The sequence below is a fragment of the Pseudomonas sp. P4_B4 genome, from assembly GCF_056402255.1.
In genome coordinates, this window is the sequence record NZ_JBFUHS010000003.1 from 223,933 (window position 1) to 281,414 (window position 57,482).

General features: G+C 61.7%; 49 protein-coding genes (2 of these 49 only partly in view). 26 read left to right on the forward strand and 23 right to left on the reverse strand.

From position 1 onward, the window contains the following. From AC1DVE_RS05480 to AC1DVE_RS05495, 4 genes are all read right to left on the reverse strand, one after another. Window positions 1–89: the beginning of a phosphotransferase enzyme family protein gene (locus AC1DVE_RS05480; protein WP_223543256.1), read on the reverse strand. The gene continues 943 nt to the left of window position 1, outside the view; 89 of the gene's 1,032 nt are visible here — the first part of the coding sequence; it begins with the start codon at window positions 87–89; its stop codon lies beyond the left edge, outside the window. A 10-nt stretch (window positions 90–99) separates the two neighbouring features. Continuing rightward, on the reverse strand, window positions 100–1,380 hold the full coding sequence (locus AC1DVE_RS05485) for an aspartate aminotransferase family protein (RefSeq protein WP_223461388.1): 1,281 nt from the start codon (window positions 1,378–1,380) through the stop codon (window positions 100–102). Beyond that, on the reverse strand, window positions 1,373–2,686 hold the full coding sequence (locus AC1DVE_RS05490; RefSeq protein ID WP_223461390.1) for an amino acid permease: 1,314 nt from the start codon (window positions 2,684–2,686) through the stop codon (window positions 1,373–1,375). The genes AC1DVE_RS05485 and AC1DVE_RS05490 overlap by 8 nt, the downstream gene beginning before the upstream one ends. Window positions 2,687–3,211: 525 nt before the next feature. Then, complete coding sequence (locus tag AC1DVE_RS05495; protein WP_223543255.1) at window positions 3,212–4,534, reverse strand: alginate export family protein; 1,323 nt, start codon at window positions 4,532–4,534, stop codon at window positions 3,212–3,214. A gap of 282 nt (window positions 4,535–4,816) precedes the next feature. On the opposite strand from AC1DVE_RS05495, the gene AC1DVE_RS05500 reads away from it, so the two are divergent. From AC1DVE_RS05500 to AC1DVE_RS05510, 3 genes are all read left to right on the forward strand, one after another. Beyond that, on the forward strand, window positions 4,817–5,206 hold the full coding sequence (locus AC1DVE_RS05500; protein WP_223461394.1) for a c-type cytochrome: 390 nt from the start codon (window positions 4,817–4,819) through the stop codon (window positions 5,204–5,206). Between the two features lie 48 nt (window positions 5,207–5,254). After that, window positions 5,255–6,745 carry an aldehyde dehydrogenase family protein gene (locus AC1DVE_RS05505; protein ID WP_223461395.1) on the forward strand — a complete coding sequence of 497 codons (1,491 nt, stop codon included), beginning with the start codon at window positions 5,255–5,257 and terminating at the stop codon, window positions 6,743–6,745. Window positions 6,746–6,993: 248 nt separating this feature from the next. Then, complete coding sequence (locus tag AC1DVE_RS05510; RefSeq protein WP_223533221.1) at window positions 6,994–8,577, forward strand: ABC-F family ATP-binding cassette domain-containing protein; 1,584 nt, start codon at window positions 6,994–6,996, stop codon at window positions 8,575–8,577. 45 nt (window positions 8,578–8,622) lie between these two features. Here the strand turns inward: AC1DVE_RS05510 and AC1DVE_RS05515 are convergent, their stop codons facing one another. The 4 genes from AC1DVE_RS05515 to AC1DVE_RS05530 form a co-directional block, all read right to left on the reverse strand. Continuing rightward, window positions 8,623–11,055, reverse strand: coding sequence for a DUF3772 domain-containing protein (locus AC1DVE_RS05515; protein WP_223533213.1), 2,433 nt, complete (start codon window positions 11,053–11,055; stop codon window positions 8,623–8,625). A gap of 108 nt (window positions 11,056–11,163) precedes the next feature. Further along, window positions 11,164–12,594 carry a heavy metal sensor histidine kinase gene (locus AC1DVE_RS05520; RefSeq protein WP_223533211.1) on the reverse strand — a complete coding sequence of 477 codons (1,431 nt, stop codon included), beginning with the start codon at window positions 12,592–12,594 and terminating at the stop codon, window positions 11,164–11,166. Between the two features lie 8 nt (window positions 12,595–12,602). Next, window positions 12,603–13,274: a heavy metal response regulator transcription factor gene (locus AC1DVE_RS05525; RefSeq protein WP_150758709.1), complete on the reverse strand. Its 672-nt coding sequence runs from the start codon at window positions 13,272–13,274 to the stop codon at window positions 12,603–12,605. 84 nt (window positions 13,275–13,358) lie between these two features. Then, window positions 13,359–13,616, reverse strand: a complete 258-nt coding sequence (locus tag AC1DVE_RS05530; RefSeq protein WP_223533209.1) for a DUF2790 domain-containing protein — start codon at window positions 13,614–13,616, stop codon at window positions 13,359–13,361. A 377-nt stretch (window positions 13,617–13,993) separates the two neighbouring features. Between AC1DVE_RS05530 and AC1DVE_RS05535 the strand changes: the two genes are divergently transcribed. The 3 genes from AC1DVE_RS05535 to AC1DVE_RS05545 are packed head-to-tail and all read left to right on the forward strand — an operon-like array spanning window position 13,994 to window position 16,967. After that, window positions 13,994–14,959, forward strand: coding sequence for a Bug family tripartite tricarboxylate transporter substrate binding protein (locus AC1DVE_RS05535; RefSeq protein WP_477783821.1), 966 nt, complete (start codon window positions 13,994–13,996; stop codon window positions 14,957–14,959). 1 nt (window position 14,960) lies between these two features. Continuing rightward, complete coding sequence (locus AC1DVE_RS05540) at window positions 14,961–15,443, forward strand: tripartite tricarboxylate transporter TctB family protein (protein ID WP_477783822.1); 483 nt, start codon at window positions 14,961–14,963, stop codon at window positions 15,441–15,443. Between the two features lie 15 nt (window positions 15,444–15,458). Then, window positions 15,459–16,967 carry a tripartite tricarboxylate transporter permease gene (locus AC1DVE_RS05545; protein WP_223456068.1) on the forward strand — a complete coding sequence of 503 codons (1,509 nt, stop codon included), beginning with the start codon at window positions 15,459–15,461 and terminating at the stop codon, window positions 16,965–16,967. A 100-nt stretch (window positions 16,968–17,067) separates the two neighbouring features. Here the strand turns inward: AC1DVE_RS05545 and AC1DVE_RS05550 are convergent, their stop codons facing one another. Further along, the gene (locus AC1DVE_RS05550; RefSeq protein ID WP_477783823.1) at window positions 17,068–17,955 is read right to left on the reverse strand and encodes a LysR family transcriptional regulator; all 888 of its coding nucleotides are present in this window, start codon (window positions 17,953–17,955) and stop codon (window positions 17,068–17,070) included. A 163-nt stretch (window positions 17,956–18,118) separates the two neighbouring features. Between AC1DVE_RS05550 and AC1DVE_RS05555 the strand changes: the two genes are divergently transcribed. Next, window positions 18,119–19,420, forward strand: a complete 1,302-nt coding sequence (locus AC1DVE_RS05555; RefSeq protein ID WP_223456063.1) for an NAD(P)/FAD-dependent oxidoreductase — start codon at window positions 18,119–18,121, stop codon at window positions 19,418–19,420. 54 nt (window positions 19,421–19,474) lie between these two features. Beyond that, window positions 19,475–20,563, forward strand: coding sequence for a polyamine ABC transporter substrate-binding protein (locus AC1DVE_RS05560; RefSeq protein ID WP_223456062.1), 1,089 nt, complete (start codon window positions 19,475–19,477; stop codon window positions 20,561–20,563). Window positions 20,564–20,733: 170 nt separating this feature from the next. On the opposite strand, the gene AC1DVE_RS05565 is transcribed toward AC1DVE_RS05560, so the two are convergent. Beyond that, window positions 20,734–21,252: a carboxymuconolactone decarboxylase family protein gene (locus AC1DVE_RS05565; RefSeq protein WP_223456061.1), complete on the reverse strand. Its 519-nt coding sequence runs from the start codon at window positions 21,250–21,252 to the stop codon at window positions 20,734–20,736. Window positions 21,253–21,385: 133 nt separating this feature from the next. Between AC1DVE_RS05565 and AC1DVE_RS05570 the strand changes: the two genes are divergently transcribed. Next, window positions 21,386–22,201, forward strand: coding sequence for an AraC family transcriptional regulator (locus AC1DVE_RS05570; RefSeq protein ID WP_223456060.1), 816 nt, complete (start codon window positions 21,386–21,388; stop codon window positions 22,199–22,201). Between the two features lie 60 nt (window positions 22,202–22,261). Here AC1DVE_RS05570 and AC1DVE_RS05575 read toward each other — a convergent pair whose 3' ends face one another. Further along, window positions 22,262–22,693, reverse strand: a complete 432-nt coding sequence (locus AC1DVE_RS05575) for a nuclear transport factor 2 family protein (RefSeq protein WP_223456059.1) — start codon at window positions 22,691–22,693, stop codon at window positions 22,262–22,264. Between the two features lie 158 nt (window positions 22,694–22,851). Here AC1DVE_RS05575 and AC1DVE_RS05580 point away from each other — a divergent pair, with 158 nt between their 5' ends. Further along, entirely contained in the window at window positions 22,852–23,502 is a 651-nt protein-coding gene (locus AC1DVE_RS05580) for a DUF2238 domain-containing protein (RefSeq protein ID WP_223456058.1), read from the forward strand. 152 nt (window positions 23,503–23,654) lie between these two features. On the opposite strand, the gene ilvD is transcribed toward AC1DVE_RS05580, so the two are convergent. Beyond that, window positions 23,655–25,337 carry a dihydroxy-acid dehydratase gene (ilvD, locus tag AC1DVE_RS05585; RefSeq protein ID WP_223456057.1) on the reverse strand — a complete coding sequence of 561 codons (1,683 nt, stop codon included), beginning with the start codon at window positions 25,335–25,337 and terminating at the stop codon, window positions 23,655–23,657. Between the two features lie 391 nt (window positions 25,338–25,728). Here ilvD and mqo point away from each other — a divergent pair, with 391 nt between their 5' ends. After that, entirely contained in the window at window positions 25,729–27,375 is a 1,647-nt protein-coding gene (gene mqo / locus AC1DVE_RS05590) for a malate dehydrogenase (quinone) (protein WP_477783824.1), read from the forward strand. Window positions 27,376–27,477: 102 nt separating this feature from the next. Here the strand turns inward: mqo and AC1DVE_RS05595 are convergent, their stop codons facing one another. Then, window positions 27,478–27,858, reverse strand: a complete 381-nt coding sequence (locus AC1DVE_RS05595) for a hypothetical protein (RefSeq protein ID WP_223456055.1) — start codon at window positions 27,856–27,858, stop codon at window positions 27,478–27,480. A gap of 570 nt (window positions 27,859–28,428) precedes the next feature. Here AC1DVE_RS05595 and AC1DVE_RS05600 point away from each other — a divergent pair. From AC1DVE_RS05600 to sorB, 3 genes are all read left to right on the forward strand, one after another. Beyond that, window positions 28,429–28,737 (forward strand): DUF6124 family protein, encoded by a 309-nt coding sequence (locus AC1DVE_RS05600; RefSeq protein ID WP_223456054.1) that lies wholly within the window; start codon window positions 28,429–28,431, stop codon window positions 28,735–28,737. A gap of 400 nt (window positions 28,738–29,137) precedes the next feature. Next, a complete protein-coding gene (sorA, locus tag AC1DVE_RS05605; protein ID WP_223456053.1) occupies window positions 29,138–30,397 on the forward strand; it encodes a SorA family sulfite dehydrogenase catalytic subunit in 1,260 nt (419 codons plus the stop codon). Between the two features lie 10 nt (window positions 30,398–30,407). Further along, entirely contained in the window at window positions 30,408–31,052 is a 645-nt protein-coding gene (gene sorB / locus AC1DVE_RS05610) for a SorB family sulfite dehydrogenase c-type cytochrome subunit (protein WP_046040396.1), read from the forward strand. A 76-nt stretch (window positions 31,053–31,128) separates the two neighbouring features. Here sorB and AC1DVE_RS05615 read toward each other — a convergent pair whose 3' ends face one another. The 10 genes from AC1DVE_RS05615 to AC1DVE_RS05660 form a co-directional block, all read right to left on the reverse strand. Beyond that, a complete protein-coding gene (locus AC1DVE_RS05615; RefSeq protein ID WP_223456052.1) occupies window positions 31,129–31,935 on the reverse strand; it encodes a glycosyltransferase family 2 protein in 807 nt (268 codons plus the stop codon). Between the two features lie 120 nt (window positions 31,936–32,055). Continuing rightward, complete coding sequence (locus AC1DVE_RS05620) at window positions 32,056–33,636, reverse strand: arylsulfatase (protein WP_223533317.1); 1,581 nt, start codon at window positions 33,634–33,636, stop codon at window positions 32,056–32,058. A gap of 84 nt (window positions 33,637–33,720) precedes the next feature. Beyond that, complete coding sequence (locus tag AC1DVE_RS05625; RefSeq protein WP_223456050.1) at window positions 33,721–34,353, reverse strand: SDR family NAD(P)-dependent oxidoreductase; 633 nt, start codon at window positions 34,351–34,353, stop codon at window positions 33,721–33,723. After that, window positions 34,350–34,994, reverse strand: coding sequence for a TetR/AcrR family transcriptional regulator (locus AC1DVE_RS05630; RefSeq protein WP_223456049.1), 645 nt, complete (start codon window positions 34,992–34,994; stop codon window positions 34,350–34,352). The genes AC1DVE_RS05625 and AC1DVE_RS05630 overlap by 4 nt, the downstream gene beginning before the upstream one ends. Before the next feature lie 205 nt (window positions 34,995–35,199). Continuing rightward, on the reverse strand, window positions 35,200–36,024 hold the full coding sequence (locus AC1DVE_RS05635; protein ID WP_223456048.1) for an SDR family NAD(P)-dependent oxidoreductase: 825 nt from the start codon (window positions 36,022–36,024) through the stop codon (window positions 35,200–35,202). Between the two features lie 30 nt (window positions 36,025–36,054). After that, window positions 36,055–36,471: a MaoC family dehydratase gene (locus tag AC1DVE_RS05640; RefSeq protein WP_046040402.1), complete on the reverse strand. Its 417-nt coding sequence runs from the start codon at window positions 36,469–36,471 to the stop codon at window positions 36,055–36,057. 14 nt (window positions 36,472–36,485) lie between these two features. Next, window positions 36,486–36,926: a MaoC family dehydratase N-terminal domain-containing protein gene (locus tag AC1DVE_RS05645; RefSeq protein ID WP_223456047.1), complete on the reverse strand. Its 441-nt coding sequence runs from the start codon at window positions 36,924–36,926 to the stop codon at window positions 36,486–36,488. A gap of 29 nt (window positions 36,927–36,955) precedes the next feature. Beyond that, window positions 36,956–38,140, reverse strand: coding sequence for a lipid-transfer protein (locus AC1DVE_RS05650; RefSeq protein ID WP_223456046.1), 1,185 nt, complete (start codon window positions 38,138–38,140; stop codon window positions 36,956–36,958). Between the two features lie 27 nt (window positions 38,141–38,167). Then, window positions 38,168–39,268: an acyl-CoA dehydrogenase family protein gene (locus tag AC1DVE_RS05655; protein WP_223533330.1), complete on the reverse strand. Its 1,101-nt coding sequence runs from the start codon at window positions 39,266–39,268 to the stop codon at window positions 38,168–38,170. A gap of 305 nt (window positions 39,269–39,573) precedes the next feature. Further along, window positions 39,574–42,405: a winged helix-turn-helix domain-containing protein gene (locus AC1DVE_RS05660; RefSeq protein ID WP_223533319.1), complete on the reverse strand. Its 2,832-nt coding sequence runs from the start codon at window positions 42,403–42,405 to the stop codon at window positions 39,574–39,576. Window positions 42,406–42,602: 197 nt separating this feature from the next. On the opposite strand from AC1DVE_RS05660, the gene AC1DVE_RS05665 reads away from it, so the two are divergent. From AC1DVE_RS05665 to AC1DVE_RS05720, 12 genes are all read left to right on the forward strand, one after another. Next, on the forward strand, window positions 42,603–43,757 hold the full coding sequence (locus AC1DVE_RS05665; protein WP_223533320.1) for a CaiB/BaiF CoA transferase family protein: 1,155 nt from the start codon (window positions 42,603–42,605) through the stop codon (window positions 43,755–43,757). A 39-nt stretch (window positions 43,758–43,796) separates the two neighbouring features. Continuing rightward, window positions 43,797–44,600 (forward strand): enoyl-CoA hydratase/isomerase family protein, encoded by an 804-nt coding sequence (locus tag AC1DVE_RS05670; protein ID WP_223456043.1) that lies wholly within the window; start codon window positions 43,797–43,799, stop codon window positions 44,598–44,600. 51 nt (window positions 44,601–44,651) lie between these two features. Next, window positions 44,652–46,208, forward strand: coding sequence for an acyl-CoA synthetase (locus AC1DVE_RS05675; RefSeq protein ID WP_223456042.1), 1,557 nt, complete (start codon window positions 44,652–44,654; stop codon window positions 46,206–46,208). A 4-nt stretch (window positions 46,209–46,212) separates the two neighbouring features. After that, entirely contained in the window at window positions 46,213–47,736 is a 1,524-nt protein-coding gene (locus AC1DVE_RS05680; RefSeq protein WP_223533321.1) for an acyl-CoA synthetase, read from the forward strand. A 246-nt stretch (window positions 47,737–47,982) separates the two neighbouring features. After that, window positions 47,983–49,122: an acyl-CoA dehydrogenase family protein gene (locus AC1DVE_RS05685; RefSeq protein WP_046040411.1), complete on the forward strand. Its 1,140-nt coding sequence runs from the start codon at window positions 47,983–47,985 to the stop codon at window positions 49,120–49,122. A 28-nt stretch (window positions 49,123–49,150) separates the two neighbouring features. Next, window positions 49,151–50,359, forward strand: coding sequence for a lipid-transfer protein (locus tag AC1DVE_RS05690; RefSeq protein WP_223533322.1), 1,209 nt, complete (start codon window positions 49,151–49,153; stop codon window positions 50,357–50,359). Then, on the forward strand, window positions 50,356–51,513 hold the full coding sequence (locus tag AC1DVE_RS05695) for an acyl-CoA dehydrogenase family protein (protein ID WP_223456039.1): 1,158 nt from the start codon (window positions 50,356–50,358) through the stop codon (window positions 51,511–51,513). Before AC1DVE_RS05690 ends, AC1DVE_RS05695 begins: the two co-directional genes overlap by 4 nt. 24 nt (window positions 51,514–51,537) lie before the next feature. Then, complete coding sequence (locus AC1DVE_RS05700) at window positions 51,538–52,539, forward strand: acyl-CoA dehydrogenase family protein (RefSeq protein WP_223456038.1); 1,002 nt, start codon at window positions 51,538–51,540, stop codon at window positions 52,537–52,539. A 9-nt stretch (window positions 52,540–52,548) separates the two neighbouring features. Next, complete coding sequence (locus AC1DVE_RS05705; RefSeq protein ID WP_223456037.1) at window positions 52,549–53,337, forward strand: crotonase/enoyl-CoA hydratase family protein; 789 nt, start codon at window positions 52,549–52,551, stop codon at window positions 53,335–53,337. Between the two features lie 167 nt (window positions 53,338–53,504). Further along, window positions 53,505–55,337: a DUF1302 domain-containing protein gene (locus AC1DVE_RS05710; RefSeq protein ID WP_223533323.1), complete on the forward strand. Its 1,833-nt coding sequence runs from the start codon at window positions 53,505–53,507 to the stop codon at window positions 55,335–55,337. A 26-nt stretch (window positions 55,338–55,363) separates the two neighbouring features. After that, window positions 55,364–56,731 (forward strand): DUF1329 domain-containing protein, encoded by a 1,368-nt coding sequence (locus AC1DVE_RS05715; protein ID WP_223456035.1) that lies wholly within the window; start codon window positions 55,364–55,366, stop codon window positions 56,729–56,731. A gap of 138 nt (window positions 56,732–56,869) precedes the next feature. Next, window positions 56,870–57,482, forward strand: partial view of a helix-turn-helix transcriptional regulator gene (locus tag AC1DVE_RS05720; RefSeq protein ID WP_223456034.1) — the beginning only. It continues 1,598 nt past the right edge of the window; only the first 613 of its 2,211 coding nucleotides appear in the window; its start codon is at window positions 56,870–56,872; its stop codon lies beyond the right edge, outside the window.

A 57,482-nucleotide genomic window follows, 5' to 3' on the forward strand; every position in this document is an offset into this window, starting at 1 on the left:
TGCAGGGCATGGCGCGCCAGTTCGTGCAGACGGGTCACTTGCTGGTCATAGCTCAGGGTGTCGAATGCAAGGGTGTGGAATTCAGTCATGGCAAAAGCCTCAAATCGCGCTCAGGGCGCTGTCCAGTGTGTCGACGAACAAGTCAGCGTGATCGCGGCTGAATACCAGCGGCGGGCGCAGCTTGAGAATGTTGTCGCCGGCGCCGATCTTGCTGATCAGCACGCCGTTCTCGCGCATGTCGTTGACCACCTTGCGCGCCTCCAGTCCGGCCGGCTCCTTGCTGGCGTGGTCGCGCACCAGCTCCATGGCGAAGAACAGGCCCTTGCCGCGCACGTCGCCGATGATCGAGTGTTTGCTGGCCAATACTTGCAGGCGTTGCTGTACATAGGCGCCGACGTTTTGCGCATTCATCAGCAGTTGCTGTTGCTCGATCACATCCAGCACCGCCATGCCCACCGCTGCCGCGACCGGCGAGCCGCCGAAGGTGTTGAAGTACATGGCGTGGCGACCGAACGATTCGACCAGCGCCTTGTGGGTGATCAACCCGGCCAGGGGATAGCCGTTACCCATCGGTTTACCAAGGGTGACGATATCCGGCACCACGCCGTGGGCCTGATGGCCCCACAGGTGATCGCCGGTGCGGCCGAAACCGGACTGCACTTCGTCGGCGATGAACAGGCCACCCGCAGCGCGGATCAGCGCCGCCGCCTTGTTGACGAAGCTGGCCGGCACCCGTGGCAAGCCTTCGTTGGCGAACAGGGTGTCGATCAGCAGCGCGGCGGGGCGAATGCCCTGGGCCTGCATCGAGGCAATCGCGGCGGCGATGTTGGCTGCGTATTGCTCGGCCAGTTGCGCCTCGGTGGTGCCGGCCGGTGCCCGGTACAAGCACGGAATCGGCACGGCGCGGGCGTGGGCGGCAAACGGTTCCGGCGAGGGCAGGGCGGTGGTGACTTCGGCCAGCGACGCCGAGTTACCGTGATAGTTGTAGTCGCTGACGATGATGCCGGTGCCGCCGCTGGCGAATCGCGCCAGACGCAGCGCCAGTTCATTGGCCTCGCTGCCGGTGCAGGTGAACATCGCGGTGTCCAGCGATTCTGCAAAGGTCGCGGTCAGGCGCTCGGCGTAGCGCACCACTTGTTCATCCAGGTAGCGGGTGTGGATGTTCAGCGTGGTGGCCTGGCGGTGCATGGCCTCGGTCACGTGGGGGTTGCAGTGACCGACGCAGGGCACGTTGTTGTAGACGTCGAGGTAGCGGCGACCATCGACGTCGAACAGCCAGACACCTTCGCCACGCACCAGGTGCAAGGGTTTGTCGTAGAACAGCGGCGAGGCGCTGCCGAGCACGCGATGGCGGCGTTGTAGCAGAGTGTCTTCAGGCATGGTCTGGAACCTCGATGGCGGTGGTGCGACGGTTGCGCAGCAGGTAGTTGAAAATGCACAGGGTGAAGGTCACGGCGAGGGCGATCAGCATCAGCATGTCGAGCTGGAAGCAGGCGGCGATCACTACCAGCGTCAGGGCCAGGCCCAGCCAGGCAACCAGTTTGCCGCCGACCAGGGTGAACGGGCGTGGCAGTTCCGGTTGGTTGCGTTTGATGTGCAGGTAGGCGCCGAAGATGAGCAGGTAGCAAACGTTGAGCAGCAGCACGACCGCGAGCATCACCGTGGCCGGGTCGACCGCCGACAGCGGCAGGCCGATCACGCCGATCAACAACAGCGCCGGGTAAGGCGTGCCGCGTTTACCAGTCTTGCCCAGCCACTGCGGGAACAAGCCGTCGCGGGCCATGGCGAACAGTTGACGGGACGCGGCGTAGACCAGCGAGAAGAACGTGGCGATCAGGCCGAACACCGCGCCGCAGCCAATCACCTTGGCCAGCCACGAACCGTCACCGAAGGCGCTGTTGCTGGACATCGCCGCGTACAGCGGATCTCCCGCCGAACCCACCAGCTCGACACCACCGGCACCCGGTGCGCACACCAGCACCACCAGCGCAGTCACCAACAAGGTGCCGATCGCCGCTAGAATGCCGCGGGGCATGGTGCGGCCGGGGTTGTGCGCCTCCTCGGCTGCCGAGCCGGTTTGCTCGACTGTGATGAACAACCAGATCGCGAATGGCACACAGGCGAAGATGCCGCCGAGGCTGACCGGTGTTGCCACGTTGGCCGGCAATGTCAGCAGATTGGCCAGTTCGACATGGGGCGCCATGGCCACGCCAAACGTGAGCAGGGCGACCACGGCGATCACGCCGGCAATGAAGGTCAGGCCCATGGCCTCACCGACGCCGCGCATGTGGATGCCGATGATCACCGCGAACAGGGCGATCTTCACCGGCCAGCCACCGAGGCCGAAAATCGATTCGGTGTAGGCGCAGATAAAGGTCGCGGCCGCACCGGTGCCGATGGTCAGCGCCAGTGCGCAAGCCACGCCGACCAGATAACCCACGAACGGCCCGAAGGCGCTTTGCGCATAGACGAATACACCGCCAGCGCTGGGCAGCGCGGTGGACAGCTCCGCCACGCACAACGCCAGGCCGCCGCAGAGCAGGGCCATCAACAACGTGGCGATCAACATGTTCAGCCAGCCACCGGCCGCCAGCCCGAAATTCCAGCCGGAAAACTGCCCGGCCACCACCAACGCAATCCCGAGGCCGGCAATCTTTGGCCAGCCCAGCGCACTTTTCTTGAGCACAGAAATCTCCCGCGACCCGAAGGTCGATTTATTGTTGTTAGTGAGAAATGGAAGGGGTTCAGCTTTGCTTTGCAGGGCGCCCTGGAGCGGATATTGCTCCGAGGTCGGCTTTGATACTACGCCCGGGGTGCGCGGTGACATGTTTGCGCGCATGCCATGTGGTTGGTTGTGGGTGACAGATTTATGTCGGCTGGCGTAGATCTCTGTGGGAGCGAGCCTGCTCGCGATGGCGGAGTGTCAGTCAGCATTGATGCTGGATGTGATGGCCTCTTCGCGAGCTGGCTCGCTCCCACAGGGATCTTTGGTGAACGCAAGACTTGTGTAAGGCAAAAATCCAAATGTGGGAGCGAGCCTGCTCGCGAAAGCGGAGTGTCAGGTGGCAGTGATGTTGGATGTGATGGCCTCTTCGCGGGCTTGCTCGCGAAGGCGGTGTATCAGGCACTGCAAATCTAAGGTACGAAAGCTCCCCACCAACGGATTCAACTTCCACGTGTGCAACGACAACGCCGTTGCCCTCGGCCGAAATCAGAAACCGGTGGCGAACACCACCTGGGCGTAGACGTTCCTGTCGTTGTTACCCAGTTGGGTACCACCGTTTTCGGCGCTCTTGTCCGGTTGGTAGATGCCCACCAGTGGCATCACGGTCAGGTGGTCGTTGACATGCCATTCGGCATACAGGTCGACTTCGTGGCCATCGGTGTTGCCCAGGCTGCGGTCGATGGTGTCGTAGTTGAAGTACAGCGCGCCCAGGTTCAGGTTCTCCAGCGGCGAGACTTTCAGCCCGACGTTTTGAATGCGTGAGTTGCTGTTGAACGGCCCGGCGTAGTTGCCTGCCACTTCGCCCTGGAACCAGGTGCCGTAACCACGGCTCATGCCGTAGAACAAGGTGTCGTAGCCTTCCGAGAAACGGCTGTAGCGGTAGCTGACGTTCGGGGTCCAGATCGCGTCGGAGAAGGTCCAGCCGGCTTCCAGGTACCAGGCGTTTTCGTCGGCGGCGTGAGGTTTGTCCTGCTTGGCGTACTCACCGGACAGGAACAGATCCTTCACCCCGGCATTGCCTGTCGCGCGCACGCTGTAGGTCTTCATGCCGTCGCGTTCGAGTTGTGCCGGGGAGGCGTACTGTTCATCAATATCGGTGGTCTTGATGTAGGTCAGGCCGACCGTGCCGGCCTCGGCTACGTGCTCCAGGGTGCCGACGTACATTTCGGTCTTGGCCTGGGCGCGGTTGTCGGATTTGAGCCACATCAGGTCGCTGCGCCAGCCTTCCTTGCCGCCCAGACGCAATACGGCGGTTTCGTCGAAGGCTTTGCGTGCTGCCAGGTAATAGGCGCCACCACGGTTGAATTGGCCGTCGGCCAGGCCCTTACCCATGTTCAGCGCATCGCCATCGATCAGGAAACCATCGCCAACCACGATGTTCTGGCGGCCGAAGGACAGGTCGACGCCATCCTTGCCCAGTGCGCCAAACAGATCGGCCGAACGCCAGCCGAGGTAGGCGTCTTCGAACTTGGTGGTGCGTTCCGAACCGTCGGTGAAACCGGCGGCATCGCCGTCGCCCCAGGTGCCGGAACTGAGCATGTTCCCCGCGCCGTACGCGGTGCCCACACCGCCCAGGCCTTGATCGAAGCTCAAGCCGTATTTGATGTAGCCCTCGCGCCACGATGAGCTGCCTTCATTCAGGCGACCGGACAGGGCGTAGTTTTCCTGGCTGTGGAAAATGCCGAATACGGCTTCGAGGGTAGCGTTCAGATGGCTGTCGTCATCGGCGTAGAGTTCATAGGCACCGGCATTGCCGGCACTGATCATCAGCGCGAGCGTCGAGAGACGAAGCAAGGGGGACTTGAGCATGGTGTGGCATCCGTTCTTGTTCTTGAGCGCAGGTTTGCGGTCTGTCCGGATACTAAGGCGCGACTTTTGTTTGCCCTTTTCCCTGTTTGCCAATTAGTTGGTTGTGCATGCCAGATTGCCCGGTTTGGCAGCCCGGCCAATACAACTGGCACGCAGGGCAAAACCTGCGTGCCGGCGACCACCGACAATCCTTACCAACCTGCCGAAGCACCGTTGCCTAGGCATTTTTAGTGTTGGCGTTCGCCTGCTGGCGGGCGCGTGGATTTTCAAGGTCGTTTTTTTATGTTCACTTCGCTGCGATTGCCCGTGATCGGTTTGTTGTCCCTCACCCTGGTTCAGGCGGTGTCTGCCGCCGAGTGCACCCCGGACACGCGCCGTGGTGGCGAGGTGTTTGCCACTGAGTGCAGCGTCTGCCACGCGGTGACCAAGGGCACGACCGGGATGATGGGGCCGAACCTGTTTGGTGTGTATGGGCGCAAGTCCGGTTCGCTGGCGGGTTTCAGCTACTCCCAGGCGATGCGCGACAAAGACGTCGACTGGCTGGCCGAGAACATCACGCAACTGATCACCCAGCCCCAGGCCTTCGTGCCGGGCACCTACATGCCCTACATGGGCCTGGCTTCCGCCGACGACCGCCAGGCGGTCGCGTGCTACCTCAAAGAACAACACTGATCAGGCCGGATTGGCGCCTGAACAACTCGTCTGAATGAAAGGTGAATTATGAGCAACGTTGAAATCCTGCCCCAGGTTGCTGCATTCCTTGCACGTCGCCACGGTTGCTTCATCGATGGCCAGTGGGTGCTTGCCGAGGGCGACAGCATCGCCGTGGTCAACCCGGCCACCGGGCAAACCCTGTGCGAAACCCTGGATGCGCCGCTGGAACTCGTCGAGCGCGCCGTGCAGTCGTCCCACAAGGCGTTCAAGTCCGGTGTGTGGTCAAGCCTGCGCCCGGCGGACCGTGAACGCATCCTGCTGAACTTCACCCGCCTGGTCGAAGAGCACGCCGAAGAACTGGCCCAGTTGGAAACCCTGAGCCAGGGCAAGTCAATCAACATGGCCCGCGCGCTAGACCTCAACGCCACCGTGGAATTCATGCGCTACATGTCCGGCTGGGCGACCAAGATCGAAGGCCAGACCTTCGATGTGTCGATCCCGCTGCCACCGGGCGCCAAATTCACCGCGTTCACCAAGCGCGAGCCGGTCGGTGTCGTGGTCGGTATCGTGCCGTGGAACTTCCCGCTGCTGATCGCCGCCTGGAAACTGATGCCAGCCCTGGCCACCGGTTGCACGGTGATCATCAAGCCGGCAATGGAAACCCCGCTGACTGCCATGCGCCTGGCTGAACTGGCGCTGGAAGCCGGCATCCCGGCCGGCGTATTCAACGTGGTCACCGGTGGCGGCGCTTCCGTTGGCGGCGTGCTGACCGCGCATCCTTTGGTGAGCAAAGTGTCGTTCACCGGTTCCACCGCCGTGGGCAAGAGCGTCGGCGTGGCGTGCATGGAAAACATGACGCGCTTCTCCCTGGAACTGGGCGGCAAGAACCCGATGATCGTGCTCGCCGATGCCGACATCGAAAAAGCCGTGCAAGGCGCGATCCTCGGCGGCTTGCTGAACAATGGCCAGGTCTGCGCGGCGGCCTCGCGTTTCTACGTGCACCGCTCGATCCACGACCAATTCGTTGAAGCCCTGGCGGCTGCTGTTTCGTCGATGCCGATCGGCGACGGAATGAACTGCGAAGCCGCGATCAACCCGCTGGTGTCGCGCAAGCAACAACAAAGCGTGCTCAAGCACATCGAACTGGCCCGCCAGGAAGGTGCGCGCGTGGTGACTGGCGGCGAGTTGCTGGAGGGTGATGGTTTCTTCGTGCAGCCGACCATCCTGGCGGACATCGACCACAGCATGGCCGTGGCCCGTGAAGAAGTGTTCGGCCCGGTATTGGGCGTGATGCCGTTCGACGACGAAGACGCCGTGATCGAACTGGCCAACGACAACCGCTACGGCCTGGCCGCCAGCTTGTGGACCAACGACCTGGGCAAAGCCATGAACCTGGTGCCGCGCATCGAAGCCGGTACGGTGTGGGTCAACGCCCACGTGCTGCTCGACCCGGCCATGCCGTTCGGTGGTGTCAAGCAATCGGGCATGGGCCGTGAGTTCGGTCGTGCGGTGATCGAGGCTTACACCGAGCTTAAGTCGGTGTGTATCGCCCACTGAGTTATATCTAGCAGTTGGCGCAGCTTACGTTCGGCTGCGCCAGCTACTACAGGGGCTTGTGCTACCAGTGCCATTGCGGCGCAGGCAAGACATCTAAAAGCGGCTCATGCCATCGATATTCGTTTAGAAGGCTAAGTGAATGAATATTGCGTGGGGTGGCAATGAACTTTCAGCATGAGTCTGACGGAGCTTTCTGAAAATTATGGCTGCTGTTGCGATCAATGCGGTTTGTTGGTTGTATGGGCGTCATGACTCAACGGTTACTTCAACTTGATCAAGTGTCGTTCAACCTGCCCGACGGGCGCGTGCTGTTCGATCACTTGAACCACACCTTCAGTACCAGGGCCACCGGCATCGTGGGCGCCAATGGCTGTGGCAAGTCCTTGCTTGGCCGGCTCCTGACAGGGGAGCAACTGCCCACCAGCGGCATCGTCCGTCGCGAAGGGCGGGTTTACGCCGTGGCGCAGTTACTGGAACCCGTGCACTACCCCAGCGTTGCCGCTCTGGCCGGGGTCGACCATATTCTGGCGGCGCTTGCGCGCATTGCCCAAGGCAGCGTCGATGATGACGACCATGCGCTGGCAGTCGATCAATGGGATTGCGCCACACGCCTTGAGGCGGAACTGCAGCAGATCGGCCTCGGTCACTTGAGTGCCGACGCGCACACCGACGCACTCAGTGGTGGCGAACGGCAACGGGTGGCGTTGTTGGGGGCGTGGTTATCCAGGGCTGACTGGCTCATTCTCGATGAGCCCAGCAACCACCTGGATATTGATCAGCAACACAAGCTTGCGCAGCAGATCGAGCGCTGGCCCAACGGCCTGGTGTTGATCAGCCACGACCGCAGCCTTCTGGAACACGTCAACGAAATTGTCGAGCTTTCACCCCAGGGGCTGGCGGTTTATGGCGGTAACTACAGTCAGTATGCGGCGACACGCGAGCAGGAACAGCAGTCGTTCCAGTCGGCATTGCAAGGGGAGCGGGCGCAGGCCAAGCGTGAGCAACGTGAGATGGTCGTGCAGATGGAGCGTCAGCGACGGCGTAATGCCCGAGGCGACCGTCAGGCCCGTGACGGCAATCAGACCAAGCTGATCACCAATGCCCAGAAAGAGCGCAGCGAAAACAGTCAGGGAAGATTGCGCCTCAATCAACAGGTGGCCCGGGAACAGCAGCAACAACGGATCGCCGAGGCCCGTGCGCGGTGTGCGCCGGACATTCAACGCATGATGTTGTCTCCGGAAAGCGTAGTGCCCAATGGCAAGCTGATTGTGCAACTCAACGACCTCATTCTCCCGTTCGGCTACGCGGCACCGATCAATCTGACGTTGACGGGGCCTATGCGCATGGCAATCCTGGGCGCTAATGGCAGCGGCAAGTCGACCCTGTTGCAAGTGATTGCTGGCCAACTGCCGGCGCACGAAGGCGAACTCATCCGCAGTTGCCATGTCGGCTGGCTGGATCAACACGCCGGATTGCAGTATCCCGAACGCACGGCGGTGCAATGGCTCTACGAGAGCAATCCTGAATTGCCCGAAGCCGAGGCACGAACCCGCTTGGCGCAGATGGGGATTGATGCTGACCGTGCGATGCTTAAGACCTGCCAGTTGAGTGGCGGCGAACGCCTGAAAATAGCACTCGCTGCGCAATTGTATGCACGGCGGCCACCGCAATTGCTGTTGCTGGACGAACCAGACAACCATTTGGACTTGCCCAGTCGAATCGCACTGGAGCAAATGCTCAATCAGTATCAAGGGGCATTGATCGTGGTCTCTCACGACCGTGCTTTTTTGCAGGCGATACATCTGGATAGCGAAATCCATCTCAAACGCTAGTTATCCATGTAAGGCTACGCTCGCATCTTTAGCACTTTCAAAACATCACGCGGCAGGCGATTTCGCCAGTTCAATCCCGGCGGCCCCCAGCCGCTTGAGAATTTCAAACAGCAGCTCGCTTTTGATCGCGCCGACCGTGCGTGGGCTGCCGACATATCCGGTGATGGTCAATGTGATGCCTTCGGGTTTCAGCTGACTGAAGCGCAAAAACGGCGCTGGTTTATCCAGAATGGATTCATGCTCGGTATAGGTGTCCATCAGCAGGTTTTGCACCAGCTCCGGATCGATATCCAGCGGGAACATCAGTTCGAGTATCACCACGCCCTGGGCGCTGCCGCCGAGGGTGACGTTGCGCAGGTTCTGCGAAATCAGGTGGGAGTTGGGCACGATCATGATCGAGCGGTCGGCCAGTTGTATTTCCGTGGCCCGCACGTTGATCCGTCGTATATCGCCTTCGACGCCGCTGATGCTGATCAGGTCGCCGACCTTCACCGGGCGCTCTGTGAGCAGGATCAGGCCGGAGATGAAATTCTTCACGATCTCCTGAAGACCAAAGCCGATACCCACTGACAGGGCACTGACGATCCACGCCAGGTTGGTCCACTTGATCCCCAGCGACGACAGCGTGAGCAGCACCACGGACGCGTAACCGATGTTGGCAAACAGGGTGCTGAGCGAGGCGCACATGCCCGGGTCCATCTCGGTTTTGGGCAGGAACTCGTTATCCAGCCAGCGTCGAAAGGAGCGAATCAGGTAGATGCCGATCACCAGGGCGAGTACGGCATTGAGCAGGTTGTCCGGGACGATGTTGAGTTTGCGCAGCCCTTCGCCGCCGAGTACGGCCACGGTGCCGGTGACCAGTTGCCCGAGCGTCGTCCCCACGCCGCCGACAAACAGGGCAATGACGCCGATCAGCATCAGGATGGCGCGGCCAGCCCCGGACATGACGGTGCAGATCTGCTCCAGCCGTGGATTGCCGATGCCCAGCAGTTGTTTGATTACTTTGCCGGTGGGTTGGCGGGGCGAAAAAACATAGTCGCAGGTGTCCTGGTAGACCTGGGTGAGCAGGTAGAAACCGGCGCAGATGATGAATATCCAGACCATTTCATAGGTGATGAACCGGGCCATCGTCACGTAGCCGATCAACAGGGCGAACAGGGACACCACCACGGCAACGCCGGTGAAGGTGTAAATCAGACCGGCGAAGGTGGTGACGCCTTCGGGGGCTTCTCCGGCAACGATCAGGTCTCTGCGCGTCTTGCTGACGCGCAACAACAGCGCACCGATCACCAGTGCCGCGACCAATGCCACGATGCCCCGACCGAACAACACCACTTCGGCGCTCATGCCGGTGACATTGCTCATCTGTACCAGGGTTACCAGCACCAGTAGCAGGCTGGCCAGCAACCGCGGATAGGGTTCCATCGCCAGCGCCACCGGATCGGCAATATCGGGCAGGCGCCATGAAGGATGTTTGGTGGACAACAACGCGCGACTCAGCCCGGTGATCAGTACGCAGGTATAGGCCAGCTTCTCCAGATATTGCGCCAGGTCGTCCAACTGGGGGGGGTAGGGCAGTTGCCGGGTCCCGGCAAAATGCAGCAGTTGCAGGGCGATGCCGGCGGTCAGCACCGTCGCCATCACTGACGCCAGCGCAAGGGAGCTGCGCCGCAGCCGGCCTGCTGGCATTCGATGAAAGCACAGCCACGCCAGGCCGCGGCCGGCGAGGTTTCGACCCACGGTCCAAATGACCAGGGCCAGCAACAGCAGGGCGGCCGTGATCCCGCGTTGTCCGGGTTGCCAAGCTGCCCGGTGCGTGGCCTCGAGTTGCTCGATGAGGGCGCTGAAACGCTGGCGGTCCTCGATCGGCAGAGCGAACAATGGCGACCAGAAGCTCGGGCTCAGGATGCTGCTGGTCTGCTGGGTCACTTCCGCTTCCAGCAGGCTGCGCCGGATGCTGGCAATCTGGGTGATCAGTTCGGCGGCACTTATTTTTAGCGCGGCCAGGGTTTTGAGTTGACTGTCGATCTTGTCTTTTTGCTCGCCGAGGGCATCTCGTTGGGAGGTAATGGCAGTCGTCACCTGTGCGTTCTCGTCAAGCGGCACTGGCCCCAGCACGTTCAGTTGCGCCTGCAATTGCGCCTGTCCAGGCAGCAGCGATGTGGACAGGCGTTCAATCTCCTGAATCAGTACCTGCACCAGGTCCTGCGAGCTTTCCAGCTGGGTGTAATTGGTGGCTTGGGAAACCTGCTGCTTGAGGCTGTTGAGCTGGTTTTGCACCCCCAGCAACTCGCTGTCGGAGATGCTGATGATCGGGGCTGCGGGAGCGGGAGCGGGAGCGGGGGCAAGAGCAGGAGTAGGAGCAAGAGAAGGAGCAGGAGCAGGAGCGTCGGCCATGTCCCCCGCCAACAGCCATCCCGTGCTTGCCGCCAGAACCGCGAAGGCGACGTAAATCATTGACTTCAAGACATTGCGCATTGGCGAGCTCGACGGGTTGATAGTCACATAGCCAATGAGGTTAGGTCATGACACGCACCCTTGAGCATTGTTTTGTCGGAAGTACCCCGTGTGGTTTTCGCCCAGGCGCTACTCATGCTGTTGCCGCGCCGGGAAAAACAGTTCGAAGCAGGTGATGCCGTCGGCACTGCTGACATGGCAGGCACCATTGTGCAGTTGCATGATCGTCGCCACGATCGACAGGCCCAGGCCATTGGATTGGGCCGAGCGTTCGCGGGACTCATCGACCCGGTAGAAGCGTTCGAACAGCCGTGGCAGATGCTGGGCCGGGATGGTCGGGCCGTGGTTGAGCACTTGCACCTGGATGCCGTCGGCCGTCGGGCTGGCGTGGATGCACAGCTCGGAATGTGGCGCGCCATACTTGATGGCGTTGGCGCACAGGTTGGCCAATGCCCGCCGCAACAGCATCGGCTCGGCCCAGATCAAGCCGCTGCCCCGGGCATCGATGCAGATGCCTACGTCGGTCGCCGGGCCTTCGAAATAGTCGGCCATGCGTTGCATCTCGTCGGCGGCATCCAGCTCCTGACGCTGGCGCAAGGCACTGCGCGGATCGGTGCGGGCCAGGAACAGCATGTTGTCGAGCATGCGCGCCAGGCGTTCGAGTTCTTCGACATTCGAAGCCAACAGCTGCTGATAGGCGTCGGTGCTGCGGTTCTGCTGCAAGGCCACCTGGGTTTCGCCCAGCAAATTGTTGATCGGCGTGCGCAGCTCGTGGGCCATGTCGGTCGATACCTGGCCCAGCTGGATGAAGCCTTTGTCCAGGCGGTCGAGCATGGCGTTGAAGGCATCGATCATCGGCAGCAGTTCCAGCGGCGCGCCCTGGCTGTCGAGGCGTTCGTTGAGGTTGCCGACGTCGATGCTCTGGGTGTGGCGGGCCAGGCGCCGCACCGGCAACAGGCCGCGATGCACCAGCACATAACCGGACAGCGCCAGCAGGATCGCCGCGACGCTGGCGAACAGGTACACATTGAGCCGGTAGTCGGCGAGCACGGCGGTGCGTTCGGTCATCAGGCGCCCGGTCACCACTTGCAGGCTGCCCAAGTCACCGGAATCGATGGTCGCCGCCAGGGCGGAAAACGGCACGCCATTGACGCTGGGCAAATGCTGCACGTCGTTCAGGGTCAGCCGATGATCCATGGCCACCGGGCTCAGCACCGGCATCGTCAGGTTGCCCGGGTTGACCACCAGCAACGGCGGTTGGCCAGGGGTGCCGATGGTCAGCAGGGCCTCGCGGTTGCCCATCATGTTCTGGAACAGCGCCGGTTTGGCCTTGATCAGGTCCAGGGTATTGCTGTCGTTGAGGAAGGTGCGCAACTGGTCGATGCGGGTGATCAGGGCAATGTCGTCGCGATGGATCAGCTCGCGCTCCAGGTCGCGGTACAGCGCCACGCCCAGCAGCGCCAGCGAGACAAACGCCAGCAGGGCAAACACCAGCGCCAGGCGTAGGGTCAGGGAGTGGCTGAGACGGGAGGCGGATTGCAGCGGTGTCATCGCATTCATGGTTGCATTCAGGGTTGGGTGTCGAAGCGGTAGCCGATGCCGCGCACGCTGTGGATCAACTTGAGCGGGAACGGATCATCGATTTTCAGGCGAAGGCGGCGCACGGCGACATCGACGACATTGGTGTCGCTGTCGAAATTCATGTCCCAGACCCGCGAGGCGATCATCGAGCGTGACAGCACCTCGCCCTGATGCGTGGCAAACAGGTGCAGCAGCGCGAACTCCTTGTTGGTCAGGGTGATGCGGTTGCCGGCGCGGCTGACGCGGCGCTTGAGCACGTCGATCTGCAGGTCGTCGACGTGCAGGTGCTCTTCTTCCCGGGTAGGACCGCGCCGGGTCAGGGTGCGCAGGCGTGCCACCAGTTCGGCGAAGGAAAACGGCTTGATCAGGTAATCGTCGGCGCCCAGTTCGAGGCCTTTGATGCGGTCGGCGATGTCATCCCGGGCGGTGAGGAACAGCACCGGCGTATCGGCTTCCTTGCGTAAGCGGCGCAGGACTTCCCAGCCGTCCATCTTCGGCATCATGACGTCCAGCACGATCACGTCGAAATCGTGTTCCAGGGCCAGGTGCAGGCCATCGACGCCGTCCCGCGCCAGGTTCACGGTGTATCCGAGTTCCTGCAGGCCGTTGAGCAGGTAATTGCCGGCCTTGGGTTCGTCTTCGACTACGAGGATGTTCATGCAAACCTGCCTGATCCGGTCGGGCTACAGGGGCGAGCCAATGGCGCAAGTGTAGCCCGGTCGGCGGTGAATACAGGCATCCGCTCAGTTCTCACCAAGGCAACCTACGCCCTGGACCTGGTAGTCCAGTTGGTGCTCACGACCCTGGTGGTCGAGGTAGTTGAACTGCGCCGGAACAATGCCGCACTGGCCATTGAGGTCGGTCATGGATAGCACTTTGGCCACGTCTACCGGGACATAGAAGCCGTCCTTGTCGTGGATGACCGGCGAGGTGGACTGGGTGGCGGCAAACGCCGAACCGGTGGCGAGCAGGGCGGCAAAACCCGCGATCAACATTTTCATGACGAATCTCTCTCTACAAGGGCAGGGTGGCTGCCGGTGGTTGGCCTGACAGTGAGTTCAGGCTAACGAAGTGATCCGGACAGCCGACCAACAGCTTGATGACAAAGTTGTAATCAAACGCCGGTTGGAACACCACGAACCCTGTAGGAGCGAGCTTGCTCGCGATGGTCGCTAACGGTTACGCGTGTTGTCTGTAAAAACGCGGTGCCTTTACGTCCATCGCGAGCAAGCTCGCTCCTACAGGCCTTTGGCGGGTGGTTTTAGCAAAACAGATCAACCCTAGGATCCATGGCCTAAGCTTGTTCGCAGGCCCATGTTCATCGCACACCTCGATGGGCAAGCGGCACCTATAAAAACAATGCAATCAGGAGATGCCCATGTCCGCTTTGATCCGTCGTTTCAGTCGCTGCATGGCCGCCGGTTTGACCGCTGCCGTGCTTGTCGCACCCGCGTTCGCGCTGGATACCGTGAAATTCATGGCCCCGGGTTCCGTGGGCGGTGGTTACGACCAGACCGCCCGGGTGCTGGGCAAGGCCATGGTCGAGGCCAATGCGGCCAAGGCGGTGACCTTCGAGAACAAGGGCGGGGCGGGCGGGACCCTGGGGCTGGCGCAGTTTGCCAACAGCACCAAGGGTGACCCGAACGCATTGCTGGTGGTCGGCGCGATCATGGTCGCGGGCATCGAACAGAACAAACCGCAGATCAGCCTGAAGGACGTGACGCCCATTGCCCGGCTGTTCACCGAATACAACGTGATCGCCGTGCGCAAGGAGTCTGAATACAAGACCCTCGATGACCTGATCAAGGCCTTCAAGGCCAATCCGACAAGCATCACCTGGGGCGGCGGCTCCAAGGGCTCGGTGGATCACATCGGCATCGCCGAGCTGGCGGGCAAGCTGGACGTGCCGGTCAACAAGGTCAACTACGTGGCCTTTGGTGGCGGAGGCGAGGTGGTTGCCCAGGCGCTGGGCGGCCAGCTCAAGGTGATCACCGGCGGTTACGCCGAGCTGGGCCAATACATCAAGACCGGTCAGTTCCGTGTCCTGGCCATCGGCGCGCCGGAGCGCGTTCCCGGCATTGATGCACCGACCCTCAAGGAGAGCGGCTATGACGTGACGATCGGCAACTGGCGCGGCGTTTACGGTGCAGCGGGCCTCACCCCGCAGCAGCGTAAAGAGGTGATCGACGCGGTCGTGGCCGCCACCAACAGCAAGGTCTGGCAGGACAATATCCAGGCCAACGCCTGGACACCCAGCGTGCTGACCGGCGATGAGTTCGGCAAATTCGTCGAGGAAGAACACGTGCGGTTGCACGCCATGCTGGTCAAGGTCGGGCTGCTTTGAGATGGCCATACAGCGCGCAGTGGTGCCGACGCAATTGGCGGTCGGCATCGGCCTGATCGCCATCAGCGTCGTGTTGGCGATCGGCGCCTACCGGTTTCCGCCCGAAATGGGTTTCGTCATCCTCCCGGCGTACGTCTATCCCTATGTCGTGGCGGCGTTTCTCGGTGCCGTGGGCCTGCTGCTGGGGTATCAGGCCGTCAGTGGCGGTTTTCGCGAACTGGATAACGACGCCGCCACGGTGCCCGGTGGGAAAACCGGTGCTGCGTGGGTGACCGCGGGGCTTGTCGGGGTGGCGCTGCTGATCAATCTGATCGGGTTTGTGCTGGCCGCCGGGTTGCTGTTTGCCTGTTCGGCGCGGGGGTTCGGCAGCCGTCATCCTGTGCGGGACCTGGCTATCGGCATTGCCTTGACCCTGCCGATCTACTGGCTGTTCAACGCCGGGCTGGGGGTTTCCCTGCCGTCGCTGATCAACATTTGGCTTTGAAAGGAGATCGACACCGTGGACATTCTTTCAAGCCTGGCGATGGGTTTTGCCGCGGCGCTGACGCCGATCAATCTGATGTGGGGGTTCATCGGCTGCCTGCTCGGCACCGCCATCGGCGTGTTGCCGGGGATCGGTCCGGCACTGACGGTGGCCCTGCTGTTGCCGATCACCGCCAAGGTCGACCCCACTGGCGCGCTGATCATGTTCGCCGGTATCTATTACGGCGCGCAGTTCGGTGGCTCCACCACCTCGATCCTGCTCAACACGCCCGGCGAGTCTTCGTCGATGGTCACGGCGCTGGAAGGCAACCTGATGGCGCGCAATGGCCGGGCGGGACCTGCGCTGGCAACGGCGGCGATCGGCTCATTCGTCGCCGGCACCATCGCCACGATTTTGCTGACGCTGTTTGCGCCCATCGTGGCCAGGCTGGCCCTGAATTTCGGCCCGACCGAGTACTTCGCGATCCTGGTGCTGTCGTTCACCACCGTGTCGGCGGTGCTCGGCGCTTCGATGCTGCGCGGGTTTGCCTCGCTGGGTGTCGGGCTGACCATCGGTTTGATCGGCCTGGATTCGACCTCGGGTATTGCCCGCTACACCCTCGGCGTGCCGGAACTGGTGGACGGTATCGAGGTGGTGCTGGTGGCGGTCGGTTTGTTCGCGGTGGGCGAGGCCTTGTACAGCCTGCTCTATCAAACGGAATCAAACGAGGGCCGGCATCGCCTGACCTCGTTGTGGATGACCCGCGCCGACTGGAAACGCTCGGTGCCCGCGTGGCTGCGGGGCACGCTGATCGGTTTTCCGTTTGGTTCGATTCCGGCCGGTGGCGCCGAGATTCCGACCTTTTTGTCCTATTCCACCGAACGCAAACTCAGCAAGTATCCCAAGGAGTTTTCCGCCAACAAGGGCGAAGGTGCCATCGAAGGCGTCGCTGGCCCGGAAGCGGCCAACAACGCCAGCGCGACCGGGTCTCTGGTGCCGTTGCTGACCCTGGGCATCCCGACGTCCGCTACCGCTGCGATCCTCTTGGCGGCGTTCCAGAACTACAATCTGCAACCGGGACCGATGCTATTCGAAACCTCTGCCGACCTGGTCTGGACGCTGGTGGCCTCGCTGTACATCGGCAACGTGATTCTGCTGGTGTTGAACCTGCCGCTGGTGGGGCTGTGGGTCAAACTGCTGCAAATCCCCCGGCCGTACCTGAACGCCGGCATCCTGGTGTTCGCCACCATCGGCGTGTACGGCATGCGCCACTCGTCCTTCGACCTGATCCTGATGTTGGCCATTGGCTGGGGCGGGGTGCTGATGCGGCGGTTCGACTTCCCCGTCGCCCCGGTGATCGTCGGCATGCTGCTGGGGCCGATGGCCGAGAAACAACTGCGCAACGCCTTGTCCATCAGCCAGGGCGACTGGACGGTGTTCGTCACGCAGCCGATCTCGGCGTTCTTCCTTGCCCTGACGCTGCTGGTGCTGGTGGTACCCCATGTGTTGCATAAACGCGGCATCAAGTTGCATGAGGATGATTGAGCACCCCCTGTGGGAGCGAGCCTGCTCGCGAAGACGGAGTGTCAGCGAAATAAATGTCAACTGACCCGACGCCTTCGCGAGCAGGCTCGCTCCCACAAGGTCATGCAGTGGTTTGCGCGGTGAACCATTGCATCACCGGTGCGCAGGCCGGATGCGATGCCGCCGAAGGTTGCAGACACAGCGAGTAAATCCCCCGGGTCTTCAATGGCTCGCCGAAAGGAATCACCAGTTCGCCGCGCTGGATCGACTCGCCCGCCAGGGTCATGTCGGTCATCGCCACCCCCAGGCCCCGCGCGGCCGCATCGAGTGCCAGTTCGTCAAGGTTGAAGGGGATGTGCCGATAGTCCTGCAGCGCCTTGCCGCCGTTGGCTGACAGCCAGACTTGCCAGTCATTCTGGTCGCTTGAGCGGTGCAGCAAGGCGTACCCCGGCAAATCTTCCAGCGCCGCCAATGGCCGATCCGGACTGCCCAGGCCCGGCGCGCACACCGGCACCAGTGCTTCCTCGAACAGGGTCAGGCAATCGGGCGCTGTGGCCGGCTCCGGCAGATAAAGAATGTAGGCGTCGCTGTCGCTGGCCGGCTCAACCACTTCGGTGGCCACGGTTTCGATTGCCAGGGATACCTCCGGGTGATGCCGGTAGAACTCGCTCAGCCTGGGCAGCAGCCAGCGCACCGCCAGTGACACGTGCATGCGAATGCGGAACGGGCGTTTTTGCGGCGCGAGCCGGTCTTCGAGGCTGCGCAACTGTTCGAGGATGCTGCGGGCGCTGGCCAGTACCTGTTCGCCCTCGGCGGTCAGTTGAAGGCTGCGGCTGCTCCTGACAAACAGCGGCACACCAAAGTGACTCTCCAGTTGCTGGATCTGTCGGCTCACGGCGCTTTGGGTCAGGCAGAGCTTTTGCGCCGCCTGGGTGAAGCTGCCCGACCCAGCAACCTCGACCAAGGCCTGCAAGCCCTGCAGCGAGAGCACGTGGCGAATCTTGTCCATGCGTTTTCAGAATGCCTCGATGATTTAATAACGTTGGTTGCCCGTGTTTGGAGCCTTTAGATTCTAGTCATCGCCACCGTCTTCGAAAACCATTTATGCAAATCCTGCATGCAGTGCTGCTTTGGATCGAGACGGTTCGCAGAACAAGAACCTGAGGTGACACATGGAAAATATCTGTGGCTGGATTGCGCAAGCGGGGAGTCCGACCCTGCGCGATCCACTCAAAGGCACGCAACAGGCCGATTGGCTGGTGATCGGTGCCGGCATCACCGGCCTCAGTGCCGCACACACCCTGGCGCAAATGCACCCCCAGGCACGCATCGTCGTCGTTGACCGGCAGCGGGCCGCCCAAGGCGCTTCGGCGCGCAATTCCGGTTTTGTGGTGGCCCATGAGCATCCCGCCACTGGTGAGCTACTGGGTAGCGACGGGTTCGCCGGGTATCAAGTGGATACGGCAATCGGCCGCGCAGCCACCGACGAGGTCCGCAAGCAGATTTCCCGCCATGGCATCGAATGCGATTTCAGGGAATCGGGCTATTTCTTCGCCGTCAGCGATCCACGCAAGCTGACCCAGGTCGAGGCCAAGTTGCAGACCCTGCGTGCCGTGGGCGCCAGCGCGCAGTTTCTGCAGGGCGAGCCATTGCTTGAGAAACTCGGCAGCCGGCACTACCGCGCCGCGATCTGGTGCGGCAACGGCAATGCGCTGCTGCAACCGGCAAAGTACGTGAGGGGCTTGCTCGATGCCCTACCACCGAAAGTGACGGTCTACGAAAACACTGATATCACGGGCCTTGAGCGCCTGGGCAACGGCCAAATTCGCGCCCGGGGCCAAAACGGCTGCGTCGAGGCCAAACGGGTATTGGTCTGCCTGAACGCCTTTATCCCTCGCGCGGGCATCGATGACAGCGGCACATTCGCGATGGAACTCAGCGCCAGCCTCACGCGGCCGCTCAGCGATCAAGAGTTTCAAACCCTTGGTGCGCCAGCGTCCTGGGGCGTGCTGTCGACCCGCCCGTTGGGCGCCACGGTGCGCCTGACCCCGGATCGCCGGGTGATGATCCGCAACACCGCGGAATACCGCTCGCGGGATTTGTCATTGAGCGAATTGTCGACTCGCCGCCAACACCATGTGCTGGGGTTGCAACGACGGTTCCCGATGCTCGGCGAGCAGGACATCGAATACACCTGGACCGGCCATCTCAGCGCTTCGCGTTCCGGGCAACCGTATTTCGGCAAAGTCGAGGAGGGCGTGTTCGCCGTGGCCGGGTGCAATGGTTCCGGCGTGGCGCGGGGCACGCTGTGGGGTCGCTTGCTGGCGGAGCTGGCCTCGGGTTGTGATTCACCGTTGCTGCAATCGGTCATCGCCCGAGCGCAGCCCGGCTGGCTGCCACCCAAGCCGTTGCTCGACATCGGTGCCATGCTGCGTATGCGCGTGGAAACGGTCCGGGCCAGAAGCGAAATCTGAAAACACCCACGTCACAACAAGAACAAAAGCACTTCCCATCGAAGGTGATTCAACATGCGCGTCAATACGCTTTCCCTAGTGGCCCTGATCTCGACCTTTTCCGTCGTCACTCATGCCGACGAAACCGTCAACATTTCCAACTGGAACGGCTACATCGCCGACGACACCCTGGCCAGTTTCACCAAGGACACCGGAATCAAGGCGACCTACGACATTCACGACAGCAACGAAGTGCTGGAATCGAAGCTGATGACCGGCAACACCGGGTATGACGTGGTCAGCCCGTCGAACCACTTCCTGTCGCGCCTGATCAAGGCCGGCGCCATCCAGAAACTCGACAGGAGCCAGTTGCCCAACTGGAAAAACCTCGACCCGGCGCTGATGAAAAAGCTTGAGGTCAACGACCCGGGCAACCAGTACGGCTATCCGTACATGTGGGGCACGGCGGGCATCGGTTACAACGTCGAGAAGATCAAGGCGATCTTCGGCAATACCGACGTCACCCATTCCTGGAGCCTGTTCTTCGACGAGAACAACATCAAGAAGCTCAGCGAGTGTGGGGTGGCGATCATCGACAACCCGACGCAGATCCTGCCGATCACGCTTAACTACCTGGGCCTGCCGCCCCACAGCCATGAGCCTGCCGACTACAAGAAAGCCGAGCAGGCGCTGCTGAAGATCCGGCCTTACGTCCAGTATTTCCATGCGTCCAAGTACATCAGCGACCTGGCCAACGGTAACGTCTGCGCGGTGATCGGTTTCAACGGCGACATCGTGCAGGCCGCCGCCAGCGCCAGGGAGGCGAAAAACGGGATCGACATTGCCTACTCGATCCCGGACGAAGGTTCCACGTTGTGGCTGGACATGGTGGTCATGCCCAAGAACGCGCCCCATGAGAAGAACGGCTACGCCTACATGAACTACCTGCTGGAGCCGAAGGTGATTGCCAACATCAGCAACAGCATCCATTACGCCAACCCCAACAGTGCGGCGGATGCCTTTGTCGACCCGGCGGTGAAGCAGGACCTGGCGATCTATCCGCCCAAGAGCGTGATGGACAAGCTGTTTACCGTCGAGGACTTGCCCGCGGCTATTGCACGGTTGAGCACGCGGCTGTGGACCAAGTTGAAAACCAATACCTGACCGACTGGTGATTCCGGTCAATCAGATGTGACACTGCACCTGTGGCGAGGGAGCTTGCTCCCGCTGGGCAGCGAAGCGGCCCCAAAAAGGGGATTGCTGTGCGATCCAACGGGAGCAAGCTCCCTCGCCACGAGTTGTCGTTTGCCTGGGTATTTTGCTCAACGACCCTCTCAGGCCTCGATAGCCGGGAAGTCGATGTCGGTCAGCGCTGTGTTGTTCAGGTAGTTGGTCAGCGTCTGCGAAGCCACATGGGCGATCACCTCGATGATCTTGCCGTCATTGATACCGGCGGCACGGGCAGCGGCGAGCTGCTCGACGGTCAGGTGCCCACGGCTTTCGGTGACCTGGCGGGCGAGGGTGGCATAGGCGTCGAGCTCGCCTTGGCGCGCGCTTCGGATGTCCTGGCCCGACAGCCCGGCCTTGCCGGCGAACAGCGTGTGAGCGGCCAGGCAGTAGTCGCAGCCGTTGACCTGCGAAGTGGCGAGAAACACCGCTTCTTTTTCTCTGGCGCTCAAGGAGGTCTTGCCCAGTGCAGCCGAGTTTTGCAGGTACGAGGCCAACACCGCCGGGGCGTGGGCCAATACTTTGAAGACGTTGGGCAGAAAGCCGATTTTCTTCTGCACGCCTTCCAGCAGCGGGCGGGTAGCGTCGGTGGCGTGTTCCAGGCTGATCGGGGCAATGCGGGTCATGGTGATACTCCGTGGTGTAAGGCGCGAAATGCGCTGGGTACGGAGCTCATGTTAGGTAGAGAGGCTGGTGTATTGGGTGCGAATCGTCGAGGATATGCGACAGATCGTCCAGAACTGCTTCCGGGAGCCTGTCATGGATCGCTTGTCCACGTTGCTGACACACTTCGGTGTCAATGCCGGCACTTTTCATAGCGGTACGTTCTGCGGCACCGCCGCCTACGATGGCCAACAGGCCAGCGGTCATTTGCACCTGCTTCAGGCGGGCGAGTTGCTGCTGAAATTGGGCGATCAGCCGGACCTGCAACTGACCGAACCGAGTCTGATCTTTTTCCCCCGGCCCTATCGACATCGCCTGTTTGCGTCTGAAGCGTCCGGCACGCAACTGGTGTGCGCGACCCTGGATTTCGACGGCGGTGCGGGCAATGCCCTGGCGGCGGCGCTGCCGGATTATCTGGTGCTCAAGCTCGATGAAATCCCGACGCTGGCCGGGACCCTGGAATGGCTGTTCAACGAGGCGTTCGACGGTACCTGCGGGCGCGAAGCGGTGATGGATCGCCTGTTCGAGCTGCTGGTGATTCTGTTGCTGCGGCACATCCTGAGCACCACGGGCCAGCAACCGGGCATGATGGCCGGCCTCGCCGATGCGCGCCTGGCGCGGCCCCTGAGCCTGATGCATCAAACCCCGGCCAAGGCCTGGAGCGTGGCTGAACTGTCGGTCGCCGCCAACATGTCGCGGGCCAGTTTCGCCGAGCATTTTCGCCGGGTGGTCGGGCAGACGCCAGTTGATTATCTGGTGAGCTGGCGCATCAGCCTGGCGCAGAAACGCCTGCGCGAGGGCCGGCCGATTGCGCTGATCGCCGAGGAAGTCGGTTACGAAAGCCCTTCGGCACTGGCCCGGGCGTTTCGGCGCAAGACCGGGCTGAGCCCCAGGGAGTGGAAAGGTAGTTGATTCACCCGGAACCCTGTGGGAGCAAGCTCGCACAGGTACGCTGGTGGTTTTACCAATGCATCAGAACTTGTACGCCTGCCGTCCTACCAACAGCCATTTGCCTTCCTGTTTTTGCCAGATCTGGAAGTTTTCGATTTCGGTCGGCACTACTTCAGTGCCTTTGAGCGCTTGCGCCGAGAAGTGGTGGCGGACCAGTGCGACATCGCCGGAGACGGTAATGGTCTGGTTCTGCATTTCAAGGGTCTTGAACGCGCTTTTGCCGGTTTCGATGTCGGCGATGAAGGCCTGCTTGTCCTGGATCTTGCCGCTGGAATGCCCGTAGGTCAGGTTCTCGGCGGTCAAGGCGTTCAGTTGCGGGATGTCTTTGTGCAGCATGGCCTGGGTCAGGTGGTCGACCGCCTGGGCCACGTCCTTGTCCGCGGCAACCGGGGTGGCGGCGACATAGCCGCTGAACAGGCACAGAAAACCGATCAGCACTTTTGCTTTTTTCATGGGTGTTTCCTTGTTGTTGTAGGGATAGCGCGACGACTGGACGATCATTCGTCAGTCATCGTACAACCTAGCATGCATTGGAGGAAAAAAGCGAACTTGCCCGGCGGCCTTGCCTCGAAGTTAAAAGGGCGATGTCCTGACTTCGAGGTATTGCAGTCATGCAGCCGAACCAACGTTTACGGCACGACCTGACATTGCTCGTGGTATTCCTGGTGATTGTCGTGGTGTCGGGTTTTTCTCCCCGCAGCCAGGTGGACTGGGCGCTGGAAAACCTGCTGGTGCTGTTGCTGGTGGGGACGTTGGTGGCGGTTTCTCGTCGGTTCCGTTTGTCGGCGACTTCCATCACGCTGGTGTTTGCGTTTTTGTGCGTGCATGAATTGGGCGCCCACTACACCTATTCCCTGGTGCCTTACGATCATTGGTCTTCGGCGTGGTTGGGCTTCAGTTTCGACCGGGCGCCTGGTGTTCACCGCAATCACTACGACCGCCTGGTGCATCTGAGCTACGGGCTGCTGCTGGCTTATCCGGTGCGCGAAGTGCTGCGGCGACTGACGCCGCTGCGCGGGTTCTGGCTGTTTTTTGTGACCCTGAACATCATGCTGTCGACGTCCGCCGTGTACGAACTGGTGGAGTGGATCGGCGGTGCCTTCCTGGGCAATGACACGGCGAACGCCTTCGTCGGCGCGCAAAACGATCCGTGGGATTCGCAGAAGGACATGGCCATCGCGGTGGTTGGGGCGTTTGCCTGTCTGTTGCTGGTGTCTTTGCGCGGCATGGCGCAAAAACACTCGATGACGACAGCACGGTGATCGGGTGGATCGGTTTGTTTCCAGACAGGACGCCATCGCGAGCAAGCTCCCACAGTGAATCAGGTGTACGGAGCATTTGTGTACGACCTCGATTCCTGTGTGAGCGAGCTTGCTCGCGATGGCGTCCTATCTAACAACACCGTCCTCACGGCCTAAAGATATTTATCCGTCACAGCCCCCTCCGAAGCACTGGAAACAGTCTTCGCATATTTGGCCAACACCCCGCGCGTGTACTTGGACGGCGGCCGCACCCAGTGCGACTTGCGCTCGGCCAGCACGGCATCGGAGACATCCACCGTGATCTGCCGGGTTTCAGCATCGATGATGATCCTGTCGCCATTCTCGACCAGCGCAATCGGCCCGCCCTCAAAGGCTTCCGGCGTGATGTGACCGACCACGAAACCGTGGGAACCACCGGAAAAACGCCCGTCGGTGATCAGCGCCACCTCCTTGCCGAGGCCCTTGCCCATGACCGCCGAGGTCGGCGAGAGCATTTCGCGCATGCCCGGGCCACCCTTGGGCCCTTCGTAGCGGATCACGATCACTTCGCCGGGCTGCACCTCGCCATTGAGAATGCCGGCCAGCGCACCTTCCTCGCCGTGATAGACCCGGGCCGTGCCTTCGAAGCGCAGGCCTTCCTTGCCGGTGATCTTGGCCACGGCGCCGGTGGGCGAGAGGTTGCCGCGCAGAATGACCAGGTGGGAGTCCTTTTTGATCGGCTGGTCGAAAGGCCGGATCACGTCCTGGCCGGCCGGGTAGTCGGGCACGCTGGCCAGGTTTTGCGCCAGGGTCTGGCCGGTGACGGTCAGCACATCGCCGTGCAGCATGCCGGCATCGAGCATGCGCTTCATCAGCGGTTGAATGCCGCCGATGGCCACCAGTTCGCTCATCATGTATTTACCGCTGGGGCGCAGGTCGGCGACCACCGGGGAGACCTTGCCCAGCTCGACGAAGTCATCCAGGGTCAGTTCGACATCCACCGCATTGGCCATGGCCAGCAGGTGCAGCACGGCGTTGGTCGAGCCGGCGAGGGCGATCACCACGCGAATGGCGTTCTCGAAGGCTTTGCGGGTCATGATGTCGCGCGGCTTGAGGTCGAGCTTGAGCAGCTCCATCACCTGCTGGCCGGCGCGGAAGCTGTCCGAGGCCTTGTCGGCGCCAATGGCCTCCTGGGAGCTGGAGCCGGGCAGGCTCATGCCCAATGCTTCAATGGCCGAGGCCATGGTGTTGGCGGTGTACATGCCGCCACAGGAACCGGGGCCGGGAATCGCCACTTCCTCGATCTGCTTGACCTGGATCTCGCTGATATCGCCCCGCGCGTGTTGGCCAACGGCCTCGAACACGGAAATGATGTCGGTGTGGCCGGCGCCCGGCTGGATGGTGCCGCCATAGACAAAGATCGACGGGCGATTCAGCCGTGCCATGCCGATCAGGCAGCCCGGCATGTTCTTGTCGCAGCCGCCGATGGTCACCAGGCCGTCGAAGCCTTCGCAACCGGTGACCACTTCAATGGAGTCGGCGATCACCTCGCGGGACACCAGCGAATACTTCATGCCTTCGGTGCCGTTGGCGATGCCGTCGGAAATGGTGATGGTGTTGAAGATCACGCCCTTGGCACCGGCGGCATTCGCGCCTTTTTCAGCTTCGAGCGCCAGCTTGTCGATGTGCATGTTGCAGGGCGTGACCATGGCCCAGGTCGAAGCGATGCCGATCTGCGGCTTGGTGAAGTCTGCATCGGTAAAGCCCACGGCCCGCAACATGGCGCGTGCCGGAGCGGCCTCCACGCCGTCGATCACTTGAGAGGAGTACTTGCGCAGATCGTCTTTATCGCTCATGACTGCTCCTATCGCTCATGGCTGTTCCTGACACACTCGTTGAGAAAAACAGGATGAGTATAGAAGGCCGGGCGCCCGGGCCCGGACTAACCGGTCGGGAACAGACGCGCGGGTAAGCCTTGTCGTGATATTCTGCGCGCCAACTTGGTTTGACCTATTCAGTTTGCATGTCCTTGAGACGTGCCGACGGAATCACTGTCGCTCAAGTAGCTGAAGCCAATAAAGATAAAAAGTCAGTTCAGAAGGGACATTAAAGTGGGGTCGATGCGGTTCATCGGCCTTGTGTGCCCACCCTGCAATCCTTGAGTGCCGCACCCGTGACTGCCGTGAAACATGGGGCTGTGCGCGTGGGGATGGAAGGGCGGATGGCGTTTTATCATAGGTGCTACAGATGTTTAAGAAAGTGAACACGGCCCTGCTGGGGCTGGCTTTGTCGATGGGGATGTCTTCCGTCCACGCGCAAGAGGCAAAGAAAGTCGATGTGCTGCTGATCGGCGGCGGCATCATGAGCGCGACCCTGGGTGTGTGGCTCAATGAGCTGGAACCCGGCATGTCGATGGAAATGGTCGAGCGCCTCGACGGCGTCGCCCAGGAAAGCTCCAACGGCTGGAACAACGCCGGTACCGGTCACTCCGCCCTGGCCGAGCTGAACTACACCCCGGAAGACGACAAGGGCAACGTCCAGATCGCGAAAGCCGTTGAAATCAACGAAGCGTTCCAGATTTCCCGTCAGTTCTGGGCCTGGCAGGTTCAGCAAGGCGTGCTGAAGAACCCGCGTTCGTTCATCAACTCCACTCCGCACATGAGCTTTGTGTGGGGCGATGACAACATCAAGTTCCTGAAGAAGCGCTACGAAGCCCTGCAGGCGAGCCCGCTGTTCGCCGGCATGCAGTACTCCGAAGACCCGGCTGTGATCAAGCAGTGGGTGCCGCTGATGATGGAAGGGCGTGACCCGAACCAGAAAGTCGCGGCCACCTGGAGCCCGCTCGGCAACGATATGAACTTTGGCGAGATCACCCGCCAGTTCGTCGCGCACCTGCAAACTACGCCGAAGTTCGATTTGAAGCTGTCCAGCGAAGTGCAGGACATCACCAAGAACGAAGACGGCAGCTGGCGCGTCAGCTACAAGAACCTGAAAGACGGCAGCAAGACCGAAACCGACGCCAAGTTCGTGTTCATCGGCGCCGGCGGCGGTGCCCTGCACCTGCTGCAGAAGTCCGGCATTCCTGAAGCCAAGGAATACGCAGGGTTCCCGGTGGGCGGCTCGTTCCTGGTGACCGAGAACCCGACCATCGCCGAACAACACCTGGCCAAGGCCTACGGCAAAGCCTCCGTTGGCGCTCCGCCGATGTCGGTTCCGCACCTGGACACCCGCGTGCTGGACGGCAAGCGCGTGATCCTGTTTGGCCCATTCGCGACCTTCAGCACCAAGTTCCTGAAAGAAGGTTCGTACCTGGACCTGCTGACCACCACGACCACGCACAACGTGTGGCCAATGACCAAGGTCGGCATCAAGGAATACCCGCTGGTCGAGTACCTGGCAGGCCAGCTGATGCTGTCTGACGAAGACCGTATGAACGCCCTGAAGGAATACTTCCCGAACGCCAAGGCTGAAGACTGGCGCCTGTGGCAAGCGGGCCAGCGCGTGCAGATCATCAAGCGTGATGAAGCCGCCGGTGGCGTGCTGAAACTGGGCACCGAAATCGTCGCTTCGCAAGACGGCAGCATCGCCGGCCTGCTGGGCGCCTCCCCAGGTGCATCGACCGCCGCACCGATCATGCTGACCGTGCTGCAGAAAGTGTTCAAGGACAAGGTCGCGACCCCTGAGTGGCAGGCAAAACTGCACCAGATCGTACCGAGCTACGGCACTCAGCTGAACGCCAGCCCTGAGAAGGTTGCTGAAGAGTGGGCTTATACCGCCAAGGTGCTGGAACTGACTCCGCCACCCGCGGTGATCGCACCGGCCGTGACGCCAGTGACTGTCGACACTGCTGTGAAGGCACCGAAGGCTAATGCTGCGAGTGATATGGCTCTGTAATTAGAGACCCAATCAAAAAAAGCCCACTGAACCGGCGACGGTCAGTGGGTTTTTTTGTGGGCGAAGGGTCACATTTTTCTGGGCATTTTGCTCTTACGTTTCTCACTCCTGATCGAGTAAGTAGTTGCATTGATCAATAATGACATCCAGTTTGATTACCCATGGACGAACTTCGGCTCGCTTCCATTCCCGAGGATCAGCCCAGCCTAGAGCTTTTAGTCGAGCTGAACTAAACAATTCGTAGTCATATTTACTAATCGCAATTGAAGCGCTACTCCAACTGCGAGCTAGTAACGTTTCGGTGGAGCGCGATGGTTCCATACCTTGATCAAGGTCATACAAATAAGCTTTCGTAGCAATCACCGCATCCATGACTAGCTTTAAGGCTTCACGCTTCTTGTTCAGCTCTTCAGCTGTCTCATGGTTTCTTTCCTTCCAAAGCCTTACAGCATCGACAATTGCGGAAAATGCTTCGATAACCATTCGTTGATTCTCTGGTGGCGGTTTTTGGGAGACTCGTTGGACTTGCTGTTCGTTATCAAACGTGCAGGTGTACGAAGGAATGAAACAGTGAATACAGGGGCGAATCTACATTCGATACTGAGGGCAATAACAGAGTTTTCTAGTACCCCGAGACTACTCAATGGTAGGTCAACTCGCCTAATTTTCGAGGCAAGTGTGAACATGTTTTTGACGAGGTAGCGCCACACTAAACCACTAGGGCCCGCTACAAATGGTGGTCCTCCTAGTGGGCTAGATCGCGAACCACAGGGTTATGAGTTTTTTCATATTCACTCGGGCTTGCACATGAGAACCCACCTCGCTAACCTTCGCCCGTCGCTGCCAATTCAGCGAACGGGTGTGGTAGCCCGGTTTCTTCATAGACCCAGAACGCCTCAGGGCGTTTTTTTGTGCTGGCTGCTTTGTGGCGGCTGTGCATGGGAGGCTTCGGCCTGCCGGGTTTCTATGACCGGTCTACCACCCCGTGTACAGCCGTCTCCCTATTTTGCGTGGTAGCGAATGGAGAGATGCTCACTTCATAGGAGCTTCACAATGATAAAACCAACTCCGAATCCCCCTGATACGGACGCGCAGATAGACGTCGATTCCGAGTCCACATCTCGCAAGCCCCAAATGGCCAAGCGCCGTCCCAACCCAATCTTCACCATCGCCCCCAACGTCAACAACGAAACCCTCCTGGTTCACGCCTGTGAAACCCTTGCCTCGGCCAGTGTCATGGCAAGTGAACTGGCGTTTATCCTCAACGGCCCAAAATGCAATTTGGCGCTGGGCATTCAACAGATGATTACCTTGGCAGAGCTATCGGTGAACCGCGTGCTGGATCAGGTAGATCCGCAGTAGCAGGCGAGGGCGGTTTTAGCCTGATGTGAAAAAGCCCACTGAACCGGCGATGGTCAGTGGGCTTTTTTGTGGGCGATGGCACAGGCAGCGCTTTGAACCCGGAGTGTCTACGCCGTCCATAACGGGGGGTCCTGTCATCAATTGTCAAGTCACTGACGCTCAATGAGAAGCAGACAGTTTGGCCCTGACGATACTGATTTGTTTACCGACCACGGTAAGGCGAAACCGTAAGCCTGATACCTCTCCGCCCCGGCGGGAATTTGTATGAGCGAGCGTGCTCGCGATGGACTCAAGTGCGCTACGGTTAGTCAGTAAGCACGCGCTATCGTTAACGACATCGCGAGCAAGCTCGCTCCCACAGTCAGTTGCATCTCAATAAAACAATCATAGAGAGCGCAGAATGAAGTTCAGTTATGTAGACAACAGCCAGCCGACCCGCCGGCGGGTTTTACGCGATGCTTTCACTCTGGCTTTGGCGGCCTCGCCGTTGGCAAGCCTGGCCAGGGCAGCCGACGAATCCGCAGCGGCCAGCGAATCCGCGGAGGAAGTGACCTTTGCCGCCGGCCCACGACCGCTGGTGCAATACCCGCAAAAACGCCCGTTGACCCTGGTGACCACTCGGCCGCCGCATCTGGAGACGCCGTTCCCCGTCTTCAACGAGGGGCCGATCACGCCCAATGACGCCTTTTTCGTGCGTTACCACTTGGCCAATTTCCCGACCAGCATCGATCCGGACAGCTACCGCCTGACGATCAAGGGCACGGTCGACACGCCGTTGTCACTGTCCCTTGCCGAGCTCAAGGCGCTTGCCGAACCGGTTGAAGTGGTCGCCGTGAATCAATGTTCGGGCAACAGCCGTGGCTTCTCGATGCCCCGGGTGTTCGGCGCTCAGTTGGGCAATGGCTCAATGGGCAATGCGCGGTGGGTGGGGGTACCGCTCAAGGCTGTGCTGGAAAAGGCGGGGGTAAAAGCCGAGGCCAAACAAGTGACTTTCCGTGGGCTCGATAAACCGGTGCTGCCAAGCACGCCGGAGTACATCAAGGCGCTGGACATCAGCCATGCCATGGATGGCGAGCCGATGATCGCCTGGTCGATGAATGGCACCGACCTGCCATTTCTCAACGGTTACCCGATTCGCCTGGTGGTGCCAGGCTATTTCGGCACGTACTGGGTCAAGCACCTGAGTGAGATCGAAGTCGTCGACCATACCTTCGACGGTTTCTTCATGGCCAAGGGGTACCGGGTTCCGGATAACGATTGCTTCTGCATTGCCCCCGGCACCACGGCGGCGAAAACCCTGCCGATCTCCAAATTGCCGGTGCGCAGTTTCATCACCAGCGTTAAACACGGCGATGTACTGCCGCTGAACAAAAGCGTGCTGCTCAAGGGCATCGCTTTCGACGGGGGCGTTGGGGTCAACAAGGTGGAGGTGTCGATCGACGGTGGAAAAACCTGGCGCGAGACCCAACTCGGGCAGGACCTTGGCCGTTACTCCTTCCGTGAGTGGACACTGCCGATCACCTTTACCGGCAAGGGCGCCACTCAGTTGATGGTGCGAGCCAGCAACAGTGCCGGCGAGACGCAGCCGCTGCAAGCCGACTGGAACCCCGCTGGCTACCGCCGCCACGTCGTCGAAACCACCCACGTGACCGTCGCCTGAGGAGGGCCGCATGAAACTTGTGAAATGCATGACCGCCTTGCTCTGCGCGGCTCCGGTTTTTCTCACCACCCTGGCTGGCGCCGCACCGCTGTCCATCACACTGCCGCCTGAAACGGCTGTGTTCAAGCCCAGCACGATGCCTGGCTATGCTTTGGCGCAGCAGAAGTGTTCTGTCTGCCATTCGGCCGATTACATCAACTTCCAGCCGCCGGGCATGAGCCTGGCGCAGTGGACCGCCGAAGCGGGCAAGATGCAGCACGTGTACGGCGCTCCGATCAGCGACCAGGATGTGAGTGTTATCGGTGCTTACCTGGCGGTGACTTACGGCAGTGCGAAGGCGAGCGATGCCGATGTTCAGGCGGTCTCCAACCCGCCGGCGGATCAGCCACCCACGGTGTCGGTAGCGAAAGTTGCCTCGGCCTTGCTCCAGGACAACGCCTGCCTGTCCTGTCACGCAGTCGACCATAAGGTCGTCGGCCCGGCCTATCACGATGTGGCGGCCAAGTATGCCAATGACCCGCAGGGGCTGGCCCGGGTCATGTCGAGCATTCAGCACGGCGGTAGCGGAAAGTGGGGGGATGTGCCCATGCCACCGTTCGCGCAGTTGAGCTCGGACGACCTGAAAAGCCTGGCGACGTTCATCATGAAGCAGTGAATCAGCGTTAGCCTGATGCACAAAAGCCCACTGATCCGGCAACGGTCAGTGGGCTTTTTTGTGGGTGCGGGTTTATTCAAGACATCGAGGAGTTGGTCGCGCCGAAGCGCTTGAGAATGTCCTGGTACATTTTCGTCCGTCGATGATCTTGGCCATAGCCGCCCGCAGCAGCGACGGTGCCGGACTGGACGTGGTCCAGGTACTTGAATATTTTGCCGGGCGAAAGAAACACGACTTTGTAGCCAAGCCCGATCACGCGGTCTTGCAGCTCATAGCCGGGCACACGGTCATCGATCTGAAAATGCAAACCCTGCTGCTTGATCAGCCTGCCATTCCATAACGTGCAAAAGCTTTTCAGGTAGGTTTCCCGGTAGGGTTTCGGCTCCTTTGATCGCAGGCCCAGCGATTGTTTCAAGCGTCGATAGTGGTGTTTGATCAGGCGTGAAGTGAAGCGCCACGCGGTCCTTGGCAGTCCGCGGTTGAGTTGCTCGGTGCAACCGACCGCGATGACGTTTTGATCCTTGGTGCAGTGCTCCATCATCATCGCAAAGACGTTTGCATCGAAGACGAACGTGTCGGTGTGCATCAGGAACAGATAGTCGGTGCTGACCCTGGCCAGCGCCATGTCCAGCGCTTTGCCGTGGGCGATGTGCCCCGGCTCTTTGGTAGGGGCATCGCGCTCGATCAGGTTGATCCAGTCGAGCGAGCGCAAATATTCGACGCTGGCGTCCGCCGAATCGTTATCCACCACCCAGACCGCAATGCCGGCTTTTTGGACATGCTCCTGCAACAGCTCCAGGCAGATCCTGGTGAGCTCGGGGGTTTTGTAATTAACCAGAACGATGCTGAACGGTGGTTTGGCGTTTGTATCGACACTACCCATCTTCGAAATACTCGACGACCCGAAAGTGTCGAAGATTAGAGAAGCAACCTTAGCCCAAGCTTAATTTCACTTGGGCGGGTTGGCCGTTGGCATTCAGTCGACGTCGGAGTAGAGAGGCGCTTAGGGTTTGGCCGGGTTTTTCAGCTTCTCTTCGATTTTCGCATCGACCGCCGCGCGAATCTGATCAACGCTGAAACTGGCAGGCTTCTGGCTCGGCGGGTACTCGATGAAGGTCTGCAGGAAGCGCGCAGCCTTGGCCACACCTGCGGCCAGCAGGTAGGAGTTCTTCACGAGCCAGTCGTTGTACTGGTCCGAGACCAGGTCAGCCCGCTCATACGGGTCCATGCGCAGGTTGAACAGCTTGGGCACCCGCAGCGGCACGAACGGGCTGCTCCATACCGCAAAACCACCCGGTTCGCGCTGTTCGGCGAAGACCACTTTCCAGTTGTCGAAGCGCATGGACACCAGCACGCCGTCGTCGTTGAAGTAGTAGAACTCGCGGCGTTGCCCTTTAGGCTGTTGGCCAGTCAGGTAGGGCAACTGGTTGTAGCCGTCCAGGTGCACCTTGAAACTGGCGCCGCCCGAAGTCGGTGCCCAGCCTTTCAACAGCTTGTCCTTCACCTCGGTATCGCCAGCCGCCGCGAGCAGGGTAGGGAACCAGTCCATGCCCGAGAACATCTCGTTCGAAACTTCACCGGCCTTGATCTTGCCCGGCCAACGCACAATCGCCGGCACGCGATAGGCACCCTCCCAGTTTGAGTTCTTCTCGTTACGGAACGGCGTGGTCGCCGCGTCTGGCCAGGAGAACTGGTTCGGGCCGTTGTCGGTGGTGTAGACGACGATGGTGTTGTCGGTGATTTTCAGGTCGTCTAGGGTTTTCAGCAGTTTGCCGACGTCGCCGTCGTGCTCGATCATGCCATCGGCGTAATCGTTGCCGGGCATGCCGCTCTGGCCCTTCATCGACTCGCGCACGTGGGTGAACACGTGCATGCGGGTGGTGTTCATCCAGACGAAGAACGGTTTGTCGGCCTTGGCCTGTTTCTCGATGAACGTTTGCGCGGCGGCGGTGGTTTCGTCGTCGATGGTTTCCATGCGCTTGGTGGTCAGTGCGCCGGTGTCTTCGATCTTGCCGTCGGCGTAGCTGTGGATCACGCCACGGGGAGTCCGGGATTTGACGAAGTCCGGGTCGTCCTTGGGCCAGTACGGGCGCTCGGGTTCTTCTTCGGCGTTGAGGTGGTACAGGTTGCCGAAGAACTCATCGAAACCGTGGTTGGTCGGCAGGTATTCGTCACGGTCGCCGAGGTGGTTCTTGCCGAACTGGCCGGTGGCGTAACCCTGGGACTTGAGGGCCTGGGCGAGGGTGATGTCGCGTTTCTGGATACCGACCGGCGCCCCCGGCACGCCGACCTTGGTCAGGCCGGTGCGCAATGGTGACTGGCCGGTGATGAACGACGAGCGCCCGGCGGTGCAGCTGTTCTCCGCGTAGTAGTCGGTGAACAGCATGCCTTCGTGAGCGATGCGGTCGATGTTCGGGGTCTTGTAGCCGACCACACCCATGGAATAGGCGCTGATGTTGGTCTGGCCGATGTCATCGCCGAAGATCACCAGGATGTTGGGTTTGTCAGCGGCATTCGCCGCCAATGCCATGACCGTTGTCGCCACCATGGCGAGTTTCGGCAGCCACTTTTTTATGCGAGTCATCTGACTGGCTCCTTGTTGACGGGCGTCGCGCAAGGCGACCGGTTCCGATGTTCAAGGGTCGTCAGAAACTAAACGCCACCCGTATCAGGTGGCGTAGTTGTCGATGTGCAGCACCGCACCGGTGACGCTGGCACCCGCGCCACTGGCCAGCAACAGCAAGGGACCGTTGAGTTCCTGCAGACCCGCGTCGTTGCCGCGTCCGGCGGCAATCACATTGACCCGGATCCGGTGCGGCGTCAGCGACTGGGCCATGGCCCGGCTCATGCGGATCAGGCTGCTGTTGGAGCGCAAACAAGGGTTGGGCTCTCTGATCGGTCGGGGCGGCGGTTCGATGTTGACGATGCTACCGCCACGCTCGGCCTTGATCATGTGCTGGCTGGTGCAATGGATCAGGTGATTTTTCAGCACCACGTGCTCACGCTCGGCGCTGTTGTTGATCAGTACATCGATGCTGCCCAAGCGCTCTTCGACGGCCTCAAGCGCCGCTTCGATGCTGGGACGGCGGGCGCTGTCGAGGCTGACGATCAGCACTTCACCACCCTCCCAGCGCAGGTCGGCCACCAGCTGCTCAAGTTGCGCAGGGTGTTGCGCGCCGAGGGCCACCCGGGCGCCGGCGAGGCTGATCAGCCGGGCGAAATGGGCGCCGAGTCGGGTGGTGGCATCGGCTACCAGCACGGTTTTGCCGGCCATGGAAAAGGGCTGCATGAGGTCGCTCATGAAACTGCCTCCATCGGCATAGTGCGGCGTGTAATGGCCGCACGGCGCAGAGGTGGGCGAGGTGATGCGATGGGCACGGCACCGAGCATTTTCAGCACCAGTTCCGAGTAATGGCGGATCACGTCGTCGACGCTCCAGCGGCCATCGGCCTGATACCAGACACAGGCATGCGTCAGCATGTTGAACAGGGTGCGCGCCATCAGTTTGGGTTCGGCGCAGCTGAGCGAGCCTTCACGCACGCCTTGCTCCAGCAGATCTTGCAGGCCCCTGAGGTAAACCCGTCGCGCCTGGCGGACCTGGGTCAAGGATTGTTCATCCAGGCTGCGCAATTCCAGGTTGCCGAGAATGGCCTGATCCTGATGTTCCAAGTGATAACGCACATGGCAGGCGATGAACGTGCGCAGTTTCGTATCGGCCCGCGCAACGGCGGGGCGGCTGCGTGCCCATGCCTGGGAAATCCCCTGGAAATATTCCAGAACCAGCTCCAGCAGCAACTCGCCTTTGCCTTGGTAATAGAGGTACAGCGTCGAGGGGTTGATCCCCGATTCAGCCGCCAGTTGCCGAAGGCTCATCGAGCCGTAGCCATTACGCGAGATCAGTTTGATGGCAGCCTGGCGGATATTGGTTTCAGTCATGTTCATGGTGTGATCCTGCGGTCATCGATCTCAAAGTCAGCAGAGCCAATGTGGCGAGGGGGCAGTTGTGGCGAGGGAGCTTGCTCCCGTTCGGCTGCGAAGCAGTCGTATCTCTGCCGATGCGCAGCAACTGACAGATTGTCGGGGGCCGCTTCGCAGCCCAGCGGGAGCAAGCTCCCTCGCCACAGTGGTTTTGCTTGTTGCTTGTCGGTTACTGCAGATTGCCGGCCACCGCGATGGTCTGGGCCGTGATGTAGTTCGACTCCGGCGAGCAGAACAGGTACACGGCGTCGGCCGCTTCCTTCGTGGTGCCCGGGCGGCCGAGCGGGTTGCGCTGGGCGAACGATTTGGCCGCTTCCGGGCTGATGCCGACACGGATGTCGCGGCCTTCGATGTTCACCGTGGCGCCGGCATGGGCGTCGGCGCTGGTCATGCGGGTTTCGATGAAACCGAAGGCCACGGCGTTGACGTTGACCTTGAAGCGGCCCCATTCCCGGGCCAGCGCGCGGGTCATGCCCAGTACACCGGCCTTGGCGGAGGAGTAGTTCATCTGCCCGGCATTGCCGTTGAGCGCCGACACTGACGAGATGTTCACCACTTTGCGGAACACTTCGCGCTCTGCTGCGGCGTCCGCCTGGGCCTGCGCCTTGATGATCGGGTAGGCGGCACGCAGGATGCGGAACGGTGCGGTCATGTGGCAGTCGAGAATCGCGTACCACTGCTCGTCGGTCATCTTCTGGATCACGTCGTCCCAGGTGTAGCCGGCGTTGTTGACGATGATGTCGATGCCGTTGAAGTTGTCCATCGCGGTCTTGATGTAGCGCTCGGCGAAATCCGGGGCGCTGACGTTGCCGTGACACACGGCGGCTTCGCCACCCATCTTGCGGATCAGTTCTGCGGTTTCATGGGCCGGATCGGCGTCCAGGTCGTTGATCACGATGCGCGCGCCTTCGCTTGCCAGTTTCAGGGCGATCTGCTGGCCGATGCCACGACCGGAACCGGTGACCAGTGCGACTTTGCCTTCGAGTTTTGCCATGGGGTGTTGCTCCTCAATTCTTGGGTTTGTTTACAGAGCGATCACAGCGTCACCAACAATTTTGGTGTCGCCGTATTGGTTGGTGGTGCGCACTTCGACCTTGATGCGTTGCTCGCCGTCGACTTCAAAGCGCTCGACGACGGTGCCGGTGCAGGTGATCTGATGACCCAGGTGGGTGATGCCGAGAAAGCGCACGCCGAACTCGCGCAACTGGCGCTGATCGACCCACTGGGTCAGCAGGCGACCGAGGTAGGCCATCGACAACATGCCGTGGGCGAACACGTCAGCCATGCCGGCTTTGCGCGCGTAATCGGTGTCGATGTGAATGGCGTTGTGGTCACCGGACGCGCCGGCGAACAGCGCCAGGGTGGTGCGGTTGATCGGCGGCAGCGCCAGCGGTGGCAGGGTGTCGCCGATGTTGATTTTTTCCAGGCTTATGGCGTTCATCAATGTTCTCCGCTTCAGCTGTTGCGCTGTACGAGCACGCTGCGCAGGTCCGCGACGTGCTCACCGTGCTGGTTGGTGACTCGGGTCTCGCGCACCACGAATTCCAGCGCGCCGCCTTTTTTGTCGTAGATGTCGGCGATGCGTACGTCGAAGCGCAGGGTGTCGCCGGCATAGGCCATGCGGTGATAACGGAACGATTCCTCACCGTGCAGGATGCGTGCGGTGACGATGCCCAGCTCAAAGCGCCAGGCGTTGGACGGGATCTGGAATTCCAGCGAGAACAGGAAGGTTGGTGGCAACGGCAGGTTCGGATGCCCTGCATCGCGAGCGGCCTGCTCGTCGAAGTAGATCGGGTTGGTTTCCCCGGTGGCCTTGGCGAAGAAGCGCAGTTGCCCGGCTTCGGCGGTGGCGAGGAAGGTGGGCAGTTGTCTGCCGATGTGTTTTTTGTCGATCATCTGAGTGACTCCTTGATTACCCGGTCGCTTCAGTTTTTCTGGTACACGGTGACGACGCAGGCGCCGCCCAGACCGAGGTTGTGCTGCACGGCGATGCGCGCGTTCGGCACCTGGCGCTGTTCGGCGGTGCCGCGCAACTGGTGGGTCAGCTCGTAGCACTGGGCCAGGCCGGTGGCGCCCAGCGGGTGACCCTTGGAGAGCAGTCCGCCGGAGGGGTTGGTTACCCACTTGCCGCCGTAGGTGTTGTCGCCGTCGTTGACCAGTTGCTCGGCGCCGCCTTCAGCGCACAAGCCGAGGCCTTCGTAGGTCAGCAGCTCGTTCTGGGCGAAGCAGTCGTGCAGCTCGATCACGTCGATGTCTTGTGGACCTATGCCGGCCTGGTTGTAGGCGATGTCCGCTGCCATGCGGGTCATGTCGAAACCGACCACGCGGATCATGTCCTTGGCGTCGTAGGTGCTCGGCAGGTCGGTGGTCAGGGCCTGGCCGGCCATCAGCACGTCGGTGCGCAGGCCATGCTTTTTCGCGAAGGACTCGGACACTACGATGCTCGCGGCGGCGCCACAGGTCGGCGGGCAGGCCATCAGGCGGGTCAGCACGCCTTCCCACAACATTGGCGCAGCCAGGACTTCTTCCGGGGTGACTACGTTGCGGAATACGGCCAGCGGGTTGTTGGCGGCATGGCGGCTGGCCTTGGCGCGGATTTTGGCGAAGGTCTCCAGCCGGGTGCCGTACTTCTGCATGTGCGCGTGACCGGCACCGGCAAACTGGCGGATGGCGGTCGGCAGGTCGGGCATGCCCACCAGTTCGTTGGTCAACTTGAGGGCGCGCTCGGTGGCCGGGGCGCGGTCGGTCCAGGCGGATCTCAATGCGCCCGGATTCATCTGCTCGAAGCCAAATGCCAGGGCGCAGTCCACCGCACCGCTGGCCACGGCCTGCCGGGCCAGGAACAGCGCGCTGGAGCCGGTGGCGCAGTTGTTGTTGACGTTGATCAGCGGGATGCCGGTCATGCCCACGCGGTACAGGGCTTTCTGGCCGCAGGTGGAGTCGCCGTAGACGTAGCCGGCGTAGGCCTGCTGGATGTCACTGAAGTCCAGCCCGCAATCGGCCAGGGCCAGGCGAATCGCCTGTTCACCCATGATGTCGTAGGGCTCATTGGTCCCCGGTTTCTTGAACTGGATCATGCCGACGCCAGCAACGAACACTTTATTGCTCATCGTTGTTTTCCTTGTTGTTTGAGAGGTTCAGAGCTTGCGCGCGATCATTTCGCGCATGACTTCACTGGTGCCGCCGTAGATGCGGTTGACGCGCATGTCGACGAACGCGCGGGCAATCGGGTACTCCATCATGTAGCCGTAGCCGCCGTGCAGCTGGACCATGTCGTCGATGCATTTCCACAGGGTTTCGGTGGTGTGGAGCTTGGCGATGGCGGCTTCTTCGAGGGTCAGCCGGCGGCGCATGTGTTCGCCCAGGTAGTAGTCGACCATCACCCGCAGGGCGGTGGCCTGGGCCTTGATGTCGGCAAGTTTGAATTTGCTGTTCTGGAAGTCCCATACGGTCTGATTGAAGGCCTTGCGGTCTTTTACGTACTCGATGGTCAGCTCCAGCAGGCGCTCAAGCTTGGCGGCGGCGGACACGGCGATGGAAAAACGCTCTTGCGGCAGCTCACCCATCAGGTAGGTGAAGCCCAGGCCTTCCTCGCCCAGACGGTTGCCCACCGGCACGCGGACGTTGTCGAAGAACAGCTCGGCGGTGTCCTGGGCGTGCTGGCCGACCTTTTCCAGCTTGCGGCCATGCTTGAAACCGGCGCGGCCGGTTTCCACGGCAATCAGGCTGATGCCCTTGGCGCCAGCGGTCGGGTCGGTCTTGCATACGACGATCACCAGGTCGGCGGTCAGGCCGTTGCTGATGAAGGTCTTGCTGCCATTGATCACGTACTCGTCGCCATCGCGCACGGCGGTGGTGCGCACAGCCTTGAGGTCGCTGCCGGTGCCGGGTTCGGTCATGGCGATGGCGAGGATGATTTCGCCTGCGCAGATGCCCGGCAGCCATGTCTGTTTCTGTTCTTCGTTGCCGCAACGGTTGATGTAGGGGGCGATCACGTCGGAGTGCATGCCGAAGTAGGCGCCGCTCACGCCAGCCCGGGCGAACTCTTCGTTGAACACCGCGCAGTGGCCGAAGTCGCCGCCGCCACCACCGTATTCGGTGGGCAGGGTGATGCCGAGCAGGCCTTCGCGGCCGGCCTTGAGCCAGGTTTCCCGGTCGACCTGGCCGGCCTTGTCCCAGGCGGCCTGGCGCGGCAGGCATTCACGCTCGAAAAAACGGCGCACGGTGGTGCGGAACATCTCATGGTCGTCGCGGAAAACGGTTCGGGCGATGTGCACGCAAGACTCCTCAAAAATGCCAGGCCGGCCTTAGGCCGAGCGCTTACGCAAGACGCGAACTGCGCCTGTGATCTGAGGGTTACGATAGGTGGGGGGGCGCGAGTGAACGCCACCCGAGGTGGGTGGCGGTTAAAAAATCACTGAAGACAACACAATCCCTGTGGGAGCGGGCTTGCCCGCGAAGAGGCCAGCAAATTMAACATCTGTGTTGACTGACACACCGCCTTCGCGGGCAAGCCCGCTCCCACAGGTTTCTCTATTGGCAGTTAGTGAGTACCAGTGCCTGGATCACCCTGCGATTCCAGATCCCGCACCCGCGCCACCGCTTCATCGCGGCTGCCGACGCCGAGCTTGCTGTAGATATGGCTCAGGTGCCATTTCACGGTTTCCGGGGACAGCCCCAGCGCACGGGCGATTTTCTTGTTGGGCAGGGCCTGGGCCAGCAGGCGCACCACTTCGATCTCCCGTTCGCTCAAGGGCTCGATCCCGGCCGCCAGCGGTTTGCTGGTTGCCGCCGTCGCAGGCTTGGTTTTCGAGACCGCAGGCGCTGTGGCCCCGGCGGCCTGCAGGCGCTCGACATAAAACGCCAGCACCGGGTCAAGGACTTCCCGGCTGGTGATATCGCAGATCAGTTTCAACCCGTCCGGATGGGCGTCGATGAGGCTGCGCACCAGGCCGAAGCGCTGCCCTCGGCGCAGCGCCTCCATGACCTTGTCCCGCGCCTGCTCATGGTGACCCCGTTCGGACTCGATCACGGCACTGAGCACCATCAGGCGTACCGCTCCGAGTTGGCGGCGGTGCCTTTCACAGGTTTCGATCAGCTGTTCTATGCGTGCGTAGGCGCCGTCCAAGTCGCCCTGTGCCAGTTGCCAGCGAGCGCGGGCGTTCTCGGCCAGGATGTGGATTTCCTTGAGTGCCGTGTGCCCGGCGTCCGGGTGGCGCGCGTCGATGGCATCCAGGCGCGCCAGCTTGGCTTGGGCTTGTGCGGTTTCCCCGAGTGTCAGCAACCAGCGCACCTGCCAGGTCAGGCAGTAGGCTTGCAGGCGCTCCAGGCCGAGTTTGATCGCGTACTCATCAAGCCGCTCGACAAATGCCAGGGCCTCCTGATGGTTACCCGCCAGCCATTGCACATTCCACAGCACTTGCAGCACACGCAGCACGGAATCGGGAATCGAGATCCGTTCGAGAATGTCGATCCAGCCCGAGAGCATCTTGAACGCGGCGTCGAGGTCGTTGGTTTCGTACAGCACTTCGCCAAGCAGCGCAGCGGAGAGATAAGTCGCGTCGGCACCGCCCTTGCCGCATTGGCCGGCTTCATGCAACACATCGCGGTAAACCCGTTCCGCCTGGGTCATCTGGCCTTCAAGGGCCAGGCTCAAGCCGATCAGGCAACGACCCTGAAGGCTGCCCGCCGTGGTCCCCAGCAGCGGCTGGCCATTGATCAGCAGGTTCGGCCGGTCGAGTTGCACCTGGCGGGCCTTTTCGTATTCACCGCGGTGCATGTACAGCCAGGACAGGATGTTGGCACAGGAGCCGATGGCCACGCTGTTGCTGCCCGCAGGCGGGTTGAGCAATTGCGGCAGGACCGTCATGGCCGCATCGGTGTCATCCCGCTGCAGGGCCAAAGAGGCGCGCAGCAGCGAGATCATGAAGCGGTCATGGACTTCGCTCTCGGGAACGTCGCGAAACAGTTGTTCGAGGCTGGCGGTGCAGGCCACGAAGTCCCTGGCATACAGCTGCATCCGCGTCTTGAGAATGCGCAGCTTGACCCGGGCCTGTACCTGTTCGACCGGCAACAGCCGCACCAGCTCGATCAACATGCGCAGGTCGCCATGGGCGTACAACGCCTCGCAGTGTTGTTCCACCAGATCGGCGGCGGCCGACGGGTCGCCGCCCATGACCGCATGGTGCACCGCTTCATCCAGGTGATTGTGCTCGCGGAACCAGCTCCATGCGCGAACGTGCACCGCTTGTTGCTCGGCGTTGCTGCGCGAGTCGAAATACTTGAGCAGGGTTTCGCGCAGCAATGGGTGCAGGCGATACCAGGTTTCGCGCTCGGCGCTGTCTACCGGAATCAGGAACAGGTTGTCCCGCTCCAGCCGCGTCAGCAGCGCGTTCGCCTCGGCAACCGCCTGCGGGTGACCGCTCAAGGCAGCGCACAACGAGGCGCAGAAGCGGTTGCACACGGCCATGAGCAGCAACAGGTCCAGGTCTGTCGGTGACAGGTGGGACAACACTTCGACTTCGAAGAACCTGGCGAAGGCTTGATCGTCCCGTAGCTGCGCTTGCACCGACGTTGCCTCTGCGGCGGCAGGCGGGCGATTCTTTTTGCGGCTGACGGCGAGCAGTTGCAGGCCGGCGACCCAGCCATCGGTCAGCTCATGCATCATCCGGGCGTCCCGGGCGCTGATCTCGCCCAATTGCGCCTTGAGGAACTGTTCGGATTCGGCGGCGGTGAAACGCAAGTCCCGCAGGTTCAGCTCCAGCACCAGTTCCTGGCTGCGCAACCGCGCCAGGGACAACGGCACGACGCTGCGCGATATCAGCGCCAGGTGGAGGTTGGCCGGGGCGTAGTCGATCAGCCATTGCAGGGCCTGGTGAATGCCCACGTCAGTCAGGTGGTGCAGGTCGTCGAGTACCAGCACCAGCTCACGGCCACGGCTGGCAATGCTGCGCACCAGGGTGATGACGGTGCGTTCCACGGCTTCGCTGTCGAGGCCGCGACCTTCCAGTTGAGTCGCTTCGCGCACGAGCGTCGGGTCGATCTGGCCGAGGCTTGCCAGCAGATAGTCAAGAAAGCGCGCCAGTTCGTTGTCATCGGCCGACAGCGTCAGCCACGCCACGTCGAACCCCAGCGGCAACAGCGCCTGGCGCCAGGCGATCAGGGTCGAAGTCTTGCCACACCCGGCTGGTCCCCTGAGCACGATGCAACGCAGGCGGCGGGCCTTGAGCATTTGCTCCTGCAGGCGCTCGCGGGAAATCAGGCGCCCGGCGCTGCGCGGCGGAGTCAGTTTGGTACTGACGATCGGGGACTGAACCGGATTGAAGACCTGGCTGGCATGGGTGTCCGATGCATTGGACTTGCGGTGTTTATCCATGGGGCTGTCCGATTCTTTTTTGTTTTGTGAGTGCGCCGAATCTCATCGAGTGTAACCCAGACCATGGGCGGGATGACCCTGTCTTTGGCGGCCACCACCCGATGCGGGTGGTGGTCGGTGGGGCCGGGATTGATCTACTGGATGGCACAACAATAGGAGTGCTGCTGGCGCTCCAGAAGAATCACGGAGCGTTGGCGATGGGCGTACTGAGCGGCATTCGGGTGGTGGAGTTTGAGGCAATCGGGCCGGCGCCGTTTGGCACCATGCTGTTGGCCGACATGGGCGCCGACGTGGTGCGCATCGACCGGCCGCAGAAGGCCAGTGACCTGGGGCCGAAGCTTGAGGGCAAGCGGGCCGACATCACCGGGCGCAACCGCCGTTCGGTCACCCTCGACCTGAAGCACCCCGACAGTGTCGCCGTCGCGCTGCAATTGATTGAGCGCGCCGACGTGGTGATCGAAGGGTTTCGCCCCGGCACGATGGAGCGCCTGGGCCTCGGCCCGGAAGTCGCGCTACAGAGCAATCCGCGTCTGGTCTACGCCCGTATGACCGGCTGGGGCCAGACCGGCCCGATGGCCGACCGCGCTGGCCATGACCTGAACTACATCGCCTTGTCGGGTGTGCTGTCGAGTATCGGCCCGGCCGGTGGTCGGCCGGTGCCGCCGCTGAACCTGGTGGGTGACTACGGCGGTGGCGGCATGTTGCTGGCGATGGGCGTACTGGCGGCGCTGCTCAATGTGCAGCGCGGCGGCGCCGGGCAGGTGGTCGATGCGGCGATGACCGAAGGTGCGGCGCAGCTGGGCTCGGTGATCTGGGGCCTGCTGGCCGGTGGTCACTGGAAAGAACAGCGCGGCAGCAACCTGCTCGATGGCGGTGCGCCCTGGTACGACACCTACGAAACCCGCGACGGCCAGTACATGGCGATCGGGCCGATTGAATCGCGCTTCTATGGGCAGATGCTGGACATTCTCGGACTCTCCAACGCGGACCTGCCCAGCCAGCACGACCGGGCTGGCTGGCCGCGGCTGCGGGAGGCATTCACCGCTGCGTTCTTCGGTCGTACCCGCAAGCAGTGGGAGGAAGCCTTCGAAGGCAGCGACGCCTGCGTTGCGCCGGTGTTGGGCCTGGCCGAAGCAGCCAGGCACCCCCACGGCGTTGCCCGTGGCAGCTTCATTGAGGTCGACGGGGTAGTGCAACCGGTCCCGGCTCCGCGTTTCCTCGGCACGCCATCGGCGCAACCGCAACCGGCGCCCGCGCGTGGAGAGCATGGCGGCGCAGCACTGCGTGACTGGGGCTTCGACACCGCGGCCATTGAGCGCTTGCGTGAACTGGGCCTGGGTTTTGGCGCCTGAAAAACAACATGAAGAATCGCGCAGCGCAGGAGTTACACCATGGCCATTCAGTTCAAGATCATCGATCACGTGGCACTCATCACGCTCGATGCGCAACAGTCGAACAACGCGCTGACCGTCAGCGATCTGATGCACCTGCGCAAGACCCTGGGTGCCTGCCAGGATGACGAGCAGGTGCGGGTGATCGTCCTGACCGGTGCCGGCGAGCGCGCGTTTTGCAGCGGTGCAAGCCACAAGGAGTCGTTGCTGGCGGCATCCGGTTTTGTCGCCGGCACCCTCAAAAGCCGCGAGACCGAAGCCGAGGAGGGCGGCTACAGCCGGCTGTTCGACCTCAGCGACCTGGACATCTGGAAACCGGTGATTGCCGCCATCAATGGTGCCTGCCTGGGGGGCGGTCTCGAGCTGGCGCTGCAATGCGATCTGCGCATTGCCTCGGCCAGCGCCACGTTCGGCTTGCCCGAGGTGTGCGACGCGACCATTCCGGCGGCCGGTGGCGTGCAGTACTTGCTGCGTGCAATTCCAGCGGCCCATGCCATGAAAATGGCGCTGACCGGGGAATCGATCAGCGCCGGGCAGGCCTTGGGCATCGGTTTGATCATCGAGCTGCTGCCCAAGGACCGTCTGCTGCCGGCGGCGCTGGACCTGGCCGAGCGTATTGCCGCCAACGGCCCGCTCGCGGTGCAGTCGATCAAGCGCCTGGCCTTGCAGAGCGCCCATCTCGCGCCCCGGGACTTCGTCACCCAGGCCCATCTGCATTGGGGCTTGCTGCGCGACAGCGAAGATCACGCCGAAGGGCGCATGGCCCAGGTCGAGCAGCGTTCGCCGAAATACACCGGTACCTGATCCGTAGCGTCGCGTTCGTTACCTGACAACAATAATTCACAGGAGAACCTCATGTATCTGACCCAAGGCCTGCACCGCGTGCTGCAGCAACGTCCCCATGCCGTGGCGACGGTCTTTCGCGACCGCCGCCGCACCTATGCCGAACTGGCCGACCGGGTGGCTCGCCTGGCCGGGGCCTTGCAGCAATTGGGGATGCGGACCGGCGATCGCGTCGGTCTGCTGGGCCTGAACTCCGACCGGTTCCTTGAGTATTTCCTGGCGACCTGGTGGGGCGGTGGCGTGGTCAACCCGGTGAACATTCGCTGGAGCGTGCCGGAAATCGTCTATTCGCTGGACGACTGCGACACCCGCATCCTGCTGATCGACGACACCTTCCTGCCCCTGGCCGAAGGCATTGCCAGCAGCGCCAGGGTGCGGCCGTTGCTGATCCACATCGGCGACGGGCCGTTGCCAGAAGGCATGCTGTCCTACGAGCAATTGATTGGTGAAGCCACGCCCGTTGACGACGCGTTTCGCGGCGGCGACGACCTGGCGAGCATCATGTACACCGGCGGTACCACCGGCCGACCGAAAGGCGTGATGCAGTCGCACATGAACCTGTGGACCGCTGCCGTGGCCCGCGCCGCCGACGTACCGGTGCCGGCGGACGCATTGACCCTGCACATCGCGCCGATGTTCCACCTGGCGGCGTTGTCGCGGGTGATCCTGATTTCGCTGCTGGGGCTGCCGAGCATTTTCGTTCCGGCCTTCGATGCCCTGGACGTGATGCGCACCATCGAGCGCGAGCGCATCACCGATATCCTGATCGTGCCGACCATGCTTCAGGCGCTGATCATGCACCCCGATTTCGCCAGGCATGACCTGAGCTGCCTGCGCAGCCTCACCTACGGCGCCTCGCCGATTGCCGTGCCCTTGCTGGAAATGGCGCTCAAGGCCTTGCCGAATGTCGAGTTCACCCAAGGCTACGGCATGACCGAAGCGGCGCCGCCGATCTCTGCCAACGGCCCGGAAAACCACAGCGCCGAAGGCATCGCCAATGGCCGCCTGCGCTCGGCCGGGCGCCCGGGGCTGGGGGTCACGGTGCGCATCGTCGACGAAAATGACAACCAAGTGCCCTGCGGCACCGTCGGCGAAGTGGTGGTGCGCGGCCCGAACATCATGCTCGGCTACTGGAACAACCCCGAGGAAACCGCCAAGGCCTTGCGCGGCGGCTGGATGCACACCGGCGATGGCGCTTATATGGACGCGGATGGCTTTATCTACATCGTCGACCGTTTCAAGGACATGATTGTCAGCGGTGGCGAAAACGTGTATTCCGGCGAAGTGGAAAGCGCCATCGCCAGTCACCCGGCCGTCGCGGCCTGCGCAGTGATCGGCATTCCTTGTGCCCAGTGGGGCGAAGCGGTGCACGCGGTGGTGGTGCTCAAGCCGGACAACGAGGTTGCAAGCGCCCAGATCATTGAACACTGCCGTCGGCAGATTGCCGGCTACAAGACCCCGAAATCCGTGGAGTTCCGTACGGCGTTGCCGTTGTCCGGTGCCGGCAAGGTGCTCAAGCGCGATCTGCGTGAACCGTTCTGGCGCGGCACGGATCGGGGCGTGAGCTGACAGCATGTACATGACCCAATGCCTGCAACGCACGCTGCAACAGAACCCGGACCACATCGCGACTATCCATGGCGAACGTCGCCACACCTACCGTGAATTTGGCGAACGGGTCGCTCGCCTGGCGGGCGCCTTGCAGAAACTCGGCATGGCGGCCGGTGACCGGGTCGGCATGCTGGCGCTGAACTCCGACCGCTACCTGGAGTACATCATGGGTGTTTGGTGGGGCGGCGGAGTGCTCAACCCGGTGAACATCCGCTGGAGCGTGCCGGAGATCGTCTATTCGCTGGACGATTGCAGTACTGGCATCCTCATCGTCGATGAGCACTTCGCAGCGCTGGCCGAAGGCATTTGTGCCAGGGCCCGTCGTGCGCCGCTGTTGATTTATGCGGGTGACGGTGACGTGCCGGCCGGCATGTCGGGTTTCGAGCAATTGATTGCCCAGACTGCGCCAGTGCAAGACGCCGGGCGGGGCGGTGAAGACCTTGCCTGCATCATGTACACCGGCGGCACCACCGGGTTTCCCAAGGGGGTCATGCAGTCGCACCTGAACCTGTGGTCGGCGTGCATGCCTCGCATGGTGGACATGCCGCCGATCCGCGGCGGCCTGCTGATGCATGTCGCGCCATTGTTCCATGTCGCCGGTATGGCCCGTGCACTGATTCAGTTTCTGACCGGTGAAAGCCATGTGCTGGTGTCGAGCTTCGACCCCTTGCAGGCCTTGCAGATGATTGAGCGCGAACGGGTCACCGAGACGTTGCTGGTGCCGACCATGATCCTTGCGCTGTTGGCTCATCCTGACTTTGACAAGTATGACCTGGGCAGCCTGAAACGCCTGACCTACGGTGCTTCACCCAGCGCCGGGGATATGGTCGAGCAAGTGCTGGCCAGACTGCCGGACATCGAACTTTCACATTCCTACGGACTGACCGAGGCCTGCCCGGTGGTGTCCAGCAATCTGCCGTGCAATCACACGCCAGAGGCTCGCATCAGCGGCTTGTCGCGCTCGGTGGGGCGTGGCGGTCTGGGTGTCAACGTGAAGATTGTCGACCCGCAGGGGCAAGAGGTTCCCCGTGGCACAGTGGGCGAGATCATTGTGCGCGGGCCGAACATCATGCAGGGCTACTGGAACAAGCCCGAAGAAACCGCCAGGGTGTTGCGAGACGGTTGGCTGTACACCGGCGACGCGGCGTGGATGGACGAGCAGGGCTACCTATTCATCGTCGACCGCTTGAAGGACATGATCGTCAGCGGTGGGGAAAACGTTTACTCGGCGGAAGTCGAAAACGTTCTGTCGCGGCACCCGGCCGTGGCGATGTGCGCGGTGATCGGCATTCCCCATGAACAGTGGGGCGAGGCGGTGCACGCGGTGGTGGTGCGCAAGCCCGGTGCCCAAGCCGATGAGGAGCAATTGCGCCTGTTTTGTCGTGAATTCATCGCCCCCTACAAGTGCCCCAAGACCGTGGAGTTCCGCGACGAGCTGCCACTGTCGGCGGCGGGCAAAGTCCTCAAGCGCGAACTGCGCCAGTAACCCCACCACAAATCCCCGTAGGAGCTGCCGGAGGCTGCGATCTTTTGATCTTGTTTTTGAAAAGCAAAGTCAAAAGATCGCAGGCTTCGCCAGCTCCTACCTTGATGGTGTTTCATTTCAAGCCCTCCGTACAACTGTTCCGCAAATCCGCTACCCGATCCGGGTGGCTTCATCACCCACCCCCCGCCAATACAGTGGACCCACGAACCAGGCGCGTGCCTGCCTGGCAACCCACTGGAGATCCCGATGCACATCAACCGTACCGTCTACCGTGAAGACCACGAAATGCTGCGTGAAACCGCGCGGCGTTTCTTCGAGCGTGAATGCCTGCCCAAGCAGGCGCAGTGGGACGAGGCCGGGCAGGTCGACCGGGAAACCTGGCTCAAGGCTGGCCGCCACAACCTGTTGTGCCTCACCGTGCCCACCGAATACGGCGGTGGCGGTGGCGACTTCGGTCACTCGGCGGTGCTGATCGAAGAGCTGTACCGCGCCGGTGTCTCCGGCTGGAGCCTGGGTGTGCATTCGGACATCGTCGCCCCCTACATCGTGCGCCTGGGCACCGAAGAGCAGAAGCAGCAATGGCTGCCGAAAATCTGCTCCGGCGAAACCGTGCTGGCGGTGGCCATGACCGAACCGGGCACCGGTTCCGACCTCAAGGCGATCCGCACCACCGCCGTGCGCGACGGTGACGAGTGGGTGATCAATGGCAGCAAGACTTTCATCAGCAACGGCCTGACCTGCGACATGGTCGTGGTGGTGTGCAAGACCGACCCGAGCGCTGGCGCCAAGGGTTGCAGCCTGATCATGGTCGAGTGCAATCGCGAGGGTTTCCGTCGTGGCCGCAAGCTGGAGAAGGTCGGCCAGCACGCTGCCGACACCGCCGAGTTGTTCTTCGACGACGTCCGTGTGCCGGTGGGCAACCTGCTCGGTGAAGAAAACAAAGGCTTCATGCACTTGATGGAGGAGTTGCCGCAAGAGCGCCTGGTCATCGCCCTGTACTGCGCCGCCAAACTCGAACGCCTGCTGGAGCAGACCGTCGAGTACGTCAAGGACCGCAAGGCCTTCAACCAGACCGTGTGGGACTTCCAGAACACCAAATTCAAGCTGGCCGACATCAAGGCCAAGGCCACCGCCGTGCGCCTGACCATCGACCACTACATCGCCGAACACATGCGCCGTCGCCTGACCGTGCAGGAGTCGGCCATCGCCAAGCTGTACGCCACCGAGACGCTTTGGCAGTGCATCGACGACATGGTCCAGCTCCACGGCGGCTACGGCTACATGCTCGAGTACCCGATTGCCCGCGCCTTCGTCGACATGCGCGTGACGCGCATCTTTGGTGGCACCAGTGAAGTATTGCGCGAACTGATCGCGCGCCAGTTGTGATCCTTCCCCCTCATTTTCAGGTGACACCATGAGCGAAAAAGTACTGGTTGCCGGCGTCGGCATGATCCCGTTCCGCAAGCCCAGCGACAGCCCGACCTATGTGCAGATGGGTTCAGAAGCGGTACGTCTGGCCCTGGCTGATGCGGGCATTGACTACAAACTGGTGCAAGAAGCGTATGCCGGTTATGTCTACGGCGACTCCACCTGCGGCCAGACCGTACTGTACGAAGTGGGCATGACCGGGATTCCTGTGGTCAACGTCAACAATAACTGCTCCACCGGTTCCACCGCGCTGTTCCTGGCGCGCAAGGCCATCGAGTCCGGTTCGGCTGATTGCGTATTGGCGGTGGGTTTCGAGCAGATGCAGGCCGGCGCATTGAAATCCCACTGGGACGACCGCCCGCCAACCCGTGAGCGCTTCCTGCCGATCCTGCGCGGTCTCACCGCCGATATGGATGGCATGCCCCAGGCCATCCGTACCTTCGGTGGTGCCGGGCGCGAGTACATGCACAAATACGGCACCAAAATGCAAACCTTCGCCGCCGTGCGCGCCAAGGCCAGCCGTCATGCAGCCAACAACCCGCTCGCATTGTTTCGCAAGGTGCTCAGCGTCGAAGACGTGATGAACGACCCGGTGATTCTGCCAGGCGTCATGACGCGGCTGATGGCCTGCCCGCCAACCTGCGGTGGTGCCGCGGCAATCCTGGTGTCCGAACGTTTTGCGAAAAAGCATGGCTTGCGTCGCGACGTGGAAATCGTCACCCAGGCGATGACCACCGACACCCCGGAATCCTTCAACTTCGAACAGCCGTCGCTGCTCGATTGGGTCGGCACCCACATGACCCACGCCGCCGTGGGCCAGGTCTACGAGAAGGCCGGTGTCGGCCCGCAGGACATCGATGTCTGCGAACTGCACGACTGCTTCGCCCAGAACGAAGTGATCTGCTACGAATCGCTGGGTTTCTGCCCCGAGGGCGGGGCCGAGAAGTTCGTCATGGACGGCGACAACACCTACGGCGGACAGATCGTCATCAACCCGTCCGGCGGCCTGCTTTCCAAGGGCCATCCGTTGGGCGCCACCGGCCTGGCGCAGTGCTACGAGCTGACCCGACAATTGCGCGGCAGCGCCGATCAACGCCAGGTCGACGGTGCACGTCTGGCCATGGCCCATAACCTCGGGCTGGGCGGTGCATGCGTGGTGACGCTGTACGGCAAAGTCAGTGGAGGTGCCCAGTGAGCAGCTTGCTCGACGCCTTTCGCCTGACCGCTCTACCGCCACACGCCGAGGCCTTTCGTGCCGAGGTCAAAGGATTTCTGGCCGAGCATCTGCCGAGCGTCCCGGCGGATGTGCGGGCCCGCAGCTGGACCGGTTTCGACGCCGGTTTCAGTCGCCAACTGGCGCAACGTGGCTGGGTCGGCCTGACCTTGCCGGCCGCTTATGGCGGTGCCGGGCTGGATGCATTCAGTCGCTTTGTGCTGGTCGAAGAGCTGCTGTCGGCCGGTGCTCCGGTGGCGGCACACTGGATCGCCGACCGCCAGAGCGGGCCGTTGATCCTGAAATTCGGCAACGACGCGCAGAAGGATTTTTTCCTGCCGCGCATCTGCGCCGGCAAGGCGTTTTTCTGCATCGGCATGAGCGAACCGAACTCGGGGTCTGACCTGGCCAGCGTGCGCAGCCGCGCCACCCTTTGCCCTGAAGGCTGGCGTCTGAGCGGGCGCAAGATCTGGACCACCAATGCCCATCACGCCGACTACATGATCGCTCTGGTGCGCACCAGTGGTTCGCCCGAGGACCGTCACAATGGGCTGTCGCAATTCATCATCGACCTCAGGCAGCCAGGCATCAGCGTGCGTCCCATTGTCGACCTGGCGGGCGACGCGCATTTCTCCGAAGTCGCCTTCGACGACGTCTTGCTTGGCGAAGACGCGTTGGTGGGCGAGGAGGGCAGCGGCTGGAAGCAGGTGAATGCCGAACTCGCGTTCGAGCGCAGCGGGCCGGAACGTTTCTACTCCAGCGTGGTGTTGCTCGATCTGTGGGCCGACACCTTGCGCCGTCACGGCGCCACTGCACAGGAATCCGCGTTGCTCGGCAGTTTCCTCACGCAGCTGACCTGCCTGCGCAATCTCTCGCTGGCGCTGACGGCGTTGCTCGCCCGGGGCGAAAGCCCGGTGGTGGAAGCTGCACTGGTCAAGGACATCGGCACTGAATTCGAACAGGCGATCCCGTCAGCGATTGCCTCGGCGATCAGTGCCCATCCGGATGTACCCGTCGATGAGGAGCTGTACCGCACGGTCGCCTACCTGAACCAGGTCGCGCCGACTTTCTCGTTGCGCGGCGGCACCCGGGAAATCCTGCGCGGCATGATCGCCCGCGGCCTCGGCCTGCGCTGATGCACCTCGAATAGGAAAAACTTCATGTTCACTGAAGCCATTGAAAAGATCCTCAGCGACTTTTGCACGCCGGCACTGGTCCGTGCTGTGGAAGGCGGAGACAGCGCCGCAACGCTGTGGAGTGCCCTGGAAGACAGCGGCTTTCTGGAATTGCTGACGCCAGAAATCGCTGGTGGAGCGGGACTTGCGCTGAATGCACTGCTGCCGATTTTTGTCGCCTTCGGTCGCTGCGCGCTGCCGGTCCCGGCGGCGCAAAGCATTGCCGCCCGTGCGTTGCTACGTGACTGCCCGAGCGCGCCACCGTCCGGCATGGTGACCCTGGCCGGCACAGCCTGTCGCCAGCCCGATGGCCTGTTGTGTGTGCCGCGTGTGGCGTTTGGTTTGTTGGCTGATTTTGCCCTGGTCAACCTGGAAGGCGAGTTGCTGCTGCTCGATTGCAGCCTCGCCCGCCGCGAGTCCACCGGTGTTCACGGCAGTCAATGCGCCACCTTGTACTGGCCGCAGGATTCACTCGGCAGCGCAATTGGCAATAACGGCGAAGAAGTACGTGTGTTCAACGCCGCCATTCACGCCGCCACCATCGCCGGGGCCATGGAGCAGGTTCTCGCCATGACGCTGGAGTACTGCAACGACCGGGTGCAGTTCGGCAAGGCCATCGGCAAATTCCAGGCCGTGCAGCATCAACTCAGCGTGATGGCCGAGCAAGTGGCCGCCGCGCGCATCGCCGCTGAACTGGCGTTTGCCGGCGATTTGCAGGTGCCGGACCTGATGGCGACGGCCATTGCCAAAGCGCGGACCAGCATGGCTGTGCCTCAAGTCACTGCCATCGCCCACGCACTGTTCGGCGCCATCGGCGTGACCGAAGAACTGGACTTGCAACTGTTCACCCGGCGCCTGCACGAGTGGCGCATCAGCGACGGCTCGGAAACCTGGTGGAACGGCATCGTCGGCCAGGCGTTTCTCGCACAACCGGATGCCTGCGCCAGCCATTTCGTGCGTCACGTCACCCTGTCCCCATCGGCCTGAGGATCATTCATGAGCGCGTTTTTGAAATACGAACAGGAAGGTCATGTCGTCACCCTGACAATGAATGACCCCGAGCGACGCAACCCGCTGACCGGCAACAGCGCCGTGCCGGAGTTCCTCGAAGCCATTGAGCGAATCGAACGCGACAGCAGTGTGCGTGCAGTGATCATCACCGGCGCCGGTACGGCGTTCTGCTCCGGTGGCAACGTGCGCGACATGGATCGCTACGCGCAGATGTCGGGCATGCAATTGCGTCAGGAATATCGCACCGGCATTCAGCGCTTGCCCTTGGCGTTGTTCAATCTGGAAGTACCGGTGATCGCCGCGGTCAATGGCGCGGCCATTGGTGCGGGGCTGGATCTGGCGTGCATGTGTGACATCCGCGTGGCGTCCGAGCACGCGAAGTTTGCCGAGAGTTTCGTCAAGTTGGGGATCATTCCAGGCGACGGCGGTGCCTGGTTGTTGCCACGCATCATCGGTTTGTCCCGCGCCACCGAACTGACCCTGACCGGACAAATGATTGACGCTCGCCAGGCCGAGCAATGGAACCTGGTGTCCCGCGTTGTCCCCGCCGAGCAGTTGCTGGATACGGCGCGGGACATCGCCGCGTCGATTGCCGCCAACCCACCTCACGCCGTGCGCCTGGCCAAGCGTTTGTTGCGCGAGGCCTTGCACACCCGACTCGACACGCTGCTGGAAATGTCGGCGACGTTCCAGGTGCTGTCGCACCAGACCGCCGACCACCGCGAAGCCGTGGCGGCGTTTATCGACAAGCGGGCACCAACTTTTACCGGGTGAGTGTCACCGAGCGTAACGCACGGTGAGCGCCGTTCAAACCAGGTTGTTACGCGGCACAAAACCCCATCAATAACGCTGCTTCAAATCACCCGTTCGGGTGTGAGACCCCCAACGGAGCGCCGCTAGCATGGGCGCTCCAACACTTAATCCTTAACCGGAGAAACCGCATGACAACAAAAACAATGCGCGGAGTCTTCCAGCCGAGTCTGCTGGCCGTCGCTGTGATGGTTGCCACTTGTGCGAGCAATCAGGCTCACGCTGTGGCTTTCAATATCGGGGAAATTCAGGGCAGTTTCGATTCGTCGCTGTCGATTGGCGCGAGCTGGTCGGCAGCTGATCCAGACAAGCAATTCATCTCCAACTTCAACTCCCAGGGTGTCACCGGCGGCAAATCTGCGTCCCGGACCACCGACGACAACCGCCTGAACTTCAAGAAGGGTGAAACCTTCTCGAAGATCTTCAAGGGCGTGCATGACCTGGAACTCAAGTACGGCGACAGCGGCGCCTTCGTGCGCGGCAAATACTGGTACGACTTCGAGCTGATGGACGAGAGCCGTCCGTTCTATGACATCGACGACTCGGGACGTGACCGCGCGGCCAAGTCGTCCGGCGCGATGTTCCTCGACAGCTTCGTCTACCACAACTACTCGATTGGCGATCAGGTCGGCAATGTGCGCCTGGGCAAGCAAGTGGTGAGCTGGGGCGAGAGTACCTTCATCGGCAACTCGATCAACAGCATCAACCCGATTGACGTCGCCGCGCTGCGTCGCCCGGGTGCCGAAGTGAAAGAAGGCCTGATCCCGGTCAACCTGCTCTATGTGTCCCAGGGCCTGGCCGACAACATCACCGCTGAAGGTTTCTACCAACTGCAATGGGACAAGTCGGTGGTCGATAACTGCGGCACGTTCTTCGGCAATGACGGTGTGCCGCAAGGTTGTGATGACCGCCTGGTGATCGCCGGTCTCGACCTGCCACCGGGTGTCGCGAAGAACACCGGCGGTTTGGCTGCCATTGCTGCCGGCACCGACGACGCGTTCATCCCGCGCCTGAAGGACAACGATGCCCGCGACGGTGGCCAGTATGGCCTGGCGCTGCGCTGGTATGTGCCGGAAGCCAACGACACCGAGTTCGGTGCCTACGCGATGAACTACCACAGTCGCAACCCGTTCCTGAGCATCAATCAGATGAGCAACCCGGCCGGTGGCGTGGCCTCGGCGCGCAGTGCGCGTTACTTCATCGATTATCCGGAAGACATTCGTCTGTATGGCTTGAGCTTCCAGACCAACGTCGCCGGCGTATCGCTCGGTGGCGAACTCAGCTACCGGCCAAACATGCCGCTGCAGCTGAACACCGCTGACCTGTTGTCCGCCGCGACCTTCGGCGCAACGTCACCGCTGATCACCACCGGTTTCGCCGGACGCACTCTGGGGGCCGAGGTCAACGGCTACAAGCGCATGCCGGTGACCCAGGCGCAGGTGACCGCCACGCAGTTCTTCGATCAGGTCTTCGGCGCCAGTCGCCTGACCCTGGTGGGCGAGGTGGGTTACAACAAGATCAACGGCCTGGGCAAGGCGGACGGTACGGACCTGCGCTTCGGTCGCAGCCCGGCCTTCGGTTCCGGCGAACTGCCGGGCGCAGCGGGGGCGGCCACTTGCCGTGGGACCGCAGCGGGCCTGCCCAACGCCAGCAACCCGGCGCAGGAGTGCAACAACGATGGCTTCTACACCAGCAGCAGTTGGGGTTATCGCCTGCGCGGCAAGCTCGATTACCCGAACGTGATCGCCGGTATCAACCTGTCGCCGAACCTTGCCTGGTCTCACGACGTGCAGGGTTTCGGCCCGAACTTCGATGAAGGCTCCAAGGCCGTGAGCCTCGGTGTCGACGCCGACTACCAGAACACCTACACCGCCAGTCTGAGTTACACCAACTACTTTGGTGGCGATTTCAACACCAACGTCGACCGCGACTACGCCGCGCTGAGCTTCGGCGTGAATTTCTGATGCAACCCTGCCAGAGGAAACTGAACATGAACGCACGTTTAATTCTGCGCGCTGGCGCACTGAGTCTGTCGTTGCTGGCCAGCGGTGTGATGGCCGCGGTTTCTCCGCAGGAGGCGGCGCAACTGGGGACTACGCTGACGCCGTTGGGGGCGCAGAAAGAGGGCAATGTCAACGGCAGCATTCCGGCCTGGATCGGGGGCCTCAACCCCGGTGCGGCGGCACTCGACAATGGTTTTCTCGGCGATCCGTTTGCCGGTGAAAAACCGCAGTTCGTGATCACGGCAGCCAACGTCGACCAGTACAAGGACAAGCTGACCCCGGGCCAGCTGGCGATGTTCAAGCGCTATCCGGACAGCTACAAGATCCCGGTGTACAAGACCCAGCGCACCGCGGCGTCACCGCAGAACGTCTATGACATCGCGAAAAAGAGCGCGGTGACCACCGAGCTGACGCCCGATGGCAACGGCCTGGTGAACTTCACCCAGACCCGCTACTACCCGTTCCCGATTCCGAAGAACGGCGTGGAGATCTACTGGAACCACACCAACCGTTATCGCGGCGGCAACATGGAACGTATAGCGGCCCAGGCGGCTCCGCAAACCAACGGTTCTTACTCCATCGTCGAATACGAAGACAAACTGGCCTTCCCGCAATTGATGGAAGGCGTCGATGCGGGGCAGGCCGATAACGTCCTGTACTACTACAAGCAGGAAATCACCGCGCCGTCGCGCATGGCCGGCAGCGTGATCCTGATCCACGAGACTATCGACCAGGTCAAGGAACCGCGCCTGGCGTGGGTCTACAACGCCGGCCAGCGCCGCGTACGGCGGGCACCGCAAGTGGCTTACGATGGCCCGGGCAACGGCTCCGACGGCATGCGCACCGCCGACAACACGGACATGATGAACGGTGCACCGGATCGTTATGACTGGAAACTGGTGGGCAAACAGGAGCTGTACATCCCGTACAACAACTACAAATTGCAGTCGCCGAAGGTCAAGTACGACGACATCATCAAGCCGGGGCACATCAACCAGGACCTGACGCGCTACGAATTGCACCGCGTCTGGCACGTGCAGGCCACGCTCAAGCCCGGTCAGCGTCACGTGTATGCCAAGCGTGACATGTACTTTGACGAGGACACCTGGCAACTGGCCGAGGTCGATCACTACGACGGTCGTGGCCAGCTATGGCGGGTGGCGGAAGGTTATGCGATCAACGATTACGAGCGTGGCGCGCCGAACTTCGCGATGCTTGGCATCTACGACCTGATCGCCGGCCGCTACAACGTGCTGGCCATGACCAACCAGTCCAGGCATGCCACCACCTATGGTCTGACCGCGAAGATGACCGACTTCACCCCGGCTGCGCTGCGCAACGACGGCATTCGCTGACTGTTCGTTCCCGCCTCAAGCAACGCCCTGTTCGCAGGGCGTTGTGCATGGCGAGCCTTGCACCCACCTGATGCGGGTGGCGCGCAAACCGGTGTCCGGTTCAATGATGGAGTCCACTTCCCATCAGCGAGGTCCGCCATGTTTGTGCCACGGCCGCATCTGATCGATGCACTTGAGGGCAAACAGTGCCGCTTGCAACTGCTTTGCGCGCCTGCCGGATATGGCAAGACGTCATTGTTGCAGCAGTATTTGCAAGGCATTGCCCCGCCGGGGCAAGTGGTCTGGATGTCTTTGGGCGCACAGCCGCAGACGCTGGAGCACTTCATTTCAGGATTGGCGGGTGAATTGGGGTTGGCGGCTGATACTGCGCCGGATGCGGTATTGGCGTTTCTCGATTCAAGAGCTGTGGTGCCTGAGCTATTGCTATCGCGAGCAGGCTCGCTCCTACAGGGGAACGCGGTTAACTGTAGGAGCGAGCCTGCTCGCGATGAGGCCCTTGAGGTAGCCCCAATCCACCTGGTATTCGACGATCTTCCCGTCGATATGCCCACAGACCTGAACCACTGGTTCGACCAACTCCTGTCCCTCAAAAACCCGCTACTGCACGTGTTGGTCACCTGCCGCCAGCGCCCGGACTGGAATCTGCCGCGCTTGATGCTGACCGGCCAGTTGCAGGAGCTGGGCGCCGGGCAACTGGCCCTGCGCCCCGATGAGTTCGAATCGCTGATCGATGCCCTGGCGCCGCACACCG

Coding starts and splice junctions, on each gene's coding strand:
- AC1DVE_RS05635 (WP_223456048.1), bottom strand. CDS start 36,024: ATGGCAAAACTCGAAGGCAAAGTCGCACTGGTCACCGGTTCCGGTCGT.
- AC1DVE_RS05555 (WP_223456063.1), top strand. CDS start 18,119: ATGGAAAATATCTGTGGCTGGATTGCGCAAGCGGGGAGTCCGACCCTG.
- AC1DVE_RS05540 (WP_477783822.1), top strand. CDS start 14,961: ATGGCCATACAGCGCGCAGTGGTGCCGACGCAATTGGCGGTCGGCATC.
- AC1DVE_RS05535 (WP_477783821.1), top strand. CDS start 13,994: ATGTCCGCTTTGATCCGTCGTTTCAGTCGCTGCATGGCCGCCGGTTTG.
- AC1DVE_RS05645 (WP_223456047.1), bottom strand. CDS start 36,926: ATGATCGACAAAAAACACATCGGCAGACAACTGCCCACCTTCCTCGCC.
- sorA (WP_223456053.1), top strand. CDS start 29,138: ATGAAGTTCAGTTATGTAGACAACAGCCAGCCGACCCGCCGGCGGGTT.
- AC1DVE_RS05520 (WP_223533211.1), bottom strand. CDS start 12,594: ATGAATGCGATGACACCGCTGCAATCCGCCTCCCGTCTCAGCCACTCC.
- AC1DVE_RS05685 (WP_046040411.1), top strand. CDS start 47,983: ATGCACATCAACCGTACCGTCTACCGTGAAGACCACGAAATGCTGCGT.
- AC1DVE_RS05665 (WP_223533320.1), top strand. CDS start 42,603: ATGGGCGTACTGAGCGGCATTCGGGTGGTGGAGTTTGAGGCAATCGGG.
- AC1DVE_RS05690 (WP_223533322.1), top strand. CDS start 49,151: ATGAGCGAAAAAGTACTGGTTGCCGGCGTCGGCATGATCCCGTTCCGC.
- AC1DVE_RS05505 (WP_223461395.1), top strand. CDS start 5,255: ATGAGCAACGTTGAAATCCTGCCCCAGGTTGCTGCATTCCTTGCACGT.
- AC1DVE_RS05550 (WP_477783823.1), bottom strand. CDS start 17,955: ATGGACAAGATTCGCCACGTGCTCTCGCTGCAGGGCTTGCAGGCCTTG.
- AC1DVE_RS05620 (WP_223533317.1), bottom strand. CDS start 33,636: ATGACTCGCATAAAAAAGTGGCTGCCGAAACTCGCCATGGTGGCGACA.
- AC1DVE_RS05510 (WP_223533221.1), top strand. CDS start 6,994: ATGACTCAACGGTTACTTCAACTTGATCAAGTGTCGTTCAACCTGCCC.
- AC1DVE_RS05680 (WP_223533321.1), top strand. CDS start 46,213: ATGTACATGACCCAATGCCTGCAACGCACGCTGCAACAGAACCCGGAC.
- AC1DVE_RS05660 (WP_223533319.1), bottom strand. CDS start 42,405: ATGGATAAACACCGCAAGTCCAATGCATCGGACACCCATGCCAGCCAG.
- AC1DVE_RS05575 (WP_223456059.1), bottom strand. CDS start 22,693: ATGAAAAAAGCAAAAGTGCTGATCGGTTTTCTGTGCCTGTTCAGCGGC.
- AC1DVE_RS05670 (WP_223456043.1), top strand. CDS start 43,797: ATGGCCATTCAGTTCAAGATCATCGATCACGTGGCACTCATCACGCTC.
- AC1DVE_RS05495 (WP_223543255.1), bottom strand. CDS start 4,534: ATGCTCAAGTCCCCCTTGCTTCGTCTCTCGACGCTCGCGCTGATGATC.
- AC1DVE_RS05515 (WP_223533213.1), bottom strand. CDS start 11,055: ATGCGCAATGTCTTGAAGTCAATGATTTACGTCGCCTTCGCGGTTCTG.
- AC1DVE_RS05595 (WP_223456055.1), bottom strand. CDS start 27,858: ATGGTTATCGAAGCATTTTCCGCAATTGTCGATGCTGTAAGGCTTTGG.
- AC1DVE_RS05560 (WP_223456062.1), top strand. CDS start 19,475: ATGCGCGTCAATACGCTTTCCCTAGTGGCCCTGATCTCGACCTTTTCC.
- AC1DVE_RS05600 (WP_223456054.1), top strand. CDS start 28,429: ATGATAAAACCAACTCCGAATCCCCCTGATACGGACGCGCAGATAGAC.
- AC1DVE_RS05570 (WP_223456060.1), top strand. CDS start 21,386: ATGGATCGCTTGTCCACGTTGCTGACACACTTCGGTGTCAATGCCGGC.
- AC1DVE_RS05710 (WP_223533323.1), top strand. CDS start 53,505: ATGACAACAAAAACAATGCGCGGAGTCTTCCAGCCGAGTCTGCTGGCC.
- AC1DVE_RS05485 (WP_223461388.1), bottom strand. CDS start 1,380: ATGCCTGAAGACACTCTGCTACAACGCCGCCATCGCGTGCTCGGCAGC.
- ilvD (WP_223456057.1), bottom strand. CDS start 25,337: ATGAGCGATAAAGACGATCTGCGCAAGTACTCCTCTCAAGTGATCGAC.
- AC1DVE_RS05530 (WP_223533209.1), bottom strand. CDS start 13,616: ATGAAAATGTTGATCGCGGGTTTTGCCGCCCTGCTCGCCACCGGTTCG.
- sorB (WP_046040396.1), top strand. CDS start 30,408: ATGAAACTTGTGAAATGCATGACCGCCTTGCTCTGCGCGGCTCCGGTT.
- AC1DVE_RS05630 (WP_223456049.1), bottom strand. CDS start 34,994: ATGAACATGACTGAAACCAATATCCGCCAGGCTGCCATCAAACTGATC.
- AC1DVE_RS05500 (WP_223461394.1), top strand. CDS start 4,817: ATGTTCACTTCGCTGCGATTGCCCGTGATCGGTTTGTTGTCCCTCACC.
- AC1DVE_RS05715 (WP_223456035.1), top strand. CDS start 55,364: ATGAACGCACGTTTAATTCTGCGCGCTGGCGCACTGAGTCTGTCGTTG.
- AC1DVE_RS05655 (WP_223533330.1), bottom strand. CDS start 39,268: ATGTTCCGCACCACCGTGCGCCGTTTTTTCGAGCGTGAATGCCTGCCG.
- AC1DVE_RS05700 (WP_223456038.1), top strand. CDS start 51,538: ATGTTCACTGAAGCCATTGAAAAGATCCTCAGCGACTTTTGCACGCCG.
- AC1DVE_RS05525 (WP_150758709.1), bottom strand. CDS start 13,274: ATGAACATCCTCGTAGTCGAAGACGAACCCAAGGCCGGCAATTACCTG.
- AC1DVE_RS05675 (WP_223456042.1), top strand. CDS start 44,652: ATGTATCTGACCCAAGGCCTGCACCGCGTGCTGCAGCAACGTCCCCAT.
- AC1DVE_RS05580 (WP_223456058.1), top strand. CDS start 22,852: ATGCAGCCGAACCAACGTTTACGGCACGACCTGACATTGCTCGTGGTA.
- AC1DVE_RS05615 (WP_223456052.1), bottom strand. CDS start 31,935: ATGGGTAGTGTCGATACAAACGCCAAACCACCGTTCAGCATCGTTCTG.
- AC1DVE_RS05565 (WP_223456061.1), bottom strand. CDS start 21,252: ATGACCCGCATTGCCCCGATCAGCCTGGAACACGCCACCGACGCTACC.
- mqo (WP_477783824.1), top strand. CDS start 25,729: ATGTTTAAGAAAGTGAACACGGCCCTGCTGGGGCTGGCTTTGTCGATG.
- AC1DVE_RS05650 (WP_223456046.1), bottom strand. CDS start 38,140: ATGAGCAATAAAGTGTTCGTTGCTGGCGTCGGCATGATCCAGTTCAAG.
- AC1DVE_RS05705 (WP_223456037.1), top strand. CDS start 52,549: ATGAGCGCGTTTTTGAAATACGAACAGGAAGGTCATGTCGTCACCCTG.
- AC1DVE_RS05625 (WP_223456050.1), bottom strand. CDS start 34,353: ATGAGCGACCTCATGCAGCCCTTTTCCATGGCCGGCAAAACCGTGCTG.
- AC1DVE_RS05640 (WP_046040402.1), bottom strand. CDS start 36,471: ATGAACGCCATAAGCCTGGAAAAAATCAACATCGGCGACACCCTGCCA.